The 56,057-nt window shown below is 52.3% G+C and carries 61 protein-coding genes and 1 pseudogene (1 of these 62 running past the window's edge); 22 read left to right on the top strand and 40 right to left on the bottom strand.

Translation table 11 applies throughout. The features are described from left to right. A protein-coding gene (gene tnaA / locus OGV50_RS05790; RefSeq protein WP_200093067.1) for a tryptophanase crosses the window boundary here: on the top strand, positions 1-1,320 show its 3' portion. 69 nt of this gene lie to the left of the window's left edge; only the last 1,320 of its 1,389 coding nucleotides appear in the window; its start codon lies off the left edge, out of view; its stop codon occupies positions 1,318-1,320. A gap of 136 nt (positions 1,321-1,456) precedes the next feature. Continuing rightward, the gene (mtr, locus tag OGV50_RS05785) at positions 1,457-2,701 is read left to right on the top strand and encodes a tryptophan permease (RefSeq protein ID WP_024130622.1); all 1,245 of its coding nucleotides are present in this window, start codon (positions 1,457-1,459) and stop codon (positions 2,699-2,701) included. 87 nt (positions 2,702-2,788) lie between these two features. Here the strand turns inward: mtr and OGV50_RS05780 are convergent, their stop codons facing one another. The 13 genes from OGV50_RS05780 to OGV50_RS05720 form a co-directional block, all read right to left on the bottom strand. After that, positions 2,789-3,439 carry a hypothetical protein gene (locus tag OGV50_RS05780; RefSeq protein ID WP_146235382.1) on the bottom strand — a complete coding sequence of 217 codons (651 nt, stop codon included), beginning with the start codon at positions 3,437-3,439 and terminating at the stop codon, positions 2,789-2,791. Then, the gene (gene parM / locus OGV50_RS05775) at positions 3,432-4,466 is read right to left on the bottom strand and encodes a plasmid segregation protein ParM domain-containing protein (protein ID WP_196491298.1); all 1,035 of its coding nucleotides are present in this window, start codon (positions 4,464-4,466) and stop codon (positions 3,432-3,434) included. Before parM ends, OGV50_RS05780 begins: the two co-directional genes overlap by 8 nt. A gap of 43 nt (positions 4,467-4,509) precedes the next feature. Further along, positions 4,510-5,322, bottom strand: a complete 813-nt coding sequence (locus OGV50_RS05770) for a C40 family peptidase (protein WP_024130624.1) — start codon at positions 5,320-5,322, stop codon at positions 4,510-4,512. Between the two features lie 16 nt (positions 5,323-5,338). Then, positions 5,339-6,286 carry a putative lateral flagellar export/assembly protein LafU gene (lafU, locus tag OGV50_RS05765; RefSeq protein WP_104869027.1) on the bottom strand — a complete coding sequence of 316 codons (948 nt, stop codon included), beginning with the start codon at positions 6,284-6,286 and terminating at the stop codon, positions 5,339-5,341. Then, a complete protein-coding gene (gene motA / locus OGV50_RS05760) occupies positions 6,286-7,149 on the bottom strand; it encodes a flagellar motor stator protein MotA (protein WP_012133674.1) in 864 nt (287 codons plus the stop codon). Before motA ends, lafU begins: the two co-directional genes overlap by 1 nt. A gap of 7 nt (positions 7,150-7,156) precedes the next feature. Continuing rightward, positions 7,157-7,852: a FliA/WhiG family RNA polymerase sigma factor gene (locus OGV50_RS05755; RefSeq protein ID WP_012133675.1), complete on the bottom strand. Its 696-nt coding sequence runs from the start codon at positions 7,850-7,852 to the stop codon at positions 7,157-7,159. Between the two features lie 19 nt (positions 7,853-7,871). Then, positions 7,872-8,342 (bottom strand): flagellar basal body-associated FliL family protein, encoded by a 471-nt coding sequence (locus tag OGV50_RS05750; protein ID WP_012133676.1) that lies wholly within the window; start codon positions 8,340-8,342, stop codon positions 7,872-7,874. 13 nt (positions 8,343-8,355) lie between these two features. Further along, on the bottom strand, positions 8,356-9,429 hold the full coding sequence (locus OGV50_RS05745) for a flagellar hook-length control protein FliK (protein ID WP_286488380.1): 1,074 nt from the start codon (positions 9,427-9,429) through the stop codon (positions 8,356-8,358). After that, complete coding sequence (locus tag OGV50_RS05740) at positions 9,429-9,734, bottom strand: hypothetical protein (protein WP_012133679.1); 306 nt, start codon at positions 9,732-9,734, stop codon at positions 9,429-9,431. The genes OGV50_RS05745 and OGV50_RS05740 overlap by 1 nt, the downstream gene beginning before the upstream one ends. Continuing rightward, entirely contained in the window at positions 9,731-10,123 is a 393-nt protein-coding gene (gene fliS, locus OGV50_RS05735; protein WP_012133681.1) for a flagellar export chaperone FliS, read from the bottom strand. The genes OGV50_RS05740 and fliS overlap by 4 nt, the downstream gene beginning before the upstream one ends. Positions 10,124-10,145: 22 nt before the next feature. Next, positions 10,146-11,474 carry a flagellar filament capping protein FliD gene (gene fliD / locus OGV50_RS05730; RefSeq protein WP_286488379.1) on the bottom strand — a complete coding sequence of 443 codons (1,329 nt, stop codon included), beginning with the start codon at positions 11,472-11,474 and terminating at the stop codon, positions 10,146-10,148. 204 nt (positions 11,475-11,678) lie between these two features. Next, on the bottom strand, positions 11,679-12,572 hold the full coding sequence (locus OGV50_RS05725; RefSeq protein WP_071259971.1) for a flagellin N-terminal helical domain-containing protein: 894 nt from the start codon (positions 12,570-12,572) through the stop codon (positions 11,679-11,681). Between the two features lie 260 nt (positions 12,573-12,832). Continuing rightward, positions 12,833-13,711 (bottom strand): flagellin N-terminal helical domain-containing protein, encoded by an 879-nt coding sequence (locus tag OGV50_RS05720; protein WP_024130628.1) that lies wholly within the window; start codon positions 13,709-13,711, stop codon positions 12,833-12,835. Positions 13,712-14,454: 743 nt separating this feature from the next. On the opposite strand from OGV50_RS05720, the gene OGV50_RS05715 reads away from it, so the two are divergent. Beyond that, the gene (locus OGV50_RS05715; protein WP_047458621.1) at positions 14,455-15,408 is read left to right on the top strand and encodes a winged helix-turn-helix domain-containing protein; all 954 of its coding nucleotides are present in this window, start codon (positions 14,455-14,457) and stop codon (positions 15,406-15,408) included. Next, positions 15,380-15,850 carry a hypothetical protein gene (locus OGV50_RS05710; RefSeq protein ID WP_047458624.1) on the top strand — a complete coding sequence of 157 codons (471 nt, stop codon included), beginning with the start codon at positions 15,380-15,382 and terminating at the stop codon, positions 15,848-15,850. Before OGV50_RS05715 ends, OGV50_RS05710 begins: the two co-directional genes overlap by 29 nt. Before the next feature lie 40 nt (positions 15,851-15,890). Here OGV50_RS05710 and OGV50_RS05705 read toward each other — a convergent pair whose 3' ends face one another. From OGV50_RS05705 to flgB, 12 genes are read right to left on the bottom strand one after another with little or no spacing between them, the layout of a single operon-like run. Further along, positions 15,891-16,895 carry a hypothetical protein gene (locus tag OGV50_RS05705; RefSeq protein ID WP_112002451.1) on the bottom strand — a complete coding sequence of 335 codons (1,005 nt, stop codon included), beginning with the start codon at positions 16,893-16,895 and terminating at the stop codon, positions 15,891-15,893. Between the two features lie 5 nt (positions 16,896-16,900). Beyond that, the gene (gene flgL, locus OGV50_RS05700) at positions 16,901-17,818 is read right to left on the bottom strand and encodes a flagellar hook-associated protein FlgL (RefSeq protein ID WP_075203780.1); all 918 of its coding nucleotides are present in this window, start codon (positions 17,816-17,818) and stop codon (positions 16,901-16,903) included. A gap of 22 nt (positions 17,819-17,840) precedes the next feature. Next, the gene (gene flgK / locus OGV50_RS05695) at positions 17,841-19,226 is read right to left on the bottom strand and encodes a flagellar hook-associated protein FlgK (RefSeq protein ID WP_012133692.1); all 1,386 of its coding nucleotides are present in this window, start codon (positions 19,224-19,226) and stop codon (positions 17,841-17,843) included. Positions 19,227-19,229: 3 nt separating this feature from the next. After that, a complete protein-coding gene (locus OGV50_RS05690; RefSeq protein ID WP_012133693.1) occupies positions 19,230-19,619 on the bottom strand; it encodes a rod-binding protein in 390 nt (129 codons plus the stop codon). 9 nt (positions 19,620-19,628) lie between these two features. After that, positions 19,629-20,732 carry a flagellar basal body P-ring protein FlgI gene (locus OGV50_RS05685; protein ID WP_012133694.1) on the bottom strand — a complete coding sequence of 368 codons (1,104 nt, stop codon included), beginning with the start codon at positions 20,730-20,732 and terminating at the stop codon, positions 19,629-19,631. Beyond that, positions 20,732-21,397 carry a flagellar basal body L-ring protein FlgH gene (gene flgH, locus OGV50_RS05680; RefSeq protein WP_012133695.1) on the bottom strand — a complete coding sequence of 222 codons (666 nt, stop codon included), beginning with the start codon at positions 21,395-21,397 and terminating at the stop codon, positions 20,732-20,734. Before flgH ends, OGV50_RS05685 begins: the two co-directional genes overlap by 1 nt. Before the next feature lie 26 nt (positions 21,398-21,423). After that, the gene (gene flgG / locus OGV50_RS05675; RefSeq protein WP_012133696.1) at positions 21,424-22,209 is read right to left on the bottom strand and encodes a flagellar basal-body rod protein FlgG; all 786 of its coding nucleotides are present in this window, start codon (positions 22,207-22,209) and stop codon (positions 21,424-21,426) included. 21 nt (positions 22,210-22,230) lie between these two features. Then, entirely contained in the window at positions 22,231-22,962 is a 732-nt protein-coding gene (locus OGV50_RS05670; RefSeq protein WP_012133697.1) for a flagellar basal body rod protein FlgF, read from the bottom strand. Then, a complete protein-coding gene (gene flgE, locus OGV50_RS05665; RefSeq protein ID WP_012133698.1) occupies positions 22,962-24,152 on the bottom strand; it encodes a flagellar hook protein FlgE in 1,191 nt (396 codons plus the stop codon). Before flgE ends, OGV50_RS05670 begins: the two co-directional genes overlap by 1 nt. Before the next feature lie 34 nt (positions 24,153-24,186). Then, positions 24,187-24,870, bottom strand: a complete 684-nt coding sequence (gene flgD, locus OGV50_RS05660; protein WP_012133699.1) for a flagellar hook assembly protein FlgD — start codon at positions 24,868-24,870, stop codon at positions 24,187-24,189. A gap of 2 nt (positions 24,871-24,872) precedes the next feature. Then, on the bottom strand, positions 24,873-25,298 hold the full coding sequence (gene flgC, locus OGV50_RS05655) for a flagellar basal body rod protein FlgC (protein WP_110494618.1): 426 nt from the start codon (positions 25,296-25,298) through the stop codon (positions 24,873-24,875). A gap of 23 nt (positions 25,299-25,321) precedes the next feature. Beyond that, positions 25,322-25,672 (bottom strand): flagellar basal body rod protein FlgB, encoded by a 351-nt coding sequence (gene flgB, locus OGV50_RS05650; protein WP_012133701.1) that lies wholly within the window; start codon positions 25,670-25,672, stop codon positions 25,322-25,324. Between the two features lie 78 nt (positions 25,673-25,750). Here flgB and flgA point away from each other — a divergent pair, with 78 nt between their 5' ends. The 5 genes from flgA (at position 25,751) to OGV50_RS05625 (ending at position 29,799) form a co-directional block, all read left to right on the top strand. Continuing rightward, the gene (gene flgA / locus OGV50_RS05645; RefSeq protein WP_115609572.1) at positions 25,751-26,542 is read left to right on the top strand and encodes a flagellar basal body P-ring formation chaperone FlgA; all 792 of its coding nucleotides are present in this window, start codon (positions 25,751-25,753) and stop codon (positions 26,540-26,542) included. Positions 26,543-26,673: 131 nt separating this feature from the next. Continuing rightward, positions 26,674-26,946 carry a flagellar biosynthesis anti-sigma factor FlgM gene (gene flgM, locus OGV50_RS05640; protein ID WP_012133704.1) on the top strand — a complete coding sequence of 91 codons (273 nt, stop codon included), beginning with the start codon at positions 26,674-26,676 and terminating at the stop codon, positions 26,944-26,946. A gap of 2 nt (positions 26,947-26,948) precedes the next feature. Then, positions 26,949-27,386, top strand: a complete 438-nt coding sequence (locus OGV50_RS05635; protein ID WP_012133706.1) for a flagella synthesis protein FlgN — start codon at positions 26,949-26,951, stop codon at positions 27,384-27,386. Positions 27,387-27,459: 73 nt separating this feature from the next. Beyond that, positions 27,460-28,707: a class I SAM-dependent methyltransferase gene (locus OGV50_RS05630; RefSeq protein WP_012133707.1), complete on the top strand. Its 1,248-nt coding sequence runs from the start codon at positions 27,460-27,462 to the stop codon at positions 28,705-28,707. Between the two features lie 18 nt (positions 28,708-28,725). Next, entirely contained in the window at positions 28,726-29,799 is a 1,074-nt protein-coding gene (locus OGV50_RS05625; protein WP_049009293.1) for a glycosyltransferase family 2 protein, read from the top strand. A 99-nt stretch (positions 29,800-29,898) separates the two neighbouring features. Here OGV50_RS05625 and OGV50_RS05620 read toward each other — a convergent pair whose 3' ends face one another. From OGV50_RS05620 to OGV50_RS05575, 10 genes are all read right to left on the bottom strand, one after another. Then, positions 29,899-30,786 (bottom strand): glycosyltransferase family 9 protein, encoded by an 888-nt coding sequence (locus tag OGV50_RS05620; protein ID WP_180961885.1) that lies wholly within the window; start codon positions 30,784-30,786, stop codon positions 29,899-29,901. A gap of 110 nt (positions 30,787-30,896) precedes the next feature. Further along, positions 30,897-31,838 carry a hypothetical protein gene (locus tag OGV50_RS05615; protein ID WP_104869030.1) on the bottom strand — a complete coding sequence of 314 codons (942 nt, stop codon included), beginning with the start codon at positions 31,836-31,838 and terminating at the stop codon, positions 30,897-30,899. A gap of 33 nt (positions 31,839-31,871) precedes the next feature. Next, positions 31,872-33,305 carry a glycosyltransferase family 2 protein gene (locus tag OGV50_RS05610; RefSeq protein ID WP_024130631.1) on the bottom strand — a complete coding sequence of 478 codons (1,434 nt, stop codon included), beginning with the start codon at positions 33,303-33,305 and terminating at the stop codon, positions 31,872-31,874. A 5-nt stretch (positions 33,306-33,310) separates the two neighbouring features. After that, a complete protein-coding gene (fliJ, locus tag OGV50_RS05605) occupies positions 33,311-33,754 on the bottom strand; it encodes a flagellar export protein FliJ (RefSeq protein ID WP_012133712.1) in 444 nt (147 codons plus the stop codon). 6 nt (positions 33,755-33,760) lie between these two features. Then, positions 33,761-35,080: a flagellar protein export ATPase FliI gene (fliI, locus tag OGV50_RS05600; RefSeq protein WP_058668664.1), complete on the bottom strand. Its 1,320-nt coding sequence runs from the start codon at positions 35,078-35,080 to the stop codon at positions 33,761-33,763. After that, positions 35,067-35,825 (bottom strand): flagellar assembly protein FliH, encoded by a 759-nt coding sequence (gene fliH, locus OGV50_RS05595; protein ID WP_101743924.1) that lies wholly within the window; start codon positions 35,823-35,825, stop codon positions 35,067-35,069. Before fliH ends, fliI begins: the two co-directional genes overlap by 14 nt. Before the next feature lie 3 nt (positions 35,826-35,828). Continuing rightward, positions 35,829-36,866 carry a flagellar motor switch protein FliG gene (locus OGV50_RS05590; RefSeq protein WP_012133715.1) on the bottom strand — a complete coding sequence of 346 codons (1,038 nt, stop codon included), beginning with the start codon at positions 36,864-36,866 and terminating at the stop codon, positions 35,829-35,831. Next, positions 36,838-38,529 (bottom strand): flagellar basal-body MS-ring/collar protein FliF, encoded by a 1,692-nt coding sequence (fliF, locus tag OGV50_RS05585; protein WP_101743925.1) that lies wholly within the window; start codon positions 38,527-38,529, stop codon positions 36,838-36,840. The genes OGV50_RS05590 and fliF overlap by 29 nt, the downstream gene beginning before the upstream one ends. 10 nt (positions 38,530-38,539) lie before the next feature. Next, positions 38,540-38,908, bottom strand: a complete 369-nt coding sequence (fliE, locus tag OGV50_RS05580) for a flagellar hook-basal body complex protein FliE (RefSeq protein WP_104869033.1) — start codon at positions 38,906-38,908, stop codon at positions 38,540-38,542. A gap of 19 nt (positions 38,909-38,927) precedes the next feature. Further along, positions 38,928-39,959, bottom strand: coding sequence for a sigma-54 interaction domain-containing protein (locus OGV50_RS05575; protein WP_049009539.1), 1,032 nt, complete (start codon positions 39,957-39,959; stop codon positions 38,928-38,930). Positions 39,960-40,469: 510 nt separating this feature from the next. On the opposite strand from OGV50_RS05575, the gene OGV50_RS05570 reads away from it, so the two are divergent. The 7 genes from OGV50_RS05570 to OGV50_RS05540 are packed head-to-tail and all read left to right on the top strand — an operon-like array spanning position 40,470 to position 46,765. After that, the gene (locus OGV50_RS05570) at positions 40,470-41,354 is read left to right on the top strand and encodes a FliM/FliN family flagellar motor switch protein (RefSeq protein ID WP_047458648.1); all 885 of its coding nucleotides are present in this window, start codon (positions 40,470-40,472) and stop codon (positions 41,352-41,354) included. Further along, on the top strand, positions 41,347-41,745 hold the full coding sequence (gene fliN, locus OGV50_RS05565) for a flagellar motor switch protein FliN (protein ID WP_012133720.1): 399 nt from the start codon (positions 41,347-41,349) through the stop codon (positions 41,743-41,745). Before OGV50_RS05570 ends, fliN begins: the two co-directional genes overlap by 8 nt. Next, on the top strand, positions 41,742-42,494 hold the full coding sequence (gene fliP / locus OGV50_RS05560; protein WP_101743928.1) for a flagellar type III secretion system pore protein FliP: 753 nt from the start codon (positions 41,742-41,744) through the stop codon (positions 42,492-42,494). The genes fliN and fliP overlap by 4 nt, the downstream gene beginning before the upstream one ends. Positions 42,495-42,496: 2 nt before the next feature. Next, positions 42,497-42,769 (top strand): flagellar biosynthesis protein FliQ, encoded by a 273-nt coding sequence (gene fliQ, locus OGV50_RS05555; RefSeq protein WP_012133722.1) that lies wholly within the window; start codon positions 42,497-42,499, stop codon positions 42,767-42,769. 6 nt (positions 42,770-42,775) lie between these two features. Continuing rightward, positions 42,776-43,549 (top strand): flagellar biosynthetic protein FliR, encoded by a 774-nt coding sequence (gene fliR / locus OGV50_RS05550; protein ID WP_049009537.1) that lies wholly within the window; start codon positions 42,776-42,778, stop codon positions 43,547-43,549. After that, on the top strand, positions 43,549-44,682 hold the full coding sequence (gene flhB, locus OGV50_RS05545; RefSeq protein ID WP_012133724.1) for a flagellar biosynthesis protein FlhB: 1,134 nt from the start codon (positions 43,549-43,551) through the stop codon (positions 44,680-44,682). Before fliR ends, flhB begins: the two co-directional genes overlap by 1 nt. Continuing rightward, complete coding sequence (locus tag OGV50_RS05540) at positions 44,669-46,765, top strand: flagellar biosynthesis protein FlhA (protein WP_047458653.1); 2,097 nt, start codon at positions 44,669-44,671, stop codon at positions 46,763-46,765. The genes flhB and OGV50_RS05540 overlap by 14 nt, the downstream gene beginning before the upstream one ends. Positions 46,766-46,825: 60 nt before the next feature. On the opposite strand, the gene OGV50_RS05535 is transcribed toward OGV50_RS05540, so the two are convergent. Next, entirely contained in the window at positions 46,826-47,815 is a 990-nt protein-coding gene (locus OGV50_RS05535) for a lysozyme inhibitor LprI family protein (RefSeq protein ID WP_012133726.1), read from the bottom strand. Positions 47,816-47,983: 168 nt separating this feature from the next. Here OGV50_RS05535 and OGV50_RS05530 point away from each other — a divergent pair, with 168 nt between their 5' ends. Continuing rightward, a complete protein-coding gene (locus tag OGV50_RS05530; RefSeq protein ID WP_024130634.1) occupies positions 47,984-48,241 on the top strand; it encodes a hypothetical protein in 258 nt (85 codons plus the stop codon). Positions 48,242-48,481: 240 nt separating this feature from the next. Here OGV50_RS05530 and OGV50_RS05525 read toward each other — a convergent pair whose 3' ends face one another. Next, a complete protein-coding gene (locus tag OGV50_RS05525) occupies positions 48,482-49,828 on the bottom strand; it encodes an EAL domain-containing protein (RefSeq protein WP_286488378.1) in 1,347 nt (448 codons plus the stop codon). A 232-nt stretch (positions 49,829-50,060) separates the two neighbouring features. Continuing rightward, complete coding sequence (locus OGV50_RS05520) at positions 50,061-50,405, bottom strand: anti-adapter protein IraM (protein ID WP_286488377.1); 345 nt, start codon at positions 50,403-50,405, stop codon at positions 50,061-50,063. A 311-nt stretch (positions 50,406-50,716) separates the two neighbouring features. Here OGV50_RS05520 and OGV50_RS05515 point away from each other — a divergent pair, with 311 nt between their 5' ends. Further along, positions 50,717-51,247, top strand: a complete 531-nt coding sequence (locus tag OGV50_RS05515; RefSeq protein ID WP_012133729.1) for a hypothetical protein — start codon at positions 50,717-50,719, stop codon at positions 51,245-51,247. Positions 51,248-51,362: 115 nt separating this feature from the next. Here OGV50_RS05515 and cueP read toward each other — a convergent pair whose 3' ends face one another. Next, positions 51,363-51,911 (bottom strand): copper-binding periplasmic metallochaperone CueP, encoded by a 549-nt coding sequence (gene cueP / locus OGV50_RS05510; RefSeq protein WP_012133730.1) that lies wholly within the window; start codon positions 51,909-51,911, stop codon positions 51,363-51,365. Between the two features lie 423 nt (positions 51,912-52,334). On the opposite strand from cueP, the gene OGV50_RS05505 reads away from it, so the two are divergent. After that, a complete protein-coding gene (locus OGV50_RS05505) occupies positions 52,335-52,526 on the top strand; it encodes a hypothetical protein (protein ID WP_286488376.1) in 192 nt (63 codons plus the stop codon). A 76-nt stretch (positions 52,527-52,602) separates the two neighbouring features. On the opposite strand, the gene OGV50_RS05500 is transcribed toward OGV50_RS05505, so the two are convergent. Continuing rightward, the gene (locus tag OGV50_RS05500; RefSeq protein WP_286488375.1) at positions 52,603-53,358 is read right to left on the bottom strand and encodes a helix-turn-helix domain-containing protein; all 756 of its coding nucleotides are present in this window, start codon (positions 53,356-53,358) and stop codon (positions 52,603-52,605) included. Positions 53,359-53,464: 106 nt separating this feature from the next. Here OGV50_RS05500 and OGV50_RS05495 point away from each other — a divergent pair, with 106 nt between their 5' ends. The 3 genes and pseudogenes from OGV50_RS05495 to OGV50_RS05485 form a co-directional block, all read left to right on the top strand. Further along, positions 53,465-53,848, top strand: coding sequence for a nuclear transport factor 2 family protein (locus OGV50_RS05495; RefSeq protein ID WP_286488400.1), 384 nt, complete (start codon positions 53,465-53,467; stop codon positions 53,846-53,848). A gap of 774 nt (positions 53,849-54,622) precedes the next feature. Then, on the top strand, positions 54,623-55,201 hold the full coding sequence (locus OGV50_RS05490; RefSeq protein ID WP_286488374.1) for a fimbrial protein: 579 nt from the start codon (positions 54,623-54,625) through the stop codon (positions 55,199-55,201). A gap of 320 nt (positions 55,202-55,521) precedes the next feature. Beyond that, positions 55,522-56,057: pseudogene (locus OGV50_RS05485) on the top strand (IS5-like element IS5B family transposase); the annotation flags it as partial.

Genomic DNA, 56,057 nt, shown 5'->3' with positions numbered 1-56,057 from the left:
CGTGTTAAAGCGCTTGAAGAAGCGGGATATAACCCTTTTCTGCTCAGAAGCGATGATGTATATATCGACCTGTTGACCGACTCCGGCACTGGCGCAATGAGCGATTGTCAATGGTCAGGACTGATGATGGGCGATGAAGCCTACGCCGGCTCACGCAACTATTACCATCTGTGCGACAAAGTAAAAGAGCTGATCGGCTACCCGTTTACGATCCCAACACACCAGGGACGCGGCGCCGAGCAAATCCTGTTTCCCTGTCTGATTGCCCGCCGCAACGCCGAAAAACCGGTCTTTATTTCCAACTTCCACTTTGATACGACCGCCGCCCATGTCGAATTAAACGGCGCGAAAGCCATCAACGTGGTGACGCCAAAAGCGTTCGACACCACCTCATGGTACGACTGGAAAGGCAACTTTGATATCGACCTGCTCAACGCCACTATCGCGGAACATGGCGCAGAAAACGTCGCGGCGATTATCACCACCGTCACCTGCAACAGCTCAGGCGGCCAGCCGGTTTCCATCGCCAATATGCGCGAAGTGTATCAAATAGCGAAGCGGCACAATATTCCGGTGGTCATCGACTCCGCCCGCTTCTGCGAAAACGCCTGGTTTATTAAACAGCGCGAAGAGGGATACGCGGATAAAACGGTGAAAGAGATCGTCCGTGAGATGTACCAGTATGGGGATATGCTGACCATGTCGGCGAAGAAAGATCCGATGGTCAATATCGGCGGGCTGTGCTGCTTCCGTGATGATGAAGATCTGTTCAACGACGTGCGCATTCGCTGCGTGCCGATGGAAGGGTTTGTCACTTACGGCGGGCTGGCGGGGCGCGATATGGAAGCGCTGGCGATCGGCCTCGAAGAAGGGATGAATGAAGATTTCCTCGCCTATCGGATTAACCAGGTGGAATACCTGGGCGAACGGCTGCGCGAAGGGGGGATTCCAATCCAGTATCCAACCGGGGGCCACGCGGTATTTGTCGATGCGAAGCTGCTGCTGCCGCACATTCCGGCAGAACAGTTCCCGGCTCATGCGCTGAATAACGAACTGTACCTGGAAGCCGGGATTCGCAGCGTGGAAATTGGCTCTCTGCTGCTTGGGCGCGATCCGGCCACTGGCAAACAAAAACCGTCGCCAATGGAGTTACTGCGTCTGACGATCCCCCGCCGGGTCTACACCAACGATCACATGGACTATATCGCGGATGCGTTAATCGCCGTAAAAGCCCGCGCCGCATCGATCAAAGGGCTGACTTTCACCTATGAACCGCCGGTGCTGCGCCACTTTGTGGCCCGGCTGAAACCGGTGAAATAACGTTCTGATACGCGCTCCCCTGCGGGAGCGCGATTCCGCTATTTAATACGATATTCAACGCATTCAGGCATGAGAAAAACGGGATCGCCCTTTTCTCTGCACAATGACGGGCATAGCCACGCGAGGAAAACGCACTATGGCTACATTATCGGTCGCAAATAAAGCGCCGTCGCTGATCGGCGGGGCAATGATTATCGGTGGAACCATTATTGGCGCGGGCATGTTTTCTCTCCCGGTGGTGATGTCTGGCGCCTGGTTTTTCTGGTCACTGCTGGCATTAATTTTTACCTGGTTTTGTATGCTGCATTCCGGGTTAATGATCCTGGAAGCAAACCTGAATTATCATATTGGCGCCAGCTTCGACACGATTACCAAAGACCTGCTGGGAAATCGCTGGAATATTATTAACGGTCTGACCGTCGCGTTCGTGCTGTATATTCTGACTTACGCCTATATTTCCGCCAGCGGTTCGGTTATTCACCATACCTTTGCACAAATGGGGATCGTCTTTCCGGCCAGGCTCGGCGGGTTATTATTCGCCCTGGCGGTAGCGTTTATTGTCTGGCTAAGCACCCGGGCGGTGAGCCGTATGACAACCATTGTGCTGGGCGCTAAAATTCTCACCTTCTTTATGACGTTTGGCGGTTTGCTCTGGCACGTCCAGCCGACGATTTTACTCAATACCGCTGAAGTCAGCCCCAGCTACCTGCCCTACGTCCTGATGACGTTGCCGTTCTGTCTCGCCTCATTTGGTTATCACGGCAACGTGCCCAGTCTGATGAAATATTACGGCAAAGATCCGTTAACCATCCGTCGCTGCCTGCTGCTGGGAACGTTGATGGCGCTGGTGCTGTATATCATCTGGCTGGTCGGTACGATGGGGAATATTCCGCGTCCGGCGTTTATTGAGATCGCCGAAAAAGGCGGCAATATCGACGTGCTGGTACAGACGCTGAGCGGTTTGCTGAACAGCTCAACGCTCGATCTGCTGCTGACCGTCTTCTCCAACTTTGCCGTCGCCAGTTCGTTCCTCGGCGTTACGCTGGGATTATTTGATTACCTCGCCGATCTCTTCAGGTTCGACGACTCGCCAAAAGGACGTTTCAAAACTGCGCTGGTCACGTTTCTGCCGCCCATCACCGGCGGCTTAATCTGGCCAAATGGGTTTATCTACGCCATCGGTTTTGCCGGGCTGGCCGCCACCGTCTGGGCGGCGATTGTCCCGGCGCTGCTGGCGCGCGCATCGCGCAAACGCTTTAACAGCCCGCACTATCGGGTATGGGGAGGCAACGCGATGATCGTCCTGATTTTATGCTTTGGGGCAGCTAACGCGCTTATCCATATTCTATCCAGCATTAACCTTCTGCCGGTATACCGGTAGTACGCCGTGCGCGGCGGCATAAAATAAAAAGGGAACCGCCGGGTTCCCTTTTCAACACTGGTGACGCGCTGTGCGAAGTGCGAAAGTCTAAAAGATCCCTTTCTGACGCACTTTACTCATCTTCTGCGTCGGCGCGTCTACGGTACTGAGATCGACTTCTTCAGCATTTACGGATTTAGCCGGTTCCGCCGCTGACGTGCGCCCCGTCACGCGCAGCTGTTGCAACAGCAGATGCTGCTGTTCCAGCAAGACTTTGAGCTGGGCAACCTCTTCGCGCAGTTTTGCCGTCTCCTCATGCTGCGTGTTATCCGATGGCGCTGCGGCAACCTGCTGTTTTTGCAGGGTCTGCGCCATCAGCGTACGCATTTGCGCCAGCTGCTGTTCGCTGAAGTCTTTCTCTTTTTCTGCATCGCCATCGCCGGTCATGAGGGCGACGGGCAGCAAATTGCTCTCCTGCAATTCCGCGCAAAGGGATTCGAGGCTCAAACCTTCCCGGCTCAGGGATTCTGCAACATGGCTGCACAATTGCGGGTTGAGAAGATGCAATTGCAGGCCGGACAGATAGATATTGCGATGAAACTGGCGGATCTCCATGTTGGCGTCATTGACGTCGCTCCCGTCCCGCTGCACTGCGCCATACCATTTTTTTAGTTGCAGCATCGCGCGCAAATCCGCGCGCGATCGCTCTGGCGACAAATGCAATGAGAGGTTAACACGGCGGATCTGCCTGTTACTCATCGTCGCCTACCTCAACCATTTGCGGCGAATCAATCTGCTCAACGCCTGACTCAGCATGGTACAGGCAGATCTCGCGAGAGAGCGCGCTTTGCGGGTTGTCGAGCGTCACCACGCGTTCGCCGAGCGTCGAATAGGCCTGACGCAGAGCGGATTCGATCAGATGCGCGCCGCCGCCGACCAGATAAACGCGGTTAGGGTTTTTAGCGAATTTCTTCGCTTCATAAGCCACCTGATCGCCAAGTTCCTGAATCTTGATCTCGATCCGTTCAAGGATCTCGTCAATCCGCGATTCATCGTTAATGACGCTTCTGACAAAATCCAGATCGTTGCGACGCTTGATCAGCTCGTTCGCCACCAGGTAGCTGGAGTCGCTGTCCGCCGCCGCCAGTAATTTACGCGTGGCGTCCGTCACCATCGCCACGCCGATTTCGTTGTTGCCGTAAATTGCGGAAACATCGTCAAACTCGCCGACAATCACCCCCATGTCCAGCGTTGTCCCGCCGCAGTCGATGACCAGCGACTTGGTGAATTCATTCACGTTGGAGTTAAGCAGATGCGACAGCGCCGCAGGCAGGCTCTCCGGCATAACATGCACATCAACGATACGGAACAGCTCGCCTTTATTCAGCGAGATCTCACGCATCAGGTTGCGACGTTTCGCTTCGATGCGCTCATCGTTACGCTGGCAATCGTCCGGCTTGTAGAATTGCGTAATCGGCAGTGTGACGATAACTTCAACGTCACGCGGCGTCAGGCCGGTTTGCAGCAGCGCATGATGAACCGCCAGCAGATTCAAATCATCATACTGGTATTCGATGTGCGTCGTGGAAAGCGCTTTATCCGAGGTCGCATCATAGGTGTATTTCGTGGTGCCGATGGTGTAGTTGTATACCGACTGGCCACGCAGCAGCGCCGCGCTTTTCCAGTCCTTACGGAAGGAGTTCGGCGAAACAACGGTCTTCAGCGTACCGTTTTCAATCCAGCTAATTTTTACATTGGTCGAGCCATCATCAATGGCGAATTTCATACGTGTTGCGGTCATGGGTTTTAACTCAATCTAAGGGTCATTTTTACAGCGTCGCCTCTTCCGTCAGAATGCGGCGAGCGCCGAGGTAATGCGATTGCCAGAAATCATCTGAAAGCTGGCTAATGCGGATATTTAGCCCGCTACGCGGGGCCTCAATAAACTCATCGTTTCCAAGGTAGACGCCAACATGGTCGGCGCCCGGTCGCTGGTTAATGTTAAAAAACACCAGATCGCCGCGACGGAGTTTATCTACGCGAATATGTTTAAGAGTGGGGTCCTGATACATGCCGTTTGCCGTGCGGGGTAGCTTGCGCTCCAGCACATGATTGAAGGCGTAGAAAACCAGGCCACTGCAATCAAATCCTTCCAGCGGATTTTTACCGCCCCAGACATAGGGCTTACCTAACTGGTCTTCCAGACGCTTGATGACGGTATGTAATCGGGACGCCAGTTTCGGGCTGATGCGCCCCGTTTTGTCCTTCCCTTTGCGCGCCTGACTCCACAGTGTGTCAGAGCCGCCCAGGCTACCGGGCTGCCAGCGAGCATGCATTGCCAGCATCTCGCGGTTTTTAGTGCGGTCAGCCAGTTTTTGCGCCGTTTCCCGCTGCTTTTGTTCCGGCGTTAACGGTACGACGGCAGTCCGTTTTTTCACTTTCGCCATCAGCCGCTCGCGATTTTTTTTCCGCATCTGCAACGCGTTTTCCTGCTGCGTCATACCCGCTTCTACAGGCTTCGGCTTTGCGATGCTGTAGCCCGTCGGCATCAGCAATAACAGGATGAGAGAAAAAAAAGGTACCTGGCGGCACAGAACATGCCGGGCAGGTACAAAACGGACAGAACGGATGAAACGTTTCACAGCAATAACGATCTGATCAATGGTTTTTCGTCAGTTTATCGGTCAGCGGTTTAATGACTTTTTCGCCATGCTGCCCAAAGAACTGGTACAGAGAATCACTGGCGGAATGCGTCAGCACCATAATTTCAATGCGGCGGTTCGCGGAACTCAGCGGATGTTGCGGGTCAAGCAACATCTGATCCGCCATGCCGCTCACTTGCAGAATTTTGCTTTGATCCAGCCCCCCGGTGGTCAGAACCGCCCGCGCCTGCATGGCGCGTTCGCCGGACAAGTTCCAGTTGTTATAAAGCACCTGATCGCGAAAACGCGTGGCATCGGTATGGCCGGTGATGATGATCTTGTTGTCAATCTTGTTCAGTTCCGGCGCGAACTCCGTCAGTAAGCGTTTGAAAAACGGCGTCAGGATTGCGCTACTGCGCTGGAACATCTCGCGTTTTTGATCGTCCGAGACCAGAATACGCAGCCCCTGCGGCACAATTTCCATTTTCAGGTTGGCTTGCGCATCGTACGTCGAGGTGATTTTCATGATAATGCGCGCCAGATCTTCAATCTCATTACGCGAGCGGGCGTTCACGTCGTCCAGGCTTTCCGTCTGTTTCGCCTGCTGAGCAATCTGCTTCTCCGCATCGGTCAACGGTTTTGACGACTCTGCCGTTTTCGACGGTTTAGGCGTTTTCGGATGACGGCTGTCAATCAGCGAAAGCTGCCCGCCCTGCCCCTCTTTTTGCGTAATGGGCGTTAATGAGTTGCCTTCAAAGACCGACTCGCCATTAAGCATGGAGACAATCTCTTTACGTTCTTCTTCCGTTACCGCGCCCATGATCCACAGCACCATAAACAGCGCCATCATTGCCAGCGTGAAGTCTGCGAAGGCCACTTTCCAGGCGCCGCCATGAAATTCATCATGGCTTTTACGCGAGGAGCGTTTGATGATCGTGGTATGTTCTTTGCTGCGGTTACGCATCAGGCATCACCCATCATCTGGTTTACCCAACCGTCCAGCGTCGCGAATGTCGGTTTCGTGTCCATCGGCAGCATTTTGCGCCCGGCATCGACCGCCAGCAGCGTCGGCTTACCGGCAACGTGGTTCACCAGTACGGTACGCACGCACTCCAGCACCGAGATTTGCTTTTTGGTGCGTTGCTCCATGGCGTTCGCCACCGGGTCCATCAGGCAGTAACAGAAGAATACGCCGAGGAAGGTTCCCACCAGAGCGGCCGCAACCTTCACGCCGATGACCGCAATCGAGCCGTCAATGGATTGCATGGTAATGATGATGCCAAGTACCGCCGCGCAGATGCCGAATCCAGGCATCGCTTCCGCAGTACGTTGCAAAGAGCGGGACGGTTGCAGAAGGTTCTCTTCCATTGCCACCAGTTCCTGTTCGAGAATCCCTTCCAGCTCGTGCTCGTTGATTTTCCCCATCGCCATCAGGCGGAAGTTATCGGAGATGAACGTCACCAGCGCTTTGTCGTGCAGCATGAGGGGGTATTTCTGGAATAACGCGCTGTTTTCCGGTGCTTCGATATGCTCATCCAGCACCTTCAGACCGCCGTCCTGCACCAGTTCCAGCAGTTCATACAGCAGCATCAGCAGCTGGCGCTGATACTCATCGGTATATTCGTTTTTGCGCATAATGCCGCGAAACTGACGGTACATTTCGCTCAGCACCGCTTTGGGGTTCGCCAGTACCATCGCCCCCAGTCCCGCGCCAAGAATAATGATGATTTCACCCGGCTGCCAGAATGAGGCGAGGTGTCCGCCTGACAAAATAAAGCCGCCGACAACACACCCCATGATGATGAGAATACCTAAGAATTTCTGCATAAACCTTTCACTTCTGGAAAAAAGACTGAATTTTTTGCGCAATGATTTTATTGAGCTGACATACCCTGGCCTCGGTTAAATTGAGGACCAGCGCAATTTCCTTCAGGCTCATTTCATGCTGGTAATAGAGCGTGAGAATAAGTTGCTCACGCTCATCAAGACTCGCCAACGCGTTGCGTAGCGTTCTGCTGACGATGATCTCTTCTTCAAGCGGACGGCTATCCAGCGCCCCCGCATATACGTCATTACCCAGAAGATCGTCGAGACTCTCCAGCGTTTTGGCGCAATCGAGTAAGAGATATTCCTGATACTCTTCAGCCGTAATGGAAAGATGGTGGCTGATATCCTCAAAGCTGGGCGTACGCCCCAGCTGACGCGCAATCTCGCGGATCGCGTCATTGAGCTTATGCGTTTTCTGTCGCAAACGACGCGGACGCCAGTCAAGCAACCGCAGCTCATCCAGTACCGCGCCGCGAACGCGTTGTATGGCATAAGCGGCAAACTGCTCATCAGGATGACCGTAACGGCGCAACGAGGTTAATAACCCCATTAGCGCGATCTGTTCCATATCATCCCGATCAATAACGCTACTGGTCTGGTAAGCGAGTTGCTTCACCACTTTGTTGACGAGCGGCAGATACGTGCTGACATAGCGCGCTTCATCCGCAGGCGTCAGCGTTTCACTTGCGATAAAATCCATCATGTCCAATACGGCTTATCAATCACTGGAAGACCATTTTGCTGATGATGACGTCATCAAAGGGGACGTCCATCTTCAGGCTGTCGAATCTGGCGGCATAGGCGGCTTTGAGTTTGTCGTGCAGGTTGCTGACGCTTAGCGCACGCACGGCGTCATAGTCCATTTCAGAAAACAAATTGACGGTCGCCCCGCGAATCGCAGGGATCATGTCTTGCGCCGTCCGCGCGTTTTCCGCGCTCATGGTCGCCAGGTTCAGTTCCAGCATCAGATAACGCTCCGCATTACCTTTCCCTTTCAGGGTGATGAGGATGTTTTTAATTTCCACGAACTCCACCTGTTGCGGCGTGGAGGATTTAAATAAGCTCGTCAACGGATTGCTCTCCGATGCCGTGTCCGCGCGAAGTAGCCAGGTGCCGGCAACGGTTAAACATGCCGTCAGTAAAGCGGTAACCAAAGCGATCGCCAGCCCAAAGGAGATTGTTTTTGCGTTCATAAATGTCTTTTTGTTAAACGGTCAGTAATACCGAATCATCTTCACGGCGGGTGCTTTCTGATTCCGGCAGACCTGCCGCGATCTCATCTCCCGCCTGAATGATGGCGTGTTGTTGTGCGAACTGCTGTTCTTTGCCCTGCTGCTGCCCTGACTGAGAGGAGACCTGCACGTTTACCTGAACAAAGTTCTGTTCGGTCAGGCTCTGGCGCAGATCGTTGCTCGTTTGCTGAAGCGCACGATAGACCTCAGCATGGCTGGCGTTGATTTGTACCTGTACGCGCCCGTTATCAAGCTGCAACGAGATGTCGATCTTGCCCATTTCAGGCGGATCGAGACGGATAGTGGCGTGCTGGATCTGGTTCTTCACCTGAAGTTGCAGACGATCGCCCAACGCGCTTTGCAACTGCTGCGTCCAGCGGGAGGTTTCCGTATCAAGTTTTAATGTCGAGGTATGCGCAGACATTGCATCAGGCGTCACCGCCGCCGTTGGCGTCGTGGAGACAACGGAGACCGGCTGCGCATTCACTGTCGGCGTCGCCACAGCGACTGCGGTCATAAGCTGCGGCGTAATGTGCTGCAACCCTGCGGTTGGCGTCTGCGGCGACTCGGTCGCAGGCGTTACGTTAACCCCTGCCGCCAGCGTCGGGCGCAGCATTGGCGATAACGTCCCCTTCTCCTGCAACTGTCCCGCCAGTAACGGCTGCGTCTGCAACGTCAGCGCATTCATCTCGTTTTGCGAACGACCCGCGTAGCTGACGGGTTTAACCGGCATCTGCCCGGTCATCAACAGCGCCTGCAACAGCTGCTGTTGCGCATCGTCTTTCAACGGAGAGGCATCCTTCTGATGCCGATCGCCCGTATCGTCCTCGTCCTGCACGCTCACCGGCTGCGCGCTGACGGTAATCCCCAGGGCATTTTTGCCCTGCCCGCCCATCAGCGTGCTGACAACATTCATCAACGCATCGTTGAATCCTGGCTGCGTCTGCCCGGCAGATGACTGAGCGCCGCTCTGCCCGGCGATCGTCTCCACCTGCATCGGCAAACCGGAAGCGTGCCCCGCATTTTGAGAAAGATTGAGAATATCCATTACCCCATATCCTCTGCGTCCATAAACGCGGCATACGCCGTCGCACCTTCACGATTGCGCATGGCGAGCGCCATTTTGTTCGCGATAATGTCGCTCTGCCCCTGACAGTAATCGCGCACCTGACGGTGAATCTCCCGCAGCTCGTCCAGGGCTTTGCTGTCTGCCGCGTCCAGGGGTTTACCCCGGACAGCGGTAAGCAATTCAGCAATCTTCAGGTCAACATTCCGTACGGCAGACCAGTTATGGTCGGCTGCGGCCTGGCGTAACGCCTGCATCAGCGTTCGCATCGTCAACGCATAGCTCATGTTCCCTGACCCATTTTTTCCCAGCCGTCCTGAATATTGCCGAGGATAACTTCCACCTCTTCAATATTTTCGACAGACAGCTTGTGGCTGGCGTCATAGAGGCGGTAAACGCAGTAGTCATAAAGATTCGCCAGACTTAATGCCAGCTCGCCGCCTTTTTCAAAATCCAGCGCGCTGGTCAGCGCGTTCAGGATGTCGATGCATTTATTAATGCTTTGCGCCTTACGTTCGTAGCGACGCGCCGCAATATGGCTTTTCGCGCGTACCAGTTCGTCCATCAGGCCATTGAACAACATCAGCACTAACTGATGCGGATTCGCTGCTGCGGCCTGAATCGCCAGGTCAGATTGGTGATAGAGGCCGAAGCCTTCCTGCTCGTTACCGTACATTGAAAGTTAAATTCCCTAAGAATTAGCTAAACATACTCATGGTGTTATTCATCTGCGTCATGATCGACTGTAACTGCGTGAACTGCTTCAGATAGCGGTTATAGGAGGACTCATAACGCGTGTTCATTTTTTCGGTTTTGGTGTCGATGTCGCGCTGCTGTCTGTCGAGCGTTTCCTGGCGACCTTTTAATAAACCGGTGCTGGTGTTCAGGTATTTATCCAGCGATTTATCCATCGCTTTAATCAGCCCGTTATTCCCGTTGAAGAAATCAGCGACCGATTGCGGATTTGATTTCAGTTGCTCATTGAGCGTGTCGGCGTCGATCGACAGCTTGCCGTCTTTGTCGGCAGTAATGCCGAACTTCGTCATGTTTTGATCGCCGAAGGTGCCGCGCAGCATGTTGCTCAGATCGTTGGTTAACGAGGAGATACTGGCATCACCGGCAAACGCGCCGCGCGAATCAGAGCTGCTGCCGGTCGCCGTCAGCCCGGAGATGGTGTCCTGCAACGTGTTATAGGCATCGATAAAGGCCTGGATTTGCTCCTTTGTCCCCGTGGCATCCGTGTCGACTGAAATAACCAGCGGCTTGTTGGCTTCGGTGGTGCCGGTCAGTTTGATCGAAACGCCGTCTACCAGGTTATCCAGGGTATTGGAGCTGCTGGAGTAAACGGTGCTGGAATCGCCAACGGTGAATTTGGCATCTTTACCGGCGGTAATCACATTCTCGCCATTAAAGATATCCTGACCGTTGGTCATGCCGCTGGTATCCAGCTGAATATCGTATTTCTCGCCGCTCTGATAGCTGCTCATCATCAGCGTCACCTTGCCATCAATACGCATCAGCGAAGCGGTAACGCCGTTCTGACCGTCGTCAGAGGTCGCGGTGTCAGACGCGCTCGGGAAATCCGCATTATTGATGGCGTCGGCAAAATCAGCGAGGCTGTCTAAATCATCCATCTCAATTTCAAGGCTCTCGCCGTTGAGATTGATCTTCAGCGTACCGCTGGCGTTTTTAATCGCCTCATCATCAAGCCCGTCAAACCCTTTCTGCTGCGCAGAAGCCAGTTGGGTGACGTTCAGGCTGTATGTCCCTTTACGGGCAGACGCGCTGGCGGTGATGGTCGCGATCCCTTCCTGGTTCATGGTCGCGGTATTTTTCAGCACGCTGGTGCTGGAGGAATTCAGCCCGGTGATTGCCGAACGGAAATCCGACAGGGCGGTACGCAGCGAGGAAAGCGCTTTTTTCTGCGCTTCCAGCGTGGAAGTCTGTGATTTCAGCGAGGTTTGCAGCGCAAGAATGTCATAGCCTGCCAACTGTGTGGCCAGTGTCGTTGGATCAAAATCAGACATAGTGGGTTTCTCCGGGCACGCGCGCCGCTTTCAACATACAGTAGATAAAGCAACTATCGTGCCAATTTTTTAATAAGTATTTATCAATGAGTTACGTAAGAGGAGGAATGTCCCCTTCCGCAATTTCCGGCAGAAGGAAGCGCATTGCCGGATACAAAAACACCGCCATACAGCGGTGTTTTAGGGGCAGATATCCGCGAAGGATTAACCCAGCAGAGACATCACCATGCTGGACATGCTGTTGGACTGTTTCAGCATGGACATGCTGGTTTGCGCCAGCATCTGGTTACGGGTCATAGAGGAGGCTTCGCTGGCGAAGTCCGCATCCTGAATGTTGCTCAGCGCCAGATCGGTGTTGTCTTTCATGTTCGCCAGGTTAGCCGCGGTGTGGCCCAGGCGGTTAATGCTCGCACCCATTTTGGAACGCACGGCGCCGACGTCATTCAGCGTAGTTTCCAGGTTGTTCATCAGATCTTTCGCGCCGGCAGCGTCAGTAATGTTGATGCCGCTGGCCGAGTAGTAGCTGCTGCCTATATCGCTAATCGTGCCAAAACCGCCGCTGGCATCAATCAGCGAGTCGGTGCCAGAACCTTTCAGCTCTTTAGACAGATCAACCTGCATGGTTTCATCGGTGGAAGAGCCAATCTGGAAGTTCATCGCTTCGCCAAACTTACCGGAAGCGCCGAACAGTTTGTCACCTGCATAGGAGGTGTTATTCATGATGTTCTGCAACTCAGAGTTCAGGTCGTTCAGCTCGGCGTTGATGGCATCGCGGTCTTTGGTGGTGTTGGTGTCGTTCGCTGCCTGGGTGGCAAGGTCTTTCATGCGGTACATGATGTTGCTCACTTCGTCGAACGCACCTTCGGAGGTCTGTAGCAGCGCAGTGGCATCAGAGATGTTGCGCTGTGCAACGGCCATGCCGTTGGTCTGGCCCTGCAAACGGGTGGCAATCTGTAGACCCGCCGCATCGTCCGCTGCGGAGTTAATACGCTTGCCAGTACCCAGACGTTCCATTGCGGTGGACAGCAGATTGTTGGATTTATTCAGGGCATTGGTGGATGCCATGGAAGAAGCGCTGGTGAAAATAGAAAGCGACATAGATATTCCTTATTCATTCAGGTTATTCATTCAGGTCATTCATTCGTTGTACTGATTCAAAACGACACATCCATTTCGAAAATTAAATCCGACGACGTTCGAATGACCATTTTTCAGGCAACCCGGGGAAAAAAATGGCGAAGAAAGACGGCAAAAGGAGCTGCACGGCAACAGCAGACACAAAAAAAGCCGCACCCCGTGCAGGATGCAGCGTCATAAGAACACATCGCCTGCCTTTCCAGGCAAGCGGCGGCTTACTGTTAACCCAGCAGAGACATCACCATGCTGGACATGCTGTTGGACTGTTTCAGCATGGACATGCTGGTCTGCGCCAGCATCTGGTTACGCGTCATGGAGGAGGCTTCGCTGGCGAAGTCCGCATCCTGAATATTGCTTAGCGCCAGATCGGTGTTGTCTTTCATGTTTGCCAGGTTGGCCGCGGTGTGGCCCAGACGGTTAATGCTCGCACCCATTTTGGAGCGCACGGCGCCGACGTCATTCAGCGCCGTTTCCAGAGAGTTCATCATCGCCGTAGCGTCGGAGGCGCTCCCGATGTTGATACCGGAAGCGGTGTTGTTCCAGTCACCGATACCCGAGAAACCAGAAGCGCTAAACAGGCCACTCGCTGTACCGCCCAGTTCATCACCCAGGCTCACGGTCATGGTTTCTCCAGAGGAAGAACCAATCTGGAAGTTCAGGGAATCGGCAAATTTACCGCCAGTACCGAATAATTTATCGCCTGCATAAGACGTGTTGCCCATGATGTTTTTCAGTTCGGCATTCAGGTCGTTCATTTCAGCGTTGATGGCATCACGGTCTTTGGTGGTGTTGGTGTCGTTCGCTGCCTGGGTGGCGAGATCTTTCATGCGGTACATGATGTTGCTCACTTCGTCGAACGCGCCTTCTGCGGTTTGCAGCAGTGCGGTGGCATCAGAGATGTTACGCTGCGCAACGGCCATGCCGTTGGTCTGACCCTGAAGGCGAGTGGCAATCTGCAAGCCGGCCGCATCGTCCGCTGCGGAGTTGATGCGTTTGCCGGTGCCCAGACGCTCCATTGCGGTGGACAGCAGATTGTTGGATTTATTCAGGGCATTGGTGGATGCCATAGAAGAAGCACTGGTGAAAATCGAAAGCGACATAATATATTTCTCCTTGGATTACCTGTCTGTTTTATCAGGTTCTTGTCGTTGCTGACTGATAAAAACGACCCACCACAACGAAAAATTAAATTCATTTAATGAAAATTTATTTAAAGATTTGTCACCCTCTTTTTTCAAGACGAAAAATATCCAATTAATTATTCTTATTATACCATCCTCAATAAACCACCTTTAGCCCGGCAATAAAACCAACCCCATAATTATGCAATCAGGCGACACAAACGATAAAAAAATTAACTCCGCTCCTTTATTTTTTCTTGTTTATTGTTTTAATCTGCCAAAAAATATACCCACACCCCATGAAAGGAGATTAATGAACACAAATTTTTCACATTCGCAGGGCCTGATTTTACATAAGGATCTTTTAACTATTTCGATTAACTTTTAATCAGAAGAATTAATAATAAGGCGAATCTTTCACTGCAAATGAGGTTGCACATCACATTTTTATCGCGTAAAAAGAGCGCCAGGAAAAGATGATTCCGCGATAATCAGAACAACAGCAGGCCGCTGGTGTCTTGTTTCTGAGTGCTGTTCAGGCTGAAAAACAAACTCAGTCATCGGCAAAAGCGCTTTTCGTTTCCTCACCTCCCGCAGGCAAGCGGCATTCATTAAGAATTTCAAATGGAATTAACAGATAGTCAACATCCGTGTTCAGGCTATATTTTCTTGCGATATTTAGCCGTTGCATTTACTGGGGTGGTATATCCATCGATGAATAAATGAATAAACGCTATTACTCCGTTAATAACTGGCTGGTTGATATCCCCTCGGGATCTATTCTCCATTTAACAACAGGGGAACGTAAACGTCTGGGAGAATATCAACTCAAGCTCCTTGAAACGCTCATGCAAGATGCGGGAAAGATCTTTACGCGTGAAGAACTCACCACGCTGGTCTGGGAACGCCGCGTCATCGGTAATAACAGTCTGCCCAATGCCATCCACGCGCTGCGTACGGCACTGGAAGACGACGGCAAAAAGCAAAAAATCATCAAAACCATCCCTAAAAAAGGGTATTTGCTTGAGCCTGATTATTGCTGCTTTATCGAAAAAGAAGAGAGCGAGGTTCGCGATCCCGAAGAAAATCATCTTCCGCTGGAAGAAAACGCCCCCTCCGATTTAGCCGGGGAATATGAGGTTGTCGACGAGACGTCACTTCCTGTCGCGGAACAAGTGAACGATATCGTCCGCGTAACGCCGCCTGCAACGACCAGGCCAGTGAAAAAATCCATCCACTGGACCACCGTGTTTTTACTGCTCGCGCTGACGGCGATCGGCAGCATACTCTTTACCGGCTGGTACATGAAACTGAAAGGTCATGAACATCTGGTCGCCCAGGAGATACAGCCTAACGTTTACAGCAACATCAACCTGTATTCCATTGGGACGAGCAGCGAGCCGTCTTATGACGCCAATAACTTGTACACCAAGCTGAAAGACACTTTTTATACCATTAATCAGCAGATCAAAATGCAGTCAGTCAGGATGAGCGTCTACTTTAGCATCACCAATTCATCGCTGAACTACACGTTCGCCCTTACCAGCCAGTGCGACAAAAAGCAGTTAGCGATGACGATTTATCACTGGCGTATCGATCCGACACGGCTGAACAACCTGATTATGCGTGAAACCCGGAGAAAACTGAATGAAATGGCAACATGCAAAGAAAGTTAATCTTGTGATTTTGTTGAGTATTTCCGTGCTTCTCGCCATCGCATTCGGCACCAGTGCCCTCACAGGCGGCGCAGAGCGCCCCAATACGGATGTGGAAGGGACTTTCCAGCTTGGTTTCTATGACCTGATGTCGCAGACGAAAGAAATTTATAATTCACGGATGAAAACAACGAAAGGCACCATTCTGGCGACCATTACCAGCCCTGATGACAATCGTTTCGTACTAAAGGAAAAATTTACGCCGACGTCAGGGAAAAACGGCAAACTCTATTTTTACCTGACGCCCATCTACTACACCACCACGCACAAGGGGCTGATGATAGATGGTCTGGTCGATATGTTGATGAACACCAATTTCTGGATGGAGCCGCTGGCATTTAACGGGCAACCGTTGGTAGTAGGGCAAAGTGGGTCGATTTTTCTCTACCCCATCCAGCAGTAAGTCAAAACCGGAGGCGGAGGCCCGCTTCCGGTTACGATAATCACCCCAGCAAATTTTTTACCGTCGCCAGCCTGACGTTGGCCTGCGCGCCCAGCGCCCTGGAGAGGGTGCTGTAGCTACTGGCGCTGCTCGCCAGCGCCTCTCCCAGGCCGCGCGCGGTTTCCCGGGCCTGCGCCGGGCTGTATACCGTCGCCATATCATTGATGCGCGACGCCACGCGCTCCTGCTGTTGACGAAGCCTGCTGCGCTGGGTGGTAATGTGCTCCAGCGTATTTTGCAGCTTTACCTGGCTTTCCCTTTCCCGACGCGTCGCCAGCGAAACAACCTCATCGCTGCTTGCCGTTTCCGCCTGTGGCGTGAGCAACGTAAACGCATCGGCGGGGAAATGCCTGCCCTCTCCGCGCACGGTGAGCTGTTGGCTGACCCGCTCCCAACGGCTTTCATCCACGCTGAACATCAGTTGCCCGTTTGCCGTCTGACGCGCATGAATCCCCAGACGGCCCAGCCCCACATTCAACTGGGTCAACGTCTGACGCGGCGTCGCCTCTTCCGGCAAAGAAATGGCGGTCATCTCACGCTGTCGCCCGCCCAGTGAAAATACCAGCGTTTCTCCCCCCGGCTGGCTGAGAAGCCTCTCACTGCCGGGAAGCGTAAAGTTAACCGTGCTTTTTTGCTCCAGCGACGCGGTCAGATGGCGATCGACAGTGCCGCCGGAAAGCTGCGTCCGACGCATCAAATGTTTTTGCAGCGTATTCGCCGGCTGCGTCGCATCGCCGCGAAGCGACGACTGACGCACCTGCAACAATTGTGTTTCCGTCTGCGCCAGATAGCTGTCAGCCTGCTGCACTGCCGTGAGTTGTTGATTTAGCTGTACGTTGTAGCGCATCGGACGGCGGGACAACAGCGCCGATTCGGGGAACGCATTGCGGGTCGCGGTGATTTCTGGCGCGTTGACGCGGCCGACCGTTTGCGGAGCATCAATGCTTCCGCGCCCGGTTGCGGGCGCGGAAGTCGTAAGGGACGTTGTTTTTAAACCTACCTGCATAACAATTACAACAGACTAAACAAGTTAAGCTGACTCACCATACTGTAAGCCTTATTAGTGATCTGCACCGACTGCGTATACAGTTGCAGGTTGATACTGGTGGTCGCCCAGTCCGTTTCGGACAGGTCCCGTACAACCTGATCGTTCGCAAGGCTGACATCGCTGTGCGCATCGCTGAGCAGCGTCAGGCGGTTCTGACGGCCGCCAAGATCGGTGAAGAGGCTGGAGATGTTATCGCTGGTATTTTGCGCGACACCGATCATCTCCTCCAGTTCGTCTTTATAGTCAGCGTAATTCGCGTTCGGGTCCTGCATTTTGTCGCTGAGCGCTTTCAATTTATTCAGCATCTCAAGGTCGTTTCCTGAACCGGAGAATGCCTGAGCAACATGGGTGTTTTCCGTAATAGAGACGCCGTTCGCAACAATCGTTTCGCGGCTGCTGTCATTGCCGCCATACACATACTGCCCTTTCGCCTCATCCCACGTTACCGTCTGGCTGTCGGTCTGCGTGCCGGAAAACAGATAGCTGCCGTTTTCATTTTTAGCGTTCAGGGTGGCGACCAGCGAATCCAGCATTGAAGAAAGCTCCATGCCGTAACCCGCCATATCTTTCTGGCTGAGCGTACTGTTATTCGCCAGCTTCAGCTTATCGCCGACCGCCAGCATCTGGTTACTGAGCGCGGTGATGTTCGACTCCTGAATCGACAGCGCGCCGCTCAGGCTGGAAATATTGCTCTGATACTGTTTAATCGCAGACTGCTCACGGTTCAGTTGCACCAGACGACTTGCGGAAACAGGATCGTCAGACGGCACATTAATGCGCTTTTGCGTCGACATCTGCTCCATCAACTTACTGATACGCGTGCCGTTAACGCCTAATTGCGCCAGCATGGCATTTGAGTTGTAAAGACTACTAATACGCATAATTTAAATTCTCTGATGGCGCTTAAAACATCCCCAGCAGGTCGCTGAAGATCTGATTTCCGGTGGAGATCACCTTCATGTTCGACTGGTAAGCCTGCATGTAGATCTGTAGATTAATCGCCTCTTCATCCTGGTTTACCGCGCTCAGGTTATCGCGCTGATTCTGCGCCTGGTCGCGCACCGTCGACGCCGCTTCCATTTCTGTTTTGCTCTGCTTACTGGCAATACCGATAGTGGAAATGATCGCCGCCGCCCCTTCGCTCAGACTCATATTTCCCAGACCCGGAATATCCGTTTTCTGGTTTTTCAGTTCGATCAGCGCCTTCAGGTTATCACCGTTGCCCGGTACGCCCGTGCCGTCGTCGGCCTGGATGCCGGACAGCGCCAGTTCTTCAGGCTTCAGGTCCGTCACCTGCAACATGCCCGCAGGATTGCTCGGATCGAAAGTAAACAGCGGCTTGCCTGAATTGCCATTCAGGTCATAGCCCTTCGCCAGCTGATCGTTAAACAGTTTTGCCACCGATTCCGCCATCCCTTGCACCGAATCTTTCATCTGTTGGAGGGTGCCGGTTTCATAATCATACAGCGCGCCAAGTTGACCGCCCGCCGACGGGTTCAGCGTGAACTCGCTGGTGGAAAATTTCAGCGTCAGCGTGGAGTTGCCGTTGGCGTCCTGCCCCGCGCTGAGCTGCCCGGCGACCTTACCGCTCACCAGCGGCTGACCATTCGCCATTGAGACGGTGTACCCGCTGGAACCATCGTCCGTCACCTTCACGTCCGCCAGCGTACTTAACTGTTTTACCAGTTCATCACGCTGATCGCGCAGTACGCTGCTGTTACCGCCGGTTGACTCCATGTCGGTAATTTTTTTGTTGTAGTCCGCAATACTGGTACTCAGGGTGTTGATCTGGTCAACCATCGCGTTGCGCTGGGTGTTGATCGACTCTTTCTGGCTGGAGATGAAGTTGTTAACGTTATTGAAACGGGTCGCCAGCGCGCCCGCCTGGTTAATAAGCTGCTGACGCAGCGCCGGGGATTCCGGCGTCTGGGTCAATGCGCTCAGGGCGCTGACAAAATCATCCAGCCCGTTACCAAGACTGGTAGAGTCGGTGCCGATCACCTGTTCCAGCGCGCCAATATATTGATTTCCGGTTTCGAAATAGCTGGCTTTCGAGTTGGTCTGCCACACCTGATTAACCAGATACTGACTGGAGATGCGGCGAATACTGTCGACCTGTACCCCGTTCCCGGCGGTAAAACCCGCTTCCCCCATTGGGCCGATGGAGCTTTGGATAATGCCCTGGCGGCTGTACCCCGGCGTCAGCAGGTTAGCGATGTTCATCGAGGTGACATTCATGCCCACCTGGGCTGCCTGCAAACCGCTGAAGGCAATATTAATCATACTCATGGCTTACTCCTGCCCGCGCATTACCGGAACCACAGGCGTTTTAAGTTCTTTCGGTTGCTCTTCTAAAGCGGTCATTTCATCCGTTTTCTTAAGCGGCGTATTCACCTGCGGCGAAAGCTGGTTGATGATCATCTGGGTAATCCCGGTGCTGCGCTGAGACGCCAGGTCAGACGCCAGTCGGTCATCGTAAAAATCACGCATCATCCGCTGCTGTTTGCTGTTGAAAGGGTTGTCTTCCCCCAGCACATCGGACGCCTTGCGCATTTGCGACAGCATGGAACGCAGCATCAGCGCCTCAAACTGTTCGGCGGCCTGTTCAAGATTCTGCGGCTTTACCTGCCCGGAGAGATCGCCGGGCAGAATCGCGGTTTGTCGGTTAATGGCATTCAGCATGGTATTTCCTTAAATCACGACCAGTTCAGCATCCAGCGCGCCAGCTTCATGCAGCGCCTGTAAGATAGCCATCGTGTCGTCCGGCGCCGCGCCAAGGCTGTTAATGGTATTCACGATGCTGCGCAGGCTGGTTCCTGCCGCAATAGTCACCATCTGACCCCGGCCACGGTTAACATTGACGTCGCTTTCCGGCGTGACAACCGTTCTTCCCTGGCTGAATGCGCCAGGCTGGCTGACGTTCGACGATTCGCGGATGGTGACGGTCAGGTTGCCGTGTGATACCGCCGCAGCGCGCACCACTACGCCATCGCCAATGACCACCGTTCCCGTTCGGGCGTTGAACACCACGCGTGGCGGCTGTTTACCGGCGTTAATCTGCACATCTTCCAGAGAGGACATAAAGGCCACCCGATCGCCCGCGCCCATCGGCGCACGTACCGCCACGTTAGTCGCGCTTTGCGCGGTCGCCGTGCCGGAACCAAAGGCGTTGTTCAGCGCGACTGCGACGCTGTTGGCAGTCTTAAAGCTGGGACGTTTCAGGTTCAGCATCACCACCGGCTCCTGCTGGAAATCGCTCGGCACTTCGCGCTCCACCGAGCCGCCGTTTGGCACACGGCCAACGGTCGCGGTGTTGATGGTCACGCTGGAGCCGCTGTTGCCCTCGGCTTTCACGCCGCCTACCACCACATTCCCCTGTGCCAACGCATACACTTCGCCATCGGCACCGCGCAGTTGAGTCAGCAGCAGCGTACCGCCACGCAGGCTTTTCGCATCGCCAATCGAGGAGACGGTTACATCAATACTTTGCCCACGCGCATAGCCCGGCGGCAGCGTGGCGCTAATCGCCACGGCCGCGACGTTCTTCACCTTCGGATCAATCTTCGCAGGCAATTGCACGCCAAACTGGCGCAGCATGTTGGTAACGGACTGGCTGGTGAACTTGACCTGGTTTTTATCCCCTGTACCGTCAAGCCCCACAACCAGGCTGTAGCCCACCAGCTGGTTGCCGCGCACGCCCTGAATATCGACCACATCGCCAAGACGCTGCGCCGCCGCGTTCATGCTGCAAATCAGCAGGAAAAAGAGTGCCAGTTTACGCATCATGGCCTCCATTAAATTGGGAACAGCGGGTGGTTGAAGAAGCGGGTCAGCCAGCCTGCCGCATTCGCGTCGCTGAGCGCGCCGCGTCCGGCATAGGAGATACGGGCATTGGCGATTCGCTGTGAAGAGACGGAGTTGTCGCGTTCGATATCTTCCGCGCGCACCAGGCCCGTCACCCGCATATACTCATCCCCCTGGTTGAGGGTAAGCCATTTCTCCCCGCGAATCGCCAGCACGCCGTTTGGCAACACTTTATAAACCGCAACGGTGATCGCGCCGCGCAGACTGTTTTGCTGCTGCGAGGTGGCATTACCGTTAAAGTTTCGGTTGCCGTCAATCGAGCCGGAAAGCTTATCGATTGAATGGCCGAATGCTTCCGGTATCCCCAGGGAAACATCGTTTTTCTTACCAAAGTTAGTGCGCGCCTGCTTGCTGGCCTGAGTAGACTCATCCAGCTTAACGGTCAGGATGTCGCCTACGCGATAAGCCCGGCGATCCTGGGTTAACGACCAGTTGTAGTTGCCGTTATATAACCCACCGCCGCGCACCTGCGTTTCAGGCACCACGATATCTTCCGGCGGCGCATACGCCGCATCGTCTTTTTTCACCAGCAACGCCGGGCTTTCGCAGCCCGACAAAAACAGCGCCAGTAGACTGATAACTAACTGCTTTTTCATTTCTCTTTCACTTTAAAGCCCTGTCGTTACATCGACTGGGTGACAAACTTCAACATGTCATCGGCGGCAGAGACCATCTTGGCGTTCATTTCGTAGGCACGCTGAACGGTGATCATGTCGACCATCTCTTCAACGACCTGTACGTTAGAACCTTCCAGAGAGCCCTGCTCCAGCTGTCCGAGCGCGTCCTCGCCGGGTACGCCTTCAACCGCTTCGCCGCTGGCCGCCGTTTCACGGTATAAGTTGCCGCCTATCGCCTCCAGACCGGCCGGATTGACGAAGTTCACCAGCGTCAACTGCCCCAGCTCCACCGGATCGGTTTCGCCTGCCACCGTCGCGGTAATGGTGCCGTCTTTACCAATCTGCAAATCTTTGACGTTCTCCGGCAATTCAATCTGCGGCACCAGCGGCAGCCCCTGCGCATTCGTCAGCACGCCATCTGGCGTTTTCTGGAAATTACCGGCGCGGGTATACGCGATATCGCCATCCGCAGTTTCCACCTGGAAGAACCCTTGCCCGGTGATCGCCACGTCGAAGGTTTGCCCGGTGTTCTGGATGCTGCCGACGGTAAACTCTTTCTGCGTCCCGACGATCTTCACCCCGGTGCCGTACTGAATGCCGGTCGGCGCGATATTGTTCTGATCGAGCTGCCCGCCTGGTGTGCGCTGATTCTGATAAAACAGATCGGCGAACATCGCGCGATCGCGTTTAAACCCGGTGGTGTTGACGTTCGCCAGGTTGTTGGAAATCGCGGTCATTTTGGCGTCCTGCGCCGCCAGGCCGGTTTTACTGATCCATAAAGCGGGATTCATCTTTATTCCTTCTTATTGTTATCAGGTGCCACGAATCAGACGGTTGCCTGAATTAGCGAGATCTTCAGCGGCTTTCATCATCTTGATTTGCGCTTCAAACTGACGATTCAGCGCAATGCTGGCGACCATCTCATTAATGGCCGAGACGTTAGCGGTTTCCAGATGCCCGGACGCCACCATCACCTCTTCATCGCGTGGGTTAATCGCCGTGTTGCTCACCAGAAAGCCATCCACATTTTTGCTCAGATCGCTTACCGGAATGTTCACCAGCTTGATGCGGTCAACATCAACCGGCGCGGCAATATCGCCGTCGTCAGGCACGATAGTGATCACACCGTCTTCACCGATGCTGACGGACGAGAACGGCGGTAAAACGATCGGGCCGTTGTCACCTTCAACCGGCAGACCGTTGATCGACAGATCGCCCTCCGGGCTGACGTCGATCTGCCCGTTGCGGGTGTAAACCTCACGGTTGCCGCTGGCCAGCGCAATCAGCCCATCGCCTTTAATGGCGATATCCAGATTGCGCCCCGTTTCACGTACCGCGCCAGGCGTCATATCCACGCCGCCCTGAGTAGGCAGCGCCATATAACGCGAGGCATATCCCTCGCCGTTAACCTGCTGAGAAATCGCATTATCAAGATCGCTACGAAACCCCTGGGTATTCACATTCGCCAGGTTGTTTGCATGGATCTGCTGCTGCGACAAACTGCGCGATGCGCCGCTCATGGCGGTAAAAATCAAACGATCCATTACACCGCCTGGAAGAGAGCGTTCATCATGTTGTCGTTGGTGCTGATAACCTTCGTGTTTGCCTGGTAATTACGCTGCGCGGTCATCAGACCAACCAGCTCAGAGGTCAAATCCACGTTTGAGGATTCCAGCGCGCCGGATTTCACAGAACCCAGCAAACCGGTGCCCGGCGTTCCAGTCAGCGGCGCGCCGGAACTGGCGGTTTGTACCCACGTCGTGCCGTCTTTTGACGCCAGACCATTCGGGTTCGCAAAGTTCGCCAGCACCAGTTGCCCCTGCAACATCCGTTCGCCGTTGGAGAAGGTCGCGTAAACGCTGCCGTCTTCATCAATCGCCTGACCGGTACGTTCGCCAGACGCGTAGCCGCTACTGTTGTTTTTGCTGACGGAGAAGTCAGAACCGTACTGGCTGGTGCCGTTGTAGCTCAGATCGATAGAGAGATCCGCCGCGCCAGAGATCGATGTGGTCAGGTTCGTCAGGCCAACCGGGCTTTTCAGGACGCCCTGCTCGGTAAATTCTATCGCCTGGCTGCTGTCCGGGATTTCCACGTCGTCCATGTAATAGTGAACCTGCCAGGTGTTCTCGCCGGTTTTCACAAAATACTGGTTCAGCGTGTGCTCGCGTCCCAGGGAATCAAAAACCTGCGTGGTGTAGGTATTGTTATAGGAAGTGCTGTCTTTTGGGTTGAAAGGCGCCGTCTCCGGTTCGGCGGCGCGCGCATCCAGGTTGGCGGTGAAGTCGAGGCTGTCGGTCGCTTTCGCCGGAATAGAGCCGCTGCTGATCGTCAGATTGCCGATCGTCCCCACTTCTATCTCGCCGTTAGCATTAACCGGGTAGCCCTGAAGATACATCCCCAGGTTGTTGATCAGGTTGCCGCTACTGTCGGTGCCGAAGTAGCCCGCACGCGTATATGCCGTGGTCCCCGTGCTGTCACGCACCATGAAAAATCCGCTATCGCTGATCGCCAGATCGAGCGCATTTCCGGTGGTAGAAATGTTTCCGCCTCGGGTAATACTCTGGGTCACACCAGAAACCCCTACGCCCAGCGGCTGGCTTTCCGCATACAGTGAGGAAAATTCCGCACGGCCGGATTTGAATCCTACGGTGCCGGAGTTCGCAATGTTGTTGGAAATGGCGTTCAACTGCTCGGTAATCGCATTCAGACCGGAGGTCGCAATATTAAAACTCATAATAAATTCCTGTTAACTCAACGCTTAACCCGACTTACGCACGTTTCTGCGAGTCGCTGCCAAACTGGGTAATATTGTTGTAAGCAATTTCACCGATTCCGGTGATATTCAGTTGGATGGCGCTGCCATCAAGCGGGATGCGCACATTGTTGACGATACCGCCCACTTCAACAGGAATGCCTTCTTCGCCCGTATCGGTCACAACGCTAAGGGTGTATTTCCCTTCGCTCAGGCCCAGCTCCTGCGGGTCAATGGTGAAGTCCACCTGCCCGGCGTCCTGTTTCCCCAGCTCAATTTTGTGCTCGGTGCCGGCCGCGTCTTTGACGATGACCGTCGTCACACCGGAAGCGTGATCCAGCGTCAGACGTCCGTTAATCGTCGTTTCGCCGTCAGAGTTGATAGCGTCGGTCTGCACCATCACATGCTGCCCGACCAGATTGCCGGTAGTGAGCGTTTGCAGGTTGTCCATCAATACGGAACTGTTCGCCATCAGTTGCGACATGGTTTCCATTGACTGAACCTGCGTCAGCTGCGCCAGCTGGCTGACATACTCGGTGCCATCGGTAGGGTTCAGCGGGTCCTGATTCTGGATCTGCGCGACCAGAAGCTGCATGAACAGCGTGTTCATGCCGGCTGCGCTGCTGTTATTGTTGTTACTGGCAATGCTGCTATCCGACGTTCCTGTCTGGCTTCTGGTGGACGTGCCGTCTACATTCATCCTTATACCTCTCCGAGTCTCAGCAGACTTTGCTGCATGCTTTTAACACTGTTCAGAACATCAACATTGGTTTCGAAACCGCGCGACGCCGACATCATGTCCGCCATCTCCTCTACCACGTTGACATCCGGGTAGTAGACATAGCCATCCGTATTCGCCATCGGGTTATGCGGCTCATAACGCTGTATGGCATTGCCGGTTTCGACAACATCCATCACCTGGACGCGCGCGCCGGTTAACGCCCTGCTATTCATTAACTCATCATTCTTATAAACCGCAGCAAACACCGGACGACGGGCTTTATAGACGCCGTCTTCGGTGGCGGAGGCGGTTTCCGCATTAGCGAGGTTACTGGCGATGGTATTCAGACGAACGGTTTGCGCCGTCATCGCCGACCCCGAAACGCGATAAATATCGGTAAAAGCCATATTCCGTTATCACCTGCGTAGGATTACTTACCTTCAATGGCCTTTTTCAGGCCCGTGAATTTCATGTTTAAAAATGCCAGGCTCATCTGATAATCCTGGGTATTCTTCGCAAACTCAGCCTGCTCGACGTTCAGCGCAACGGTGTTGCCATCGGAAGAGGGCTGATAAGGCACACGGTACATCTCTTGCGGCGCTGACGGATTCGAAAAACTCCACGATGAACGTTGCATCTCAGCGGCAAAATCAATATCTTTAGCCTGGAAATTGGGGGTATCGACGTTTGCCAGATTGGCTGACAGCAACTCTGCTCGGGAAAGTCGAAGCGCTACAGCCTGTGGATGAACGCCCAATGCTTTGTCAAAAGTAATACTCACAACTCACACCCTCGTGATGCTAAACCTGCAATGATCTGCTTCCCTGTATAGCAATATCCATGCCAAGGTTTTAACATCATGATTTTTAATGGCTTTATTGGTTTTATCTCTTCCCGGGTGAAGCGTTGTTTCCGCCCTGGAACGTTATCCTTCCTGCTGATGCTTTTTACGGCGCTGCCATCCTTCGCCGCCCCGGAAAAAGTGCAGAGCGCGCGTAAGCAGGTCACTGCCGCCGTTCAACATCACGCAGCGCAAGCCCTTCGCCAGGAGGCCGGGCGCCGCAGGTGGCCCGAGTACCAGGCGAAGATGAACCTGTTTATCCCTTCCGACGTCTCCCGGTACGCTCCCTGCCCTGACGCGCTAACCGTGTCGCTGCCCGGCGGCGAACGCATCGATCTCAACCGCCTGCGTTTTGATGTGCGCTGTGAAGGGCCGCAAGGCTGGGATGTCGCCGTCACCGTCAAACCGGATGTCTATCTTCCGGTGGTGATCGCCAAAAATTCGCTGGAGCGCGGCCAGGTGTTATCCGCCAGCGACGTATCCATCAAAAAGCTCAACATCAGCAGCACGCGCGGCAACTACCTCACCGACCCGGATGAGGCCATTGGGCTGACCGTGAAGCGCCGCATTCGTGAACTACAGCCGATCACCCTGACGCAACTGGAATCTCCGGTGCTGGTTGAACGCGGTCAGCGCGTTCTGATGATCGCCGAACAGGGAGGCGTAGAGGCCCGTACGATGGGGGAAGCCATGAAAAAGGGACGTAAAGGCGAAATGATTAAGGTGAAAAATGAGAGCAGCGAGCGGGTGGTCAGCGCGATTGTCGCGGACGCTGGCGTCGTCAAAATGGTCTACGCCAGCGGAAACTAAAAATATTCATTCGCGGTTTAAGTTTTACCGGCAGCAGGCCGCTCTTTAACGGTGAGGGCATCGGAAGTCCTCCTTCCGCAGGGCAGGATTCATCCGCAACCATAACGAAAAGATGAAAAAGAGGCGAAGCGATGAAAGTAGTAGCGAATCAATACAATCTGGCAACCGCAATCAACAAGAGCAGCGCCGCAGAACAGACCCGCACTGTCGCTCAGGAAGGCACGAAAATTGAGCGCAGCGCCGCGATCGATCCGGTACTGGGCGATGCGCAAACACAACTCTCTGCGCTGCCGGAAGTGGATATGGCGCGCGTAGCTGAAATGAAAGACGCTATCAGCAGCGGTAAAATCGCGGTTAACCTCGATTCGCTGACGGATGCGATGCAGAAGTATTTCCAGAGGTAATTATGACTAACGCCGCTCAGAGCGTTAAAACACTGATACAGGACATGGCCGAAGACCGTAAGCATTACCATGTCCTGAATGATTTACTCATACAGCAGCGCGACCACATTATTGCGCGCCGCGCCGCAGAGCTTGACGTGCTGAACGCGCAAATCATGGCGTGCTACCAGCACTTGTCGCAGCACAGTCAGCAACGTTATCGCCTGCTTGAACGGTTAGGCATTAACGCCAACGCGCAGGGCATGCAAACGCTCATTGCCCGCCTGCCTGCCGCCCACCAGCCTTCCGTTTCCGCTCTCTGGCAAAGTCTCCAGCAACAGGTCGCGCAATGTCAGGCCACCAATGAATACAACGCCATGCTGATGAATATGCAGCAGGAGATTCTGACCAATCTGTTGAATATCAGCGAACCCGAAAACTGGCTGTATCAGCAGGGGTAATGCGCTGTAATTTATTGATTTGTAGCTTTGTTCCGTTTGCGTTCTATCCGTAATTTTCATCGAGGCCAATATTATGGGGCAATTACGACGCTTCAACCTTCCCCACCTGATTCGTCACTATCGTGTTACTCATGTAATTGAAACAGGTTTTGGTAAAGGTGCATCAAGTGTATATGCCTTACGCTCAGGTGCTGAAGAAGTTTATTCCTGTGAAATCTATAAACCGTTATTTGATGCCGCGCCAAAAATAGACAATCTGCATCTGTACAATGAAGACAGCCTGACATTTTTGTCTCATGAAGAAATTAAACGCACTCTTTTCATCAAGCGCGCCGTTGTTTTTCTGGATGCACACTTCCCCGGCGCGGATTTTAAATTCGAGGACTACCAGAGCAATAAATACAATGAGGAAACGCGCCTTCCTCTGCTCAATGAGTTACGCCAGCTAAAAGAATTTGCGGATAATGCGCTGATTATTATTGACGATAGCCGTATCTATCTTCGCGTCATGCATGAGGCCACCGGCTGCAAAGCGCTCCCTCCTCCCACAGAAGACGCTGAGAACGCGTTTCTGGAAGCGCTTGAGGCCTATAGCGGGACGCATATCATCAAACATTACCCCGATGACCAGGGCTACGTTGTACTTTGGCCTAAAAGCTGGCGAGAATTCGGCGTTAACACCCATATTCTGGCAGGAGACCGGACTGCCGCCCCCGTATTTCGAACGGGGATACCAGGAACAACCTGTATGTCAATTAACAGGCGATTGCTTGATGCGCGTTTCAGTACTCGCTGGCTGTCAGGAAAAGGTCTGGATATTGGCGGCGGCGATGACAGTATTGCGTTGTATCAAAGCCTGTTTCCTTTAATCCAATCAATAACCGTATTCGATCTTCAACAAGGTGACGCGCAGTATTTAGCCAGAGTACCGGATAACGAATTTGATTTCGTTTATTCAGGGCATTGCCTGGAGCATGTTATGGACCCCTACGTCGCGCTGCCTCATTGGTTAAGGGTCGTAAAACCCGGCGGTCATCTGGTTTTAACCATTCCAGACGAAGATTTATACGAGCAAGGCGTTTGGCCTTCAACCTTCAACGACGATCATAAACATACTTTTACGCCCTTTAAGCATCGGAGCTGGTCGCCTGTTTCCGTCAACGTATTATCGTTATTACAAACCCTGCCAGGGAACTTCAGCATTGAGAAAATAGAGAGGCTGAATCATAGCCATTTAAAAGGTATGCCTCGATTCGATCAAACGCGGACGGCGTTTGCTGAATCCGCAATTGAGATAATCATCCAAAAGCTGAAATCATAGCAACAGGGAGAGTAGCCAATGAATCACCCTGTCGTATCGATTATTTTGCCGGTCTACAATGTCAGTGCATACCTTGAGCGCTGCCTTGATTCACTCGTTGCGCAGACCTGGCGGCATCTGGAAATTATCGCGGTTAATGACGGTTCGACAGATAACTCCCGGGATATTCTGGCGCGTTATCAGAGCCGTCTGCCGGGTATGCGTATCGTTGACCAGGAAAACAGAGGACTTGCCGAGGCCCGCAACGCCGCGTTAGCAAGCGCATCAGGTGAATATATTTATTGCCTGGACTCTGACGATCATATCGCTTCGGATGGTATCGAAACCATTGTGCGCGAAATGGAAAAGCATCACCTGGATGTCCTGTTTTTCTCCACCCATCTGGAATTTCACCTGCACCATATCAGCAACAATATGGTTTCCGGGTATTATCAACGGCCGCGTAATCTGATTAATAAAACATTTCATGCCGAAACGTTCTTTAATCACTGCATTACCGAACGCGCCCGAACAGGACACGGTTACTCCGTTGTGGTCTGGGGATATGCCTGGCGGCGAAAAACATATGCTCATATGCGGTTTAAGACACCGTTTTTTGAGGATGAATACTTCACCACCGAATTGCTACTCAGCGTGCCCGACGCAAAAGTAAGGTGCCTTGCCGACAGACTGTATTTCCATACCATTCGTAACGGCTCAATCACCACTTCCAGCAGCAAAGCAAAACGCGCGCTGGCTATCCTTGATACCTTCCGACTGCTGCTTCCCCGGGCCGGAAATATCAGCAATCCCCAAACCGTACAATGTTTAAACCGATATACGGGTATGCTATATCAGGATGCGATAATCCGTAATTTGCCCGAAACGCTGCCTTTATTTTCCGCACAGAAGATGATTCACTATCTGGCATCCATTTTTCATGAACTGTATGTAGACACGCCAACAGAGAATGGGCTTGTGTTGCTGCATGCCTTGATTAACCAAATTGCTCGCGACAGCAATATTATTGATGAGAGCGAATTCATCGCGCTATCAGGCAGAATTGAACTGGCGATAAAGAACAAAAGAAGAATATTAGCCGAAGGTTTTTAGTCTTCATACCACGCTATTTAGCAATACGATTGGCTATGCCACATAGCCAATCGCTTTTACCAGATATTCCTTCAGGAACCGGCACGACAAGAAATAACGTTATTCCTGGAGCGATAAAACAAAACTGACCATTTGGGTATACAGCATCGCCGGTTCATATTGTCGCAGACAACGGAAAGGGGTTTTATGAACGCACCAGTTTGCAAATTCCTGAGTCGTCGGCACATCAAAAGGGCGTTTAAGCACGGTGGTGAAAATGACATCGTTCATCAGCAAACGCGCACATGGCCCATGACTACAGGCGAGATCAATTCCCATACAACGCCAGCCCGCTTCCCCATAACGAAACGGCAATCGGTGTTCCGCAGCCACGGTTGAATAGAGGGCTACCACAGGGATATCTGTTGCCGCCGCAAGCATGACCGGCCCTGAATCACAGGAAACCAGCATGTTCGCTCGCTGCATAAGCGCAACCGTTTCCAGCGCTGAAAAGCGGTCAATAGCATTGATAACCCCGGCCGGATACGCTTCCGCCATCGATTTTCCCGCCTCAGAGTTGTTATTGCTCCCAATGAACACAACTTGCCACCCCGTTTGCAGCCACATTTGCGCCAGCTCATGCCAGTTATTTTGCGGCCAGGTCCGGTTTGGGTGCCCAATATTAGGGTGCATTAATAACACCGGCGCGTTCTCTAATTTATGTTGCTGCCAGAACGCGTCAACGGCACTGTGGGCAGATTCTGGAATGACCAAATCGAGGTGTTTATCCGCTGCGGACGCCTCAAGCCCTGCCTGCGCGAGAAAAGCATCGATCATATGTAGCGGTCTGAGCGCATGGGCCCAATGCGTAAAGTCAAAAAGTCGCCCTTGCGCCTGCGCCCGCTGAATGCATTGATGCTGCTCCGCATTAAGAGAATCCACCGGCCAGACCTCGCTGATATGCGGGCATGCCCGCGCCAGCGCGCTAAAGTGCGGCTGGCTCAGCATAACAATGCTCGCGCCGGTTTTATTTTTGATGGCTCTGCACGCTGCCAGGAGATACAGGGTATCTCCCATTGCAGCATTAAGATGTAAATAAACAGTATCCATATGATTTATTACAACAGCGACAACCCGCACAGCAGGCTGTAGTCAGAGGTATGCGCCGCATTCGCGGAGAACGGATTCTGCTGCTGCCACCCCTTCAGCGCGTTAATCAGCAGCACGACATCATCCTGCGTCAGCGCTCCCTGTTCGCGGCGGATTGCGCACAGCATTTTGATCTGGAAGAACTGGTTGGCCAGCCCCAGTAGCGCCTCACCGTAATTGGTGCATTGAATGCCGGGGAATACATCGTTATACAGTTGATAAATCAGCGCATTACGCAGGATATGCGGCTGTTCATCAAACAGTGGAATGGTTGACCAGAGCGATTCCAGTTGCTGAAGACGATCCGCCAGCCGCGCTGGCTGCATCACCGACAGCTCGCTCATTTTCAGCGCCACGCTCATTTTTTCAGTCAGCGGCAGATTCAGATTCAGGCGTACCCGGCCCATCTCTTTCAGCGCGGCAATGCGGTTTTCAGCAATCGGAGGCAACAGCGCAAACTGCTGTGTCAGCACGCCTTGTTCTGCCAGCATCGCCAGTTGCTCTCCCATAGAGGACAGCAGGGCCGGATCGTGCTCGCCGCCGTCCAGATACTGCTGCGCCTTACTCAGCAAAACGCCGATCGCATACAGGCTGCCTTCCAGCGACAGCGCAGGATGTACCGCCAGGTTAATACATTGCTGGTTCAGGGTTTCGCTCCAGGCGGATAACTCATCTTCGCCCTGCGCCTCCCCTTGCGAGGTGTGCAGGATAAAGGCCTCCGGGTTAAGCAGCATCTCTCTGGCCGCCGCTTCACAGGTGATATCCAGACTTTCACGCTGCTGGTTTTTCAGCTTCACGCTAATACGCGGCCAGTTTTGCTGCGCATGCTGGCAAGCCGGGCACTGGCACAGGGTTTCTCGCGCATCAAAGCGTGACACAAATTCAGGTTGGTAATGTTCTATCAGTTCCATGTTTGCTCTCTCCAGGCGTATTCTGGCCTGCGGTTAGCGGTGTTTACGGAAAAACCAGTGCGTACAATCGATGATTTCGCCACTTTTAGGGTCCGGGTGATGTTGCAGGAAGGCAAAGCTTGGGCTGAATCCCAGCCACAAATCCCCCTTATTCATTAATGCCGCCCAGCAGCGATCCAGGCTTGCCGGATAGTCCATCGCCTGGCGATAGGCGTCCAGCAGGGCATCGTAATAACCCGCGTTAACGGCATACGCGCAGCCGCAGCCCGCGTTATAGATCCGCGCTACGCCCTTCAATGACTGGGTGAGCGTAAAGTTTTCATAGCGCCCGCCGAGCAGAAGCACCTGCCAGTTAAGCTGGTTCAGGCCATTCAGCAGCTTGTTGATGTCGTTAACGGCGTTCTCTTTTTTGACGAACTGCACGTCGGCATCCAGCAGCAGCACATTTTTCCAGCCTTCTTTCTGCGCCCGCTCAAGCACCTGGCAGTGCGTTGCCAGTTCCGCCCGTTCCGCCGACGCCTCCGCGTTTTTCGCTACCGGCCAGATCTGTTCGCCTCGCAGGCCAAAATCCAGTAAAGCCTCGCAGCGACGGGCCAGCTCCGCCTCTTTTGCCGGGTCGTAGAGCACCGCCACCTTTTCAAAAGCCTGCCAGTTCACCTGAACATTCAGCGGCGCATGACTCAGTCGACGGTAGTGCGCCAGCAAGTTCGCGTCATCGACAATGTCTTCCAGCGTCAGATCCACCGGCGTGGAGCTGCCCATGATGAAATCTTTGTCATAGGTATTGCTGCTGTGCGAAATACAGAGAATGGCGCGCTTCGGATCTATCTGGTGAACCGGCGTGGTAAAGCCTTTCAGGAATCCCGTCTCTTCCGCTTTTGTCGCATCGTCGTCATAACGATTTTTTTTCAACAAATTGCGGTGATACCCAAAAGTGCCGTTCAGCGCATGTCTCGGCCCGAAAGGGTGCGTGATATAGATTTTGTCCAGATGGCTGTACCAGATATAAATCTGATCGCTGCCGGAGAACAGCGCGTTGCTGGCCTGCATCTGCGCCACCTGCCAGGAAATTTTATCCGGCGGGTAATAATCGTCATCGTCAAAACACAGGATGTACTCTCCCTGCGCCATCGCATTGAGCATGTTACGTTTTTGCCCCAGTACCAGGCGCGCTTCACTGTGGACATAACGCACGTTGGGCTGCGACGGGTCCGTCATCATCTCAATCAGATCGGCATTGCTGACCGGAGAATCATCCAGAATAATCAGTTCGCGTTTGTCAGCCGGATAGTCCTGGTACTGCCAGATATACAGCAGATACGGCAGGAACTCGCGTCGGTTATACGTCGGGCAGACGACGCTAACGAACGGCGTGCTGTGAACGCGCGCCGTCTGCTGACGGTGAATCAGCGTCCCCATCAGAGAACGCGAAGACGTTTGCGGGAAACCCGGTTTGTTTCTTTTCATAGCGCTTATCGTTGACGAATCAGACGTTGTTGACGCAGCCAGCACTGGGCAGAGAGCGAATCGGTCATTTTCTGTTCCCGACGGTTGATTTCAGCCTGCCGGTCAGCGCGTTTAGCGTCGAGAACCAGCTCAATGCTTTTTTCCCGCTTCGCCTCCGCCAGCAGGTTGCCCTGAATTTTTTGCGCTTCCAGGTGCGCCAGCGCCTGCTCCTGTTTTTGCCAGTCGATAATGCGTTGAATGTTATGTTTATATTTCGACTGGTTAATCATCATGGCCGCACTGTTGGCGCTCTGGGACACCAGACCCGCAGCAAGTGACGTCAGCGTATCGATATTTTTCTCAAACCGTTGGCACAGCTGGTTTTGCGATGCCAGCTTCGTGCTTAAGTCTTCTACCGCGCGAGTGCGCAGCAGGTGAAGTTGCTCAAGCGTAGAAATCAGTTTGCTCATCGTGCATTACCCTGCCTGCGCCAGGGCGCACAGATCGCTGATTGTCGGCTCAAGCAGCGCGGCATCCTGGACTTCCTGTTGTAAGAATTGATTGATCGCGGGCGAAAGGCGTACCGCTCTGTCTGCCAGCGGATCGGCGCCTGCAACGTATCCCCCCAGCGGGATCAGCGGTTTAATACTTTGGTATTCGGCATACAGCTGTTTCAGCGTGCGGGCGGCGAGCTGGTGCTCACGCTCCGTCACCTGACTCATACAGCGGCTGATAGACTGGCCGACATCAATCGCCGGATAATGCCCGGCCTCGGCAAGGTGGCGCGAAAGCACGATATGCCCGTCAAGCACCGCGCGGGCGCAGTCCACAATCGGATCTTGCTGATCGTCCCCTTCCGCCAGCACCGTATAGATCGCGGTCATCGATCCCTCGCTTTCGCTGTTTCCGGCGCTTTCAACCAGCCGCGGGATCATCCCAAACGCCGACGGCGGATAGCCTTTGGTCGCAGGTGGTTCGCCAAGCGACAGGGCGATTTCGCGCTGCGCCATCGCGTAACGCGTGAGGGAATCCACCAGCAGCAGAACGTCTTTCCCTTTATCGCGGTAATAGCCGGCAATGGTGTGGCATAACTCGGTGGCTTTAATGCGCATCAGCGGCGATTCATCCGCTGGCGCGGCGACAATCACCGACTTCGCCAGCCCTTCAGCCTGCAAAGCATTTTCAATAAACTCTTTGACTTCACGGCCTCGCTCACCGATCAGTCCTACCACCACGACTTCCGCCCGGGTGTAACGCGTGATCATGCCGAGCAGAACGCTTTTACCGACGCCGCTGCCCGCCATCAGCCCGACGCGCTGGCCTTTACCAATAGTCAGCAAGCCGTTGATGGCGCGAACGCCAACGTCCAGCGGCGCATGAACAGGCTGACGCTTAAGCGGATGCACCTGCGGAAGCTGCTGTGCTAACAGCGTATCTCCGCCGAGCTTTCCTTTATTATCAAGAGGTTCGCCAAGACCGTTTACCACGCGTCCCAGCCACTGATCGCCGATCATAACCCCTTCAGTTTTGCCTGCGGGAAACACGCGGGCGCCAGCGATCAGGCCAGAGGGATGCTTGAAGGGCATCAGGTAGGTCACGTCACGATCAAAGCCAACCACCTGCGCATCCATCATCTCCTGATCGACGCTTTCAACGTGGCACATCTGCCCTACCGCCAGACGACAACCGACGCACTCCAGCAGAATGCCGTTGACCCTGACCAACCGCCCGGCGACGCGCGCCAGATCGATCTGCTCGATAGAGCGCAGCGCCTCTTCAAAATCAAGGCTGCTCATGCGGCGATTCCGGCAGCAAACTGTTTTTCAGTACATCTACGCACTGATCGAGACGGTGCTGACAGCCCACATCCATCTCCGTGGTATCGGTGATAACGCGGCACTCTCCCGGCTCCAGAGAAGGATCGGCAACCAGTCCCCACTCACGCGCTTTCTCCGGTTCGGCCTCGCTGATGCGCATAAATTCTTCGCTGTTTAGCTGAACACGTACCTGCTCCGGCTGATGCGGCAGGCTGGTCAACGCCTCTTCCACCAGCGCCAGTAGTTGCGTCGGGTGCAACGCCAGTTCACAGCGGATCACCTGGCGGGTCACTTTTTCCACCAGTTGCAGCAACTCTTCGCGGCGACGCTGCTCGTAACGCTCCAGGTAGTTCCGCACCTCTGCGGTCAGGCGCTCAAACGGGGCGGCGGCGTCCAGGAACTGTTGGCGCGCCTGCTGTTTACCTTCAATCAGCCCTTTGCGCATCCCTTCGTCAAAACCAAGACGAATACCTTCCTGGTAGCCCTCTTCCCGGCCTTCTTCCATCCCCTGGGCAAACCCCCGGTTCATCCCTTCCTGGAACCCCTCTTTTACCTGTAACTGGTAGTCGGCGGGGTCCAGCGTCGGTGCGGCGTCTTCATCAGCGACAACACCGGCAGGCATCCTGCGATTACGCAGGGGCGGGAAGCGGTATAAGCGCGGCTTAACCACCGCCTGGCGGCTGGCGGTCAGGGCATCCAGCGGTAAACTCCGTTTCTTGAACATGGTTTACTCCACCGTCTGCTCGGCAAACAGTTGCACCTGAATTTCACCTTCTTCAGCCAGCTGGCGCACAACCTGCATGATCTCTTTGCGCACCTGCTCTATACGGCTGATCGGCACTGGCCCCAGGCGGGTCGTGGTGCTTTGCAGCAGCGTGACCTGGCGTTTTGGCATCACGTTAAAGATGGCCTGACGCAGAACCGGCTCCGTCCCTTTCAGGGCTACCGCCCACTCTTCGATCGGGATTTCATCCATCAGACGCTGCAACGTCACCGGCGTCTGACGACTGAGAATGTAGAACTCGTACATCTCGTCTTTCAGATCTTCGACCACTTTCTCGTCGCGCTCGCGCAGTTGATCCAGCAGCTGTTGCTGATTGCTGGGGATACGGTTAACGATGTTGGCGGCATGTTTGAGGCCAATCACTTTTGAACCATGCTCGGAAAGCACCGCGACGCCGCGATCGATCAGTCTGTCCAGTTCGTCGATAACGTCACGGTTGATGTCGTCCAGACGCGCGACGCGATAGATAATTTCATCCTGCCGTTCTTGCGGCAGAACGCTTAACACGCTGGCGGCAATATCCGGTGGCAGGAAGGCGAGAAAAACGGCCTGGAGCTGGAGATGTTCCTGCTCAATCAATGCCGCCAGCTGTGGGATATCGACCCATTGCAGGCGTGCCATACGGTAGCGAATCTCATCGCCGTAGATACCGTTGATCACGCTGCGGGCAATCTCACCGCCCAACGCTTTTTCCAGAATGCTGCGCAGATACGTGCGTGAGGCACCGTTGATCCCGCTTTGTTCGCGGTAATCAGAGAAAAAATTGTTCATTGCCAGACGCGCCTGATGTACCTTCACATCATGGAGACGCGCCATCGTTTCGCTCAACAACATAACCTCTTCGCGGTTCAGCTTCTGCATCACCTGCGCGGCGGCCTCTTCGCCTACGCTCATCAGCAGGATCGCCGCCTGCTCCAGACGGCTGCGCCCGGCTGAGGCTGAGTGGTTTTTATCATTCCGGCTTACTGTTGCTTCGGTCATTGCTGTTGATCCATTGTTTCAATACTTCTGCTACGCGCTCGGTTTCGCTCTGGGCCAACAGCTGGAGGAATTCCACTTTGGCTTCCAGGCCGGAGCTTTGCGGCGGCAGCAGATCTTCATTATTGTTGAACGCCGCTTTCGACAGGCTGGCGAACTCGTCATCGTTCATCACCACCCCATTGTCAGGCGCTTCCAGCTCTTTCTTCGTCGCCTCGCCATCCAGGGTGATCGGGTCGCGACGTCCAAAGCGCTGTACCAGCGGGCGAACGCCAAACAGCAATGTCAGCAAGGCCAGCAGCCCAATTCCGCCATTCTGTCCCCAGTACTGCATGGAAGGGTCTTGCCACCATTTCAGGTCTGGCATGACATCGTCTGCCGGGGCCGTGAAGGTCAGAACATCCAGCGTTAAGGCATCGCCGCGCGCTTTTTCGATACCCGCAGCGCTTTCCACCAGGCGCGTCATCGACGTCAGTTGTTCCGGCGTAATTTTCGCCAGCGCAGGAGCGGCCTGGTTCAGCACCACCGCAACACTCAGTTTTTCCAGCTTGTAACCCGGGTGGCGGATATGGCGAATATCACGATCAAACGCGTACTTACGCTGTTCCTGGCTGCGGCTGGAAAGCGAGCGCGGGTCGGTGTTATTCGCGGCGTTTGCAGCGTTTTCAGCGGGCGGATTGCCCTCCGCCGGGTTGGCGGGAGCCTGCGGCGTCGGGTTGACCGGACGGTTACTCAGCGAGCCGGGAATGCCAAACGCCATTTCATTGGTGGTGTTTTCCTGGCTCAGTTGTTCATCGCTGACGCGCGGATCTTTACCCAGCCGTTCCTGAGTCTCTTCCACACGGCTTAAATCTACGGTCGGCGCGACGCTGATACGGAAGTTGCCCGGCCCCACTAACGACGTCAGCAGGCTGGTGATATTTTTCGTGGTATCCTCGCGAATGCGCTGCATGACGTCATCGCCCATGCGCTTGCTCGTCATGCCGCCATCCGGGCCTTCGATGCCGTCAGACAACAAATTACCGCTCTGATCGACCACCCGCACCGCGCCAGGTTGCATACCCGGTACGCTTCCGGCCACCAGTTGAATGACAGAAGCGACCTGCTGCTCATCCAGTTTTCTGCCATAGTGCAGTTGCACCATGACCGATGCGCTGCTGGTCGGCTTGTTGGTCAATACAAAGGAGCTGGACTCGTTAAGCCCAAGATGGACGCGCGCGTTTTCCACGGGGTCCAGCGCCATAATGCTCTTCGCCAGTTCCCCTTCCAGGCTGCGTTTGTAACGGACATTCTGAATAAACTGGCTGCTGCCGAGCATCTCTTCTTTGTCCATCAACTCGTAGCCATCGGGCGTCGCCGCGCTGATGCCTTTTGCCGCCAGCGCCATTCGCGCCTGCGGCAGTTTGCTTTCGCTCACCAGAATCTGGCCATTGTCCGGGTTAATGCGGTAAGCGATGTTTTCTGCCCCCAGAACGTCCACCACCTGTGACACCGGCAGATGTTCCTGCGAACCGTAGAGCGCGACATAACCCTGATTGCGGTTCCACAGCGACAGAATAATCGCGGCCGCCAGCACCACGCCGCCCACAATCGCCATGAGCTGGGGCTTATTCAGACCGGATGGCACCGACACGGAAGGGAGACGACTTTTAATCTTAGTAAGCACGGTTAAAACCTTAGAGCGGAATATTCATTACTTCGTCCAGTGCCGTGGTGAGCTTATTACGCACCTGCATCATGGCCGAAAAAGCCACGCTGGCTTTCTGACTTTCGATCATCGCACCGGCTAAGTCGTCGCTCAGCCCCATATCAATCGCTTTTTGCTTTGCGCCTGCGCTGTGTTGAATCGCATCGACGTTATCGATAGCGTTATTCAGCGCGCCCGCAAAGGAAATCGGTTCACTGACGCCAAACGCGTTGCTGGCGGGAGCGATAGTTAAAGAAGCGTCAACCGAACCGGCTGACGCTAATGAAGCGGTCTGCTGCATTCTGTCCAGCAACGCCTGGTGTGTCGTGTTGATGCCTGCGGCAGTAATCTTATCCATTCATCAATCCTTCCTGGCCTCAGGAATAACATTCAATATCAATACCCTCGTCGCGCATGGAGGCGAGACGATAACGTAGAGCGCGTGGGGTGATGCCTAAAAACTCTGCGGTTTTGGATTTGTTGCCTTTATGGCGTTTAAGCAGATCGATGATGTACTGGTATTCCGCCAGCCGTCCGTGCAGTTTGACATCGCGGATCGACGGGTTGCCCGTCTCCTGCTCGCGATAGGCAGGCATCATTTCGATAACCGCCGCTTCAGGCTGGGAAGCGCGAACGGCCAGGCCAAAGTCGGCGGCGTGAATCTCTTCGCCGTTGCACAAAATCATGCCGCGCTGAATCACATTCTCCAGTTCACGGACATTACCCGGCCAGTCGTATCTGAGCAGGACGGTACGCGCCTCATCGCTCAGACGCAGATCGCCTTTATGAAAAGCGCGGTATTTAGTGATAAAACGCTGGGCCAACGGCAGGATGTCCTGCCTGCGTTCACGCAGCGGCGTAATATGAATAGGCACGACGGAAATACGGTAGAAAAGATCCTGGCGGAAACGGCCTTCGGCAATTTCCTGCTGCAAATCTTTATTTGTAGAAGCGATCAGGCGAATATCCAACGGAATACGCTTATGGCTCCCCAGACGTTCAACTTCCTGCTCTTGCAATACGCGCAGTAATTTTGCCTGCAACGCCAACGGCATATCGCCAATCTCATCAAGCAGCAGCGTGCCGCCATTAGCCTGCTCAAATTTACCGGCAACGCTCGCAACAGCGCCGGTAAACGCGCCTTTCTCGTAACCAAATAAAATGGCTTCCAGCATACTCTCTGGAATAGCTGCACAGTTAACGCCGACATACGGGGCGTCACTGCCGCAGGCATTCTCGTGAATGTATTTGGCGATACACTCTTTCCCTGTTCCCGTTTCGCCCGTAATCAGTACTGATACATTATACTTAGCAACGCGACGCGCTAACGACATTACGCTAACGCTGGCAGGAGAAACGGCGATAAAGCCATTTCTATTACGATCTTCGCATTCAATGATAATACTCATTTAGGTGTACCAACAGAAAAAACAAAATAAGAAATATGCTGTTCAGCCATTATTCAAAGCATCTTTTAAAAACATCACAAACCCAGTTTGTTAATGGGTTTTTATAAGATGTTAATAAAAATAAACAGTTTTTTTAACTCATGAATCAGGCAACTTTCATAAAGTAAAGGCAGTATACGTAGCGAATAGGAATTGTCTTGTTTTTAATGGGTATTAAAATATTAATCTATAAAAATCAATAAATTAAAAAAGTTATTAATGAGAAAATTCCTAGAGAAATAATGGATTAATAACCCCTGGATGCTTGCAATAGCAGGGTTAAGATTGTCTAATCTACATCCTGACGTAATGTGTGAGAGTTTTCGACAGCGACGTTTCTTCTGTGTTGTTCAAGAGCGACACATAATTTTTAAAACTCAAATACCTCCAGGAAATTTTACGGTTCACGCTACACAACAACCAAAAAGTGGCGTTATTTTTCATCTAAACTTTTGGTAACCCGGAATAATCATGAACCCTGCATCACAGCGAGTCAGAATTCATCAGAGAAAGGATTTACCTTCTCTGGTAAAGCTCGACACCAGTAAACTCGGTCGGCCGTGGCACAAGTTACCCAAGTTGATGAATGACAGTTTTGACATACTTGATGCACGCCTGAGCATTTATTTTCTGAAGAAACTCCGTGTTAATGCCGCGTTGAAGTCGATGACCTTCGCAATCGACCAGCAATATAAGAATGCGCAGGTTTTTTCGACGCCTTACGGAAATGTCGCCTTTGTTATTGATCGCATCTTATTGCTGAACATCCTTCATGATTATTACGGTTTAAGTAAAGACAGCAGTCATGTTGCGCCAGATGAATCGTTGCGTGTGACAAAAACAGAAGAGCGCCTGAGAAGTAAACTGGGTCAGGAACTCACGCAACTGGTGATTTGCAAAGAAACCTTTGGCGAAAATCTCGATATTAAGGTCGATTATTCAACGGTCATTAGCCACTGGTCCTGGTGCATTACCTTTACCCTCGAAGGGTACGATCACGGCTCTTTTACCATTCTGCTCGATCACCACCATGTTGATCAGATGCTGGCGATACTCCGTTCGCCAGATGCGGCCGATAGCCGCGCCGTGAAAAGCGTGCCCCTGAGCCCTGCGCAGATAGAACGGTTGTTCGACAGTCTGCCGTTAAAACTGAGCGGGCGTCTGGCCAGCCTGAACCTGACCGTCGCCCAGATTTCCGATATTAAACCCGGGGATATCATCCCCATCGCCATTAACGAACCTTTACCGGTATTTATCGGCAAAGAACAGATTTTTGAGGCTGCTATCGTTGAAGATCGTAGCAAGCTGTTTTTGTGCGATATCTATGATAAGACAACCGAGAAGCAATATGAGTGATTTGCAACACGAGCTAAGCCAGTCTCTTGACCTGGATGACCTGAACCTTAGCGATATGACGCAGGAAGACACCGTCGAAGGGAATATCCGCCTGGATTTGCAGCCTGAAACGCGCAACACCGCGATGACGGATATCCGTAAAATGGCGCTGTTTAGCCGCATTCCCGTGACGCTGACGCTGGAAGTCGCTTCCGTAAATATCTCGCTTGCTGAATTAATGTCAGTCAACAGCGATTCGGTGGTCGAACTGGACAAGATGGCGGGCGAGCCGCTGGACATTAAAGTGAATGGCATTCTGTTTGGTAAAGCAGAAGTGGTGGTGCTCAACGATAAATACGGCCTGCGAATCATTGAATTCAACGCCAAAGAACTCGGTGAGCTCACGCGATGAACCGCTTGTTTAACAGAAGCGGCATCGCTCTGCTGCTCCTGAGTCTGCTTGTCGCACAACCGGCACTGGCTGCAAATGGCGACATTACCCTCTTTAGCACCGCCGCCAACGGCGCAGGTCAGGATTACAACGTTAAAATTGAGATCCTGATCCTGATGACTTTGCTTGGCTTATTGCCGATCATGGTGCTGATGATGACCTGTTTCACCCGCTTCATTATCGTTCTGGCGATTCTGCGCCAGGCGCTCGGGCTGCAACAAAGTCCACCCAATAAAATTCTTACCGGGATTGCGCTGGCGCTGACATTGCTGGTGATGCGCCCGGTCTGGACCACGATTTATACTGACGCCATTGACCCTTTTCAAAAAGATGAAATCACGCTGAAACAGGCGCTGGCGAAGGCGGAAGTGCCGCTGAAGAACTACATGCTGGCCCAGACGAACAATAAAGCGATGGCGCAAATGATGAGCATCGCCGGGATCGAGGGCGATGCGCGCGAGCAGGATCTCACGATCGTGACTCCGGCCTATCTGCTGAGCGAACTGAAAACCGCCTTCCAGATCGGCTTTATGATCTATATCCCCTTCCTGGTGATCGACCTGATTGTCGCCAGTATCCTGATGGCGATGGGGATGATGATGCTCTCGCCGCTGATTGTCTCGCTGCCCTTTAAGCTGATGCTGTTCGTCCTGTGCGATGGCTGGACATTGATCGTCGGTACGCTGGCCTCCAGCGTTCAGGGTCTTTAGCGATGATGAACATGGACACGGCAGGCGACATCATGGCGACCGGCATCCATCTGGTGCTGCTGATTTCCGCCGTCGCCATTATTCCCAGCCTGATTGTCGGGCTGTGCGTCAGTATTTTTCAGGCCACCACGCAAATTAACGAACAGACGCTGAGCTTTCTGCCGCGACTGGTCGTCACCCTGGGCGTGCTGATCTTCGCCGGTAAGTGGATGCTGACGCAACTGGTGGATTTTACGATCCAGATCTTTCACCAGGCGGCGGCGCTGGTCGGTTAAGCGGCGATGGGAATCGATATACAGGCGCTGTTCACGCCGCTGATGGCTCTGGTGCTACCCTTTTTCCGCATCCTGGCGTTTTTGCAGTTCGCACCCGTGCTGGACAACCGGGCTTTTTCCCGTCGCATTAAGATTGCCGCAGCGCTGGCGCTGTCGATCATTATCACCCCCATGCTGCCCAATAATGTTGTGCTCAGCGAACTGCTTTCGATGCGCACCGTCTTGCTGATCGGCGAGCAGCTCCTGTGGGGATTCCTGTTCGGCATGGCGCTCCAGCTCGTCTTTGTCACGCTGCAAACCGCCGGGCATATTCTGTCGATGAACATGGGGCTGGGGATGGCGATGATGAACGACCCGGTCAACGGCAGCTCCACTACGGTGATTTCGCAGATCATTTATGTTTTCTGCGCACTGCTCTTTTTCATCATGGATGGGCACCTGCTGCTGGTCACGATTCTGTTCAAAGGCTTTAGCTACTGGCCTATTGGTCAGGCGATTAACCAGCCAACGCTGACGCTGATTGTTCAGGGACTGGGCTGGATTATGGCATCCGCGACGCTTATCGCGCTGCCAACGACGTTCGTCATGCTGATTGTGCAGGGCGGATTTGGCCTGTTAAACCGCGTTTCACCGACGCTGAACCTTTTCTCGCTGGGTTTTCCGATCAGTATGCTGTTTGGGTTGCTCTGTATCTCGATGATGGTGACCAACATTCCTGATCACTATCTCAATCTCACCAATGAAATACTGGCGAAGCTCGACGCCATAAGGGTGCCGTAATGTCCTCCAGCGGCGACAAAAGCGAAAAACCCACCCCCGGAAAACTGCGCAAAGCGCGTGAAAAAGGCGACCTCCCGCGCTCAAAAGATCTGACGATGGCGGCGGGACTGCTGGCGTCGTTTTTCACCCTCGCCGCATTTCTGCCCTATTACCAGCAGTTAATCCGTGAATCGTTTGCCGCTGTCGGTGAAATGGCGGGCAGGCTCGACGATCCCACGGCGCTGAATCAGTTTATGCTGCTGAACGTCTGGGTTGTACTGCGCTTTATCGCAACGCTGATTCCGATTCCGCTGTGCTGCATAGTGGCAAGCCTGGTGCCTGGCGGCTGGATTTTTACCCCCACAAAACTGAAGCCGGATTTTAAAAAGCTCAGCCCCATTAGCGGCATCAAGCGGATGTTTTCCGCCAGCCACTACACGGAAGTCGGCAAGATGCTGCTCAAGTGCGGCATTATTCTTACCGTGTTGTACATGATGGTGCATGACTCCATGCACGCTCTGCTGCACCTGCAACAGCTTTATCTTCGTCAGGCGATCGGACAAGGGTTTGCCATTTTTCGTCACGTCTTCAGCTACTTCATCGCCGTTATCGTCATTTTCGCCCTGCTGGATGTACCGCTCAGTAAGTTCATGTTCACCAAAAAAATGCGCATGACCAAACAGGAAGTGAAAGAAGAGTATAAAAACAACGACGGTAATCCACAGATTAAAGGACGCATCCGCCAGCTTCAGCGTCAGATGGCGATGGGGCAAATCGCGCGAACCGTACCAACGGCAGACGTTATCATCACCAACCCGACGCATTACGCCGTTGCGCTGAAATATGATCCACAGCGTGCCGAAGCCCCTTACATCGTTGCTAAAGGAATCGACGATGTTGCGCTCTGGATCCGTGAAGTGGGCGCTAATCACAATATCGAGGTGGTGGAATTTCCGCCGCTGGCGCGGGCAGTTTATTACACCACCCGCGTTAACCAACAGATTCCCACGCAGCTTTTCCGCGCTATTGCCCACGTACTGACCTACGTCATGCAATTAAAATCCTGGCGCGAAGGCAACGTGGAACAAAAGCCCCGCCTGAACAGGCAAATCAACATTCCTCAAGAGGTACTGAAAGCCAATGGCGAACAGTAAATTGCGCAACGCGCTGAGCGTGCTCCGTCAGGGGCAAGTCGGCGTGCCTATTCTGCTTCTCTGCGTGCTGGCAATGGTTATTCTGCCGTTGTCGCCGCTGATGCTGGATATTCTGTTTACCTTTAATATCGTCCTGGCGGTCATCGTGCTGCTGGTATCGGTGAATATGCAGCGTCCGCTGGACTTTGCGATTTTCCCGACGCTGTTGCTGATCACGACGTTAATGCGTCTGACGCTGAACGTCGCCTCTACCCGCGTGGTGTTGCTGCACGGTCATGAAGGCGAAGGCGCGGCGGGTAAGGTCATTGAAGCCTTTGGTCAGGTGGTCATCGGCGGCGATTTCGTCGTCGGTTTCGTGGTGTTTATCATCCTGATGATCATCAACTTCGTGGTAGTCACCAAAGGGGCGGAACGTATTTCCGAGGTTTCCGCGCGCTTTACCCTGGATGCGCTGCCGGGCAAACAGATGGCTATCGACGCCGATCTGAACGCGGGTCTGATTAACCAGCAGCAGGCCCGAAACCGCCGACAGGAAGTATCGAAAGAAGCAGACTTCTACGGTGCGATGGACGGCGCGTCGAAGTTTGTTCGCGGTGACGCCATCGCCGGGATCATGGTGCTGATCATCAACGTGATCGGCGGTATCTGTATCGGTATTTTTAAATACGATCTCGATGCCAGCCACGCGTTCCGCCAGTACGTTCTGCTGACCATTGGTGACGGTCTGGTCGCCCAGATCCCGTCGCTGCTGCTGGCGACTGCCGCAGCGATTATCGTGACCCGCGTCAGCGAAGGCAATGACGTCAGCGATGAGATTAAAATCCAGCTTCTCTCTCGCCCGAAGGTGCTCTATACCGCCGCTTTCGTGATGTTTATTCTCGCGATTGTGCCGGGAATGCCGCACATTGCCTTCCTGAGCTTCACCGCCCTGCTGCTGTTTGCCGCCTGGCGGCAGAGCAAAGCGGTGCAGCCCGCCCAGGAAGAGACGGATATGGAGGCCATCACCGAAGCCATCGCGCCGGATGCGACGCCAGGCGTCTCCTGGGAAAGCATTCCATTGGTGGAGCCCATTGGCCTGAATCTCGGCTATAAACTGGTCACGCTGGTGGATGAGTCGAAGGGCAGTCCGTTGTCACAACGTATACGCGGCGTTCGCCAGGTCATTTCCGAGCACTGCGGCGTACTGCTGCCGGAGATCCGCATCCGGGAAAACTTCCGCCTGAAACCGGCGCAATACGCGATTCATATCAACGGCATTCGTACCGCGATCGGCGAAGTCCAGGCTGAAAAACTGATGGCGATTCCCGGCACTGAATTGTACGGGGAGATCAACGGCATACTGGATACCGACCCCGCTTACGGCATGGCAATTGTCTGGATCGACCCGGAACAAAAGGCGAAAGCGCTGAATCTTGGTTATCAGGTGGTTGACTGCGCGAGCGTGGTGGCGACGCACGTCAACAAGGTCGCCCGCGAACATCTGCCAGATCTGTTTAACTATGACGATATTACCCACCTGCATGCGCGCCTGGCGCTCCAGGCGCCAAAGCTGGCGGAGGATTTAAATGCCGCGTTTAGCTACAGTCTGCTGCTGCGCATTTATCGCCAGTTATTGCTGGAGCAGATTTCACTGAAGGATATCGTCACCATCGCGTCCACATTGCTGGAAAGCGTCACCGTGACGAAAGATCCCGTTCTGCTGACCTCCGACGTGCGCTATGCTCTGCGCCGCGCCATCGTTCACACCATTAACGGCGATCGTCAACAACTCGCGGCCTACACCATCGACAGCCAGCTGGAGAATATGCTGCTGGGCGCGCTCAACCAGGCGCAGCAGGCCGGAAAAGTGGCGCTGGATAGCTTCCCTGTCGATCCGAACATTCTGACCCAGTTGCAGACGACAATGCCGATGATTTACGAGCAGATGAAGGCGAAAGGGCTGCCGCCGCTGCTGCTGGTAACGCCGCAGCTACGTCCAGTGATCTCCCGCTATGGCCGGCTGTTCGCCAGCGGGCTGCATATTCTTTCTTATAATGAAGTACCGGATGACGCGGATCTGAACGTCGTAGGGACGCTGGCATAACCGGCAGGAGATCGACAAAGGAGATCGCGATGACGATCTCCTTTCCCATAACGACAGGTTTTATTGATCCAGGTAACGCAGTTTCCAGCCAGCGAGCGTACGCGGCATTTTCTTGATATCGTTACCTCTGGTGCTGAAGTAGTACAACTGCATTTTTCCGGCGCTGTCGCGTTCTACCCTCGCCGCCCAGATATTGCTTTGCGTGTACATAATAATGGCCGTATGGTTGTTCGCCGCGCCACGCACCCACATAGAGACGACCGTTGCGCCGATGTTATCTATATCATCCTGATAAATGTAAACGTTGGCGGTATCCACAAACTTCTGGTAATCATCCCCCACCAGCGCGCGGAAGCGCTCATCCATTTTGGGGTCGGAGAAAATTCCCAGCGAGTACAGCGTCGCCTTCGGGCGAGGATCGTGATCCGAGCGCAGATAACGCCCATCAATAAATGCCCCCGTCGGCATCGAAATCCGGCATCCCCAGTCCGCGTTGCTGTAGACCTGAAGCGCGCCGCTTTTACGGGGGATAAACAGCAGTTTGCAATTACTGGTATCGGCAATACGTTCGACCAGCGCCATGCCGTACAGTTTTCGGGCTTCAGCCGTAAACTCATCTTTATTTAATCCCGACCAGACACGAATATCCGTCGTGACTGACCATTCCGCGCTCCGGCTGAACTGGATCATTCCGCCACTTAAATTGGACACACTGGTGTTCCACCACAGCCCTTCCCAGTCAAAATCCGGGGCAACGTCTGAAATAGAACTGATGCCCTGATAGTAGGCACGCTCAATGCAGCTGTCGGAGGTACACGCCTGTAGCGACTTTTCCCATTCCTGGTACTTCTTGTGAACCTGTTGAGAAGGGTTTCTGACCAACATCGTGTGATAGATAACCGTCATTGTGCTGTCCAGCCAATGAAGATTGTCGTTGTTACAAATGGTGTTTTCTAAAGGCATAGAAGCACGCTGACAGTTAACCGCATAAGCGCTGGCAGCGGAGAATGACACAAGGAGTATCAGACAGTTAATCAGGCGACCAATCATTATGAATAATCTTTAACCAATACAGGGGCTTATTTTGGCTAAATTATGTTTTATTTGCAATAAGTCACAAGATTTTATTCACATTATGAATAATCACCTCCCTGATTTAAGTTGTTGCCGGTAAATGCCGCTTGATAACAATATGTGTTCCTCATGGATTGTTAGGTTATGAAGATAGACAGTAGTAATTACATGCTTTCGACACTCTCCTCAGGTTCGTCACAAAACGATGCCAGTCGCAAACCTCTCGGCATCACGCGTAACAGCGGGCAGGCCAGTCCACAAAGCGGCTACTGGCAATTGTCCAGCACCGCGGTATCGGCTGTAGTGAACCTAAAAAAAGGGGAAATGATGCCTTATTATCAGGGCTCACCCGTGCAATGGCAGTTAATTCAGTATGATTTAGGTAAAGAGACGCCAGTCTGAATCATCGCTATACAGCATAATTATTATGAGCGGTAATCTGTCACGCACTTGAGATAGCTTATCGTTCATATCACGCCCCCTCCCCCGCGCAGAGTCCTTCAGGATATAATTCCTATAATCAGTATGTTACGTGACAACCTGATAACCTCTGATAAAGCGGATAAAATTCGCGAATGAAAGTGGCCGGGAGAAGAAATAGCCCTGGAAGAAATCAACATTTTTAGATCGAAGATAATCAACCTAGTACTTATGCTCCACCCCTTCCGCAGTCGTTTGAATACGCATTCTTTGTGCCATCTCGACCACACAATCAACAAGCGGCGTATTTTTCCCTTCCGAAATCAGATTAATAAACATGCGACCTATTTTAATATTCTCTGGCCGCAGGCCAGTGATATAAGACAGGTTAGAAAATCCCGTGCCAAAGTCATCCAGCGACAGCCCGACATTATGAATCTTCATATAATCAATTTTATTGGAGATATCATCATTCACTTCGATCTCTCCACGCTCGGTGATTTCAAAAACAAGTTGCAGGTTCTGTTCGCGAAACACACCTGAATACGTCCCGATGAATGAATAAAAAGAGTCCTTCACCAGATGAGCATGGCTGATGTTCAGGTTAAATTTAAAACCCGGTTTAAATACCGTGACCGAGCGTTGAATATCGATAACCACCAGATCCAGTAATCCTTTCGTCAGGTCGGCAATCAACCCGGCACGTTCTGCCACCGGGATAAAGATATCGGGAGAAACAGAACCCGCTTCACAATGTTGCCAGCGGGCCAGAACTTCCGCGCCAATCACGCGGTTTGTTTTGGCGCATACAATCGGCTGGTAGTAAGGCTGGATTTCATTTCTTCTGATGGCCACCGCAAGGTGATGAGGTAATGATGCCCGATGCGATAACAGTAACCAGAGCAATATGGATGATACGAGCGCACTGGCGATAATCATCGCAATATAGCGCCATGAGTGGGCGATCACGACCAGCGCATCCCCCAGTTCGGTTTTTCGCCAGGCAATCGTATAAAGTTTGTTATAACTTTCCGCTTTTATATAGTGTGAAAAATGCGACTCCTGCAAACTCCCCGGTTTAACGCCAGAGGCGGTTAAAATTTTATCGTTCATGCGTAAAACAATACGATCGCTGAACGCCATATTTTTGATGCGCTCAACAATAATGCGCACATCAGAAGCCGCAAATATTCTTCCCGCCGGATAAGAAACATAAAGCATCATGATGAAATCATGCGGAGAGGTGATCACCCGATCAACCCTTATGCCCTGCTGTAAAGAGAGAGCAGGACTCAGGGTGTACCCTTTGTTGTAGAGTAGCGAGGAACAATAAATCGTATTGCCCTGCGTAAAGTTAAGCGACTGAAGATGCGGGTAGCGTGTGGGGATAATATTGAGCTTTTTTTCCAGTGTCGTATTACAGGGCTGACCCAGTAACGGTTGCGCCTGCGCAATCGCCAGTCGGGCATCGCCTAATACTTTATCGACGACAAAAGCCAGACTTTTGACCTCAGATTGCAGCAGCGCCTGCTTACTTTGCTGTACGCTCGTTAACTCCAGCCACAGCACACTGGCAAATACCAGAAAAAACAGAAAGACAGAAGCTGTAAGGATTCTTTTATCTGATTTTGTTATAAACCTTAAAGACATATCAGGTCGCTTCTTTTCTACTCAGGGCACTCTGTATTCAGGCGACACAAAACCGGCCCGTCTTAAATGACAGCAATAAAAAGGATGGATACCCAATTTGCATGTAACGACGACGTTCTGCGATGCCAGAATAGTCACGCCATAAATTATTTTATCCGGTGACAGTCCTCGCGCCATACGGACAAAGCGTGAATACGCACCGCTGCTGTCGCACACAGTGATTGATGGTAACAACGCCATTTCCCGGGCAGTCAATTCGGTTATGAAAAGAGGCCCATAACGCATTGCTGTAGGGGAAAACGTGCAGGATTTTGATGTTTCTTTTTTTCCCGTTCGCCAGGACGCCTGAATCCTCCGGGGAGATAACGGAACCTGTGCGTAAAAAATAATCGCCCTTATACCACAGAATGAACTTAAGATTTTCCGCTCCGCTGGTCAGCGCAAAGGCGGTTCCCGTTGTCGGGCACACCAGGTTATTTTCGACGCTCCACTCCATAACAAACTCCTTTTGTTGTATGTTCGTCCATTAACGCCCTAAGAGAATTACTAATACTCTGCCTCATGTCTAACAGAAATAAGAAAAATCAAAAACCTTACGCTTGAACAGAAAACAAATACTTTATTTACACATTGACAAGGCGATCTGATTTGACTTAATGAAACATATCAGCTAACTCTGCATCTATTTTTTAAAATATCAACAGAATTTATAGCAATCACACAACATAAGATTTAAGTACGGGCCGGATTGTGTCGCAATGGTACTCAGGCAATTTGAGCAAAATAACAAATGAAGGAGTCTGATGTATGGACATAATATTTATTATCTCCTTAATCATAATTGGCTGCATCCTGGCACTGTCTGGAGGATGGATACTCATTCTGAAAGCCGAAGCTAAAATAGAACAAAAAATAATGGATGGGCTGGAACTCAAAAGGAAAGAGGATCAGAATAATAAAATTCTGCAAAAATATGAGGAACTGTTAGCAATGGAAATCGAATGGCATACGTATCGAATATCCACCATTGAGTTTTTCATTACAAAAGTGAAGAGTAAAAGCGCCACGGAAACGCCGATAACACAACCGACAATAAGCGGCGACAGCAAACTTTACTCCAAAATAAAAGCATTAATATCTATTTACTTCCCGCATCTACAGGATGATTATAATACGCTGTGTAAAGTTTCAAACTGCTCTATCTATTTTGACTTTATCTACGGCAGATGTACCAGCAGCAATAAAGTCATTACCACACTAACAGAAAAGCGAGCACAATTTAAATCGCTGTCTACGGAATTTCAAAACAAAATCCGAAAAGAAGTCACCATTACATGATACGTGATTCGCACCCGATGCGGGGCTGAGTCACCGGCAAGGGAATCGCCCTGAAGATAGAGACTGGCGAAGAATGCAGCACATCGTCAGTCATCTCTTCAGGCTGTTTATCTCTTTACGAGGCAGCGCGTAATTGCAGGTCGGTCAGGCAAGTCTGACTGTCATTCGCGGTTTTAAACGAATAAGCCGCTTTTTTCCCCTCATGACTGATTTCAATCATCCCCTCAGTGTTACGCGGCAGCCATAACCCGATAAAGCCATTCTGATAACTTTTCATTTTCTTATGTATCAACACCGTACCGTTCCGATCTGTCACGTTCACATCAAACCAGGTGTCCGGCATTTCTCCCTGGCAACCTGAAAGACTGTGGTTAAAACAGGGATGGGTTTGATATTCATAAGGCGCCAGCGAGAGATAAAATTTCTCACCCAGCGGAAAGGTGTACGTTTCGCCATTCGCCGACAGTTTCAGATCCGTGCTGGTCACAGAAGCGGTATACGGTAAAGGACGCGCCTGAGGGTTTTGATCGATAGCATCCACCATTTGCTCAACCGATTTTCCCGCCAGCCCGCGTTCAGCCAAAAACGCCGTTTCCTGCGTCGATGCCATTGAGATATTACTTAGTGCAATAAATAATAATAAAGACTGAATGATTTTCGGCATAATTATTATCCTTGTACGAATTGTGTTTCACAATTATACGTCTTTTCAGGAAGAAGAAGACAGGCGCACATCAGGTAAAGTTTAGAAAAGATCTGTATGAGCGTGCTAAATAAGCAAAAAAATGAAAGACATGCAGTCTAATAAAAAAGAGTTCAAGTGACCATATCACAATTATGAACTTTTCCCTGTAAAATATATGTTATATAAACAACTAACTGATAACATGTCAACACTGATAAAAGCGTAATACATCAATGTAAACAGAACACGCCTGAGTCCAGAGTCTCATTTATTCTCTCCGGTACATTGTCCTTGCATCTTAAATCCAATGAGAAAAAATAATAATCTTGACAAGATAATTACACAGCATAAATATGAGCAACAAGAAATAAAGGCATAACCTTATAAGCATAAGGAATATTTATGAAAAGGGAACTGTTAAACATAAAAAAAACAGGAAGAAATAAAACAGATCACGACCTTAACTTAAAAATTAATGTCTTTAAAACGTTGCGACAAGAAAATGTCCTGATGAAGGATTATATTAATCTGCTGGAAAACAGAATTATTTTTCTGGAAGGCGTCATTCTGGAGAAAACGAAGAACAAATCATAAGATTCTATTATACAGGCAGGGATGTCTGACTCCGTGTGCCTTGTCGCATAAGTGACTCTATTTATGCGACCTTTTTTTAAACCACATTCGTACCATGACCGAAACGCAGATAGAACTGCCCTGGCGTCATTCCCATAAAACGCCTGAACACGGCAATAAATGCACTCACATTCTCATAACCCGCTAATTGCGCGACAAGGCTGACAGGCTCTCCGCGCAGTAAATATTCCAGCGACAAAATGACTTTCGCTTTTTGCTTCCACTGACCGAATGTTAATCCCGTCTGCTGTATAAAAAGGCGGCTCAACGTCCTGACGCTCAGCCCGGCCTGTTTCGCCAGCTCTGCCTGACTCAGCGTACAGGCCCTGTCGGCCAGTATTTTTTGCGCAATCTGTCTGACCCTTCTGTCGTCGGGAAGGATCAATTGTGAAGAGAGCGCATCAGCATAGCGAATCTCATCGACCATAACCTGCAACAGGTGGGCCAGCCGCTCTGAAGGCTCTCCGATGGTTCCCTCCCCACAAATTTTCTCAAGCAACAGCAGTAAAAAAGGCGACGCTGCCCGAATGCACGGCGAGGAGGGAAAGACCCCGCAAAATTCCGCGCTGAAGTGCAGACTGGCGCCATATGCACTCACCGGCATCCACGCGCAATGGGGTAACGACGGCGGAATCCACCCTACCGAACCGGGCGTCAACGCCCACTGCCCTTGCTCCGTTTCGACCATCACCATGCCACGCGTGATCCAGTACAACTGCCCGCCAGGGTGATGGTGCCACTGAGTCGTATGCTTAGAGGAGTGATGTAAAGGTTGAATACTTTCTATCATCATGGCCGATTTAACGTATTTATTGTCTTACTACGGTTACTTTGCCGCTTCAGTCTGAGGGTAATCTTCCCTGTACGCAATCACGATGAGGAAGAGAACATTGGAAAATATGATGCAACGCATTGCTCAGGCGCTTGATGCCGTTATTTCCCGGCCCGGGCACGATGAACACACTATCGAATTATTTTTCACGCCCGATTATCGCCAGACGGTAAATGGCATCGACCTTGATTACGATAACTTCGTCACGCACATGGCAAAACTAAAACAGGTTACTCGTACCATGAAGGTGAACATTCTGGTCATCGCTCAGCAGGGCAATCACGTTCTGACCCATCACCTGGTGACCGTCATCAAAACGAACGGCGAACAGGCACAAACCGAAGTCTTTGCCTGTTTCACATTAGAAAATGGCCGTATTGCTGCCTGTCAGGAATTAACCCGGTTAATCAGCGGCGCCGAAGAAGATAAAATGCTGGGAAGTCTGCGGTGATCGGGAGCGAATTAAGGGACAGATAAAGGCCGGAATGCAACGACAGAACGCAGCCCCGCCTATAAAAATACGGAGTTTGCGGTATATAACAGTCCCCATATGGCAAAGCCGTACACTCTGCTCCCCTGCCATTGCGCTATTTAGTTAGCGTCAGTGCGTACCTGCAAGAATAAGGCAGCAATCCCCCTCTGCTCTCCTTTTTATTAAAACGCCATTTTATATTGCATGCCTGGGCGTTTTTATCCCTTTTGCTCATCCTCTTCACCCACTTTCATTTTAATAAATCTTATTAATTAAAATAATTCACCCCGAACAATGAAACAAAAACAAAACAAATAAAGAACATTTAACTACTTTTCTTTATAAATATAACATTAGCGCGCAAAATATTCTCTTTTTTTGTCGTTACCTGATTGTGTAAATCAATATTACTGAATGTAAGCATCAGATTTTTTCCATTTTACCTTTCGTTTTATAAGAATTTTAAAATTTAAAGTTACATCTCAGTTACACGATCAGTGCCATATGCTGATAAACAAGAAAAAAAACCAAAACAGCAGACTAATACACTTAATTTAAGTAAATTCTTAAACTGATATTTTAAGATTGTGTTACATCAATTAGGATCATCACCTAACCTGATGGAAATAATGATGCAGGCTCCATTTTTCCGTTTTCAGGGATTTTACGGATGTAGACAGCAAGACCAGGACGGTTTTGTGACATGAAATGTTCGTCCCCAGGACGGGAGCAAACATACTGGAGTTAATATCAATGAAAAAGCTCGCTATCTCTTCTTTCGTTATCGCGTCATCCTTCGCAGCCTTTAATGTCAGCGCTGCAACCGAGGCTTCTGGCGGTACTATCACCTTTACCGGCCAGGTTACTGATACAACCTGTACAATTAACGGCGGAAACTCTGCTGACCTGACGATTCCATTAGATCCCATCGCCGTTAGCGATGCATCTGCCGCAGGTCTGATCCAGAAAAACCGTAAACAATTTACTCTGGAATTTACCGGCTGTACTTCTGCTTCCCTGGGGCAGGACGATGGCGCGGGAAATAAAAATACCCTGAATCTGATCCTGAGTTCAGACAGTATTTCTAACGATGGTCTGTATCTGAACAACACACAGTTGAGAACCGACGGCACGAAGAAAAACGTGGGTATCGCACTCAGCACGCTGGCCAATAGCCAGACGCCGCTGAACCTGCATACTAACCTTGATACGAATGTTGAAGGTGATAGCGCCACTGTCGATCTGTATGCGAACTACTATAAAGTCGGTTCAGACGCTGCCGATACCGGTGCCGTTAACACCATGCTGACTTATACCGTCGCGTATTTATAAGCAACGGGTTAATTTACTCATATAAATAAAGAGCCTGATCCGTCATTATTGACTTATTGTATTAGCGAATTATTTTCACCTTCTGGTGAGGTATTCTTATACCTGCAATTCAGGAGGAAAGAGAGAAAATAAACGCGACCAGGTATATTGATTAGATTAGGCTCTCTTTTTTCAGGTTAATATGAAACGTTCTCTCATTTTTCTAACGCTTATTGCCTTCAGCTTTAGCAGTCTGGCGAATGTTATTATTAGGGAAGGTGCGAACAAGTCCCTGATATGAGATCATGTTTGTCATCTGGAGCCATGGAACAGGGTTCATCATGAGTCATCAACTTACCTTCGCCGACAGTGAATTCAGCAGTAAGCGCCGTCAGACCAGAAAAGAGATTTTCTTGTCCCGCATGGAGCAGATTCTGCCATGGCAAAACATGGTGGAAGTCATCGAGCCGTTTTACCCCAAGGCTGGTAATGGCCGGCGACCTTATCCGCTGGAAACCATGCTACGCATTCACTGCATGCAGCATTGGTACAACCTGAGCGATGGCGCGATGGAAGATGCTCTGTACGAAATCGCCTCCATGCGTCTGTTTGCCCGGTTATCCCTGGATAGCGCCTTGCCGGACCGCACCACCATCATGAATTTCCGCCACCTGCTGGAGCAGCATCAACTGGCCCGCCAATTGTTCAAGACCATCAATCGCTGGCTGGCCGAAGCAGGCGTCATGATGACTCAAGGCACCTTGGTCGATGCCACCATCATTGAGGCACCCAGCTCGACCAAGAACAAAGAGCAGCAACGCGATCCGGAGATGCATCAGACCAAGAAAGGCAATCAGTGGCACTTTGGCATGAAGGC

Origin of the sequence: Citrobacter sp. CK180, assembly GCF_030333655.1 — a bacterium.
Taxonomy (GTDB): domain Bacteria; phylum Pseudomonadota; class Gammaproteobacteria; order Enterobacterales; family Enterobacteriaceae; genus Citrobacter_B; species Citrobacter_B koseri.
Note: the sequence above shows the minus strand (reverse complement) of the source record. Positions and strands in the feature narration are given on the sequence as shown.

Excerpts from the sequence above, each read along its gene's own strand:
- fliE (WP_104869033.1), bottom strand. The coding sequence starts at position 38,908 with ATGGATAAGATTACTGCCGCAGGCATCAACACGACACACCAGGCGTTG.
- OGV50_RS05635 (WP_012133706.1), top strand. The coding sequence starts at position 26,949 with ATGACTAACGCCGCTCAGAGCGTTAAAACACTGATACAGGACATGGCC.
- lafU (WP_104869027.1), bottom strand. The coding sequence starts at position 6,286 with ATGCGTAACCGCAGCAAAGAACATACCACGATCATCAAACGCTCCTCG.
- flgC (WP_110494618.1), bottom strand. The coding sequence starts at position 25,298 with ATGGCTTTTACCGATATTTATCGCGTTTCGGGGTCGGCGATGACGGCG.
- flgE (WP_012133698.1), bottom strand. The coding sequence starts at position 24,152 with ATGAGTTTTAATATTGCGACCTCCGGTCTGAATGCGATTACCGAGCAG.
- OGV50_RS05540 (WP_047458653.1), top strand. The coding sequence starts at position 44,669 with ATGGCGAACAGTAAATTGCGCAACGCGCTGAGCGTGCTCCGTCAGGGG.
- OGV50_RS05745 (WP_286488380.1), bottom strand. The coding sequence starts at position 9,429 with ATGGATATTCTCAATCTTTCTCAAAATGCGGGGCACGCTTCCGGTTTG.
- fliQ (WP_012133722.1), top strand. The coding sequence starts at position 42,497 with ATGATGAACATGGACACGGCAGGCGACATCATGGCGACCGGCATCCAT.
- flgD (WP_012133699.1), bottom strand. The coding sequence starts at position 24,870 with ATGAATGTAGACGGCACGTCCACCAGAAGCCAGACAGGAACGTCGGAT.
- OGV50_RS05750 (WP_012133676.1), bottom strand. The coding sequence starts at position 8,342 with ATGAACGCAAAAACAATCTCCTTTGGGCTGGCGATCGCTTTGGTTACC.
- OGV50_RS05670 (WP_012133697.1), bottom strand. The coding sequence starts at position 22,962 with ATGGATCGTTTGATTTTTACCGCCATGAGCGGCGCATCGCGCAGTTTG.
- OGV50_RS05715 (WP_047458621.1), top strand. The coding sequence starts at position 14,455 with ATGAATAAACGCTATTACTCCGTTAATAACTGGCTGGTTGATATCCCC.
- flgL (WP_075203780.1), bottom strand. The coding sequence starts at position 17,818 with ATGCGTATTAGTAGTCTTTACAACTCAAATGCCATGCTGGCGCAATTA.
- OGV50_RS05495 (WP_286488400.1), top strand. The coding sequence starts at position 53,465 with ATGATGCAACGCATTGCTCAGGCGCTTGATGCCGTTATTTCCCGGCCC.
- flgG (WP_012133696.1), bottom strand. The coding sequence starts at position 22,209 with ATGAATCCCGCTTTATGGATCAGTAAAACCGGCCTGGCGGCGCAGGAC.
- OGV50_RS05590 (WP_012133715.1), bottom strand. The coding sequence starts at position 36,866 with ATGACCGAAGCAACAGTAAGCCGGAATGATAAAAACCACTCAGCCTCA.
- OGV50_RS05620 (WP_180961885.1), bottom strand. The coding sequence starts at position 30,786 with ATGCTGAGCCAGCCGCACTTTAGCGCGCTGGCGCGGGCATGCCCGCAT.
- OGV50_RS05630 (WP_012133707.1), top strand. The coding sequence starts at position 27,460 with ATGGGGCAATTACGACGCTTCAACCTTCCCCACCTGATTCGTCACTAT.
- OGV50_RS05570 (WP_047458648.1), top strand. The coding sequence starts at position 40,470 with ATGAACCCTGCATCACAGCGAGTCAGAATTCATCAGAGAAAGGATTTA.
- OGV50_RS05520 (WP_286488377.1), bottom strand. The coding sequence starts at position 50,405 with ATGGAGTGGAGCGTCGAAAATAACCTGGTGTGCCCGACAACGGGAACC.
- OGV50_RS05740 (WP_012133679.1), bottom strand. The coding sequence starts at position 9,734 with ATGAGCTATGCGTTGACGATGCGAACGCTGATGCAGGCGTTACGCCAG.
- OGV50_RS05615 (WP_104869030.1), bottom strand. The coding sequence starts at position 31,838 with ATGGAACTGATAGAACATTACCAACCTGAATTTGTGTCACGCTTTGAT.
- OGV50_RS05725 (WP_071259971.1), bottom strand. The coding sequence starts at position 12,572 with ATGTCGCTTTCTATTTTCACCAGCGCTTCTTCCATGGCATCCACCAAT.
- mtr (WP_024130622.1), top strand. The coding sequence starts at position 1,457 with ATGGCTACATTATCGGTCGCAAATAAAGCGCCGTCGCTGATCGGCGGG.
- OGV50_RS05505 (WP_286488376.1), top strand. The coding sequence starts at position 52,335 with ATGAAAAGGGAACTGTTAAACATAAAAAAAACAGGAAGAAATAAAACA.
- cueP (WP_012133730.1), bottom strand. The coding sequence starts at position 51,911 with ATGCCGAAAATCATTCAGTCTTTATTATTATTTATTGCACTAAGTAAT.
- OGV50_RS05625 (WP_049009293.1), top strand. The coding sequence starts at position 28,726 with ATGAATCACCCTGTCGTATCGATTATTTTGCCGGTCTACAATGTCAGT.
- OGV50_RS05535 (WP_012133726.1), bottom strand. The coding sequence starts at position 47,815 with ATGATTGGTCGCCTGATTAACTGTCTGATACTCCTTGTGTCATTCTCC.
- OGV50_RS05500 (WP_286488375.1), bottom strand. The coding sequence starts at position 53,358 with ATGATGATAGAAAGTATTCAACCTTTACATCACTCCTCTAAGCATACG.
- OGV50_RS05720 (WP_024130628.1), bottom strand. The coding sequence starts at position 13,711 with ATGTCGCTTTCGATTTTCACCAGTGCTTCTTCTATGGCATCCACCAAT.
- OGV50_RS05490 (WP_286488374.1), top strand. The coding sequence starts at position 54,623 with ATGAAAAAGCTCGCTATCTCTTCTTTCGTTATCGCGTCATCCTTCGCA.
- OGV50_RS05755 (WP_012133675.1), bottom strand. The coding sequence starts at position 7,852 with ATGATGGATTTTATCGCAAGTGAAACGCTGACGCCTGCGGATGAAGCG.
- fliN (WP_012133720.1), top strand. The coding sequence starts at position 41,347 with ATGAGTGATTTGCAACACGAGCTAAGCCAGTCTCTTGACCTGGATGAC.
- OGV50_RS05685 (WP_012133694.1), bottom strand. The coding sequence starts at position 20,732 with ATGGAGGCCATGATGCGTAAACTGGCACTCTTTTTCCTGCTGATTTGC.
- OGV50_RS05705 (WP_112002451.1), bottom strand. The coding sequence starts at position 16,895 with ATGCAGGTAGGTTTAAAAACAACGTCCCTTACGACTTCCGCGCCCGCA.
- motA (WP_012133674.1), bottom strand. The coding sequence starts at position 7,149 with ATGCAGAAATTCTTAGGTATTCTCATCATCATGGGGTGTGTTGTCGGC.
- OGV50_RS05575 (WP_049009539.1), bottom strand. The coding sequence starts at position 39,959 with ATGAGTATTATCATTGAATGCGAAGATCGTAATAGAAATGGCTTTATC.
- flgK (WP_012133692.1), bottom strand. The coding sequence starts at position 19,226 with ATGAGTATGATTAATATTGCCTTCAGCGGTTTGCAGGCAGCCCAGGTG.
- OGV50_RS05610 (WP_024130631.1), bottom strand. The coding sequence starts at position 33,305 with ATGAAAAGAAACAAACCGGGTTTCCCGCAAACGTCTTCGCGTTCTCTG.
- OGV50_RS05530 (WP_024130634.1), top strand. The coding sequence starts at position 47,984 with ATGAAGATAGACAGTAGTAATTACATGCTTTCGACACTCTCCTCAGGT.
- fliR (WP_049009537.1), top strand. The coding sequence starts at position 42,776 with ATGGGAATCGATATACAGGCGCTGTTCACGCCGCTGATGGCTCTGGTG.
- fliS (WP_012133681.1), bottom strand. The coding sequence starts at position 10,123 with ATGTACGGTAACGAGCAGGAAGGCTTCGGCCTCTATCACCAATCTGAC.
- fliH (WP_101743924.1), bottom strand. The coding sequence starts at position 35,825 with ATGTTCAAGAAACGGAGTTTACCGCTGGATGCCCTGACCGCCAGCCGC.
- fliD (WP_286488379.1), bottom strand. The coding sequence starts at position 11,474 with ATGTCTGATTTTGATCCAACGACACTGGCCACACAGTTGGCAGGCTAT.
- flhB (WP_012133724.1), top strand. The coding sequence starts at position 43,549 with ATGTCCTCCAGCGGCGACAAAAGCGAAAAACCCACCCCCGGAAAACTG.
- fliI (WP_058668664.1), bottom strand. The coding sequence starts at position 35,080 with ATGAGCAGCCTTGATTTTGAAGAGGCGCTGCGCTCTATCGAGCAGATC.
- OGV50_RS05690 (WP_012133693.1), bottom strand. The coding sequence starts at position 19,619 with ATGCTGAATGCCATTAACCGACAAACCGCGATTCTGCCCGGCGATCTC.
- fliJ (WP_012133712.1), bottom strand. The coding sequence starts at position 33,754 with ATGAGCAAACTGATTTCTACGCTTGAGCAACTTCACCTGCTGCGCACT.
- flgA (WP_115609572.1), top strand. The coding sequence starts at position 25,751 with ATGATTTTTAATGGCTTTATTGGTTTTATCTCTTCCCGGGTGAAGCGT.
- flgM (WP_012133704.1), top strand. The coding sequence starts at position 26,674 with ATGAAAGTAGTAGCGAATCAATACAATCTGGCAACCGCAATCAACAAG.
- fliP (WP_101743928.1), top strand. The coding sequence starts at position 41,742 with ATGAACCGCTTGTTTAACAGAAGCGGCATCGCTCTGCTGCTCCTGAGT.
- flgH (WP_012133695.1), bottom strand. The coding sequence starts at position 21,397 with ATGAAAAAGCAGTTAGTTATCAGTCTACTGGCGCTGTTTTTGTCGGGC.
- OGV50_RS05515 (WP_012133729.1), top strand. The coding sequence starts at position 50,717 with ATGGACATAATATTTATTATCTCCTTAATCATAATTGGCTGCATCCTG.
- parM (WP_196491298.1), bottom strand. The coding sequence starts at position 4,466 with ATGAAATTCGCCATTGATGATGGCTCGACCAATGTAAAAATTAGCTGG.
- OGV50_RS05710 (WP_047458624.1), top strand. The coding sequence starts at position 15,380 with ATGAAATGGCAACATGCAAAGAAAGTTAATCTTGTGATTTTGTTGAGT.
- OGV50_RS05780 (WP_146235382.1), bottom strand. The coding sequence starts at position 3,439 with ATGAGTAACAGGCAGATCCGCCGTGTTAACCTCTCATTGCATTTGTCG.